The sequence below is a fragment of the Citricoccus sp. genome (genome assembly GCF_035445025.1).
Taxonomy (GTDB): Bacteria; Actinomycetota; Actinomycetes; order Actinomycetales; family Micrococcaceae; genus Citricoccus.
In genome coordinates this window covers 57,672-113,747 of the sequence record NZ_DAOMPX010000004.1, presented here as the reverse complement: position 1 = coordinate 113,747, position 56,076 = coordinate 57,672, and the positions used below count along the sequence as shown (strand labels likewise).

53 protein-coding genes and 1 tRNA gene (2 of these 54 running past the window's edge) are annotated in these 56,076 nt (G+C 71.8%); 27 read left to right on the top strand and 27 right to left on the bottom strand.

What is annotated here, in order from left to right; translation table 11 throughout:
- On the top strand, positions 1–2,341 hold the 3' portion of the coding sequence (locus tag PLJ28_RS02925) for a beta-glucosidase family protein (protein ID WP_183525966.1). Its footprint begins 80 nt before the window's first position; only the last 2,341 of its 2,421 coding nucleotides appear in the window; its start codon lies beyond the left edge, outside the window; it ends in the stop codon at positions 2,339–2,341.
- Here the strand turns inward: PLJ28_RS02925 and mshC are convergent.
- From mshC to PLJ28_RS02910, 3 genes are all read right to left on the bottom strand, one after another.
- A complete protein-coding gene (mshC, locus tag PLJ28_RS02920; RefSeq protein ID WP_183525963.1) occupies positions 2,338–3,615 on the bottom strand; it encodes a cysteine--1-D-myo-inosityl 2-amino-2-deoxy-alpha-D-glucopyranoside ligase in 1,278 nt (425 codons plus the stop codon). The two genes, PLJ28_RS02925 and mshC, sit on opposite strands and share 4 nt — an antisense overlap.
- Positions 3,616–3,679: 64 nt before the next feature.
- Positions 3,680–4,513, bottom strand: coding sequence for an undecaprenyl-diphosphate phosphatase (locus tag PLJ28_RS02915; protein WP_183525961.1), 834 nt, complete (start codon positions 4,511–4,513; stop codon positions 3,680–3,682).
- Positions 4,514–4,625: 112 nt separating this feature from the next.
- Positions 4,626–4,892: a hypothetical protein gene (locus PLJ28_RS02910; RefSeq protein ID WP_183525958.1), complete on the bottom strand. Its 267-nt coding sequence runs from the start codon at positions 4,890–4,892 to the stop codon at positions 4,626–4,628.
- Between the two features lie 84 nt (positions 4,893–4,976).
- Here PLJ28_RS02910 and PLJ28_RS02905 point away from each other — a divergent pair, with 84 nt between their 5' ends.
- Complete coding sequence (locus PLJ28_RS02905; protein ID WP_010142684.1) at positions 4,977–5,213, top strand: DUF5703 family protein; 237 nt, start codon at positions 4,977–4,979, stop codon at positions 5,211–5,213.
- Positions 5,214–5,222: 9 nt separating this feature from the next.
- Here the strand turns inward: PLJ28_RS02905 and PLJ28_RS02900 are convergent, their stop codons facing one another.
- Positions 5,223–6,395 carry an acyl-CoA dehydrogenase family protein gene (locus PLJ28_RS02900; RefSeq protein WP_183525955.1) on the bottom strand — a complete coding sequence of 391 codons (1,173 nt, stop codon included), beginning with the start codon at positions 6,393–6,395 and terminating at the stop codon, positions 5,223–5,225.
- Between the two features lie 88 nt (positions 6,396–6,483).
- Positions 6,484–7,821: a M20/M25/M40 family metallo-hydrolase gene (locus PLJ28_RS02895; protein ID WP_298045463.1), complete on the bottom strand. Its 1,338-nt coding sequence runs from the start codon at positions 7,819–7,821 to the stop codon at positions 6,484–6,486.
- Positions 7,822–7,934: 113 nt separating this feature from the next.
- Between PLJ28_RS02895 and PLJ28_RS02890 the strand changes: the two genes are divergently transcribed.
- The 3 genes from PLJ28_RS02890 (at position 7,935) to PLJ28_RS02880 (ending at position 11,633) form a co-directional block, all read left to right on the top strand.
- Positions 7,935–8,018, top strand: a tRNA-Leu gene (locus tag PLJ28_RS02890).
- A 205-nt stretch (positions 8,019–8,223) separates the two neighbouring features.
- Positions 8,224–10,389 (top strand): 4-alpha-glucanotransferase, encoded by a 2,166-nt coding sequence (malQ, locus tag PLJ28_RS02885; RefSeq protein ID WP_255459428.1) that lies wholly within the window; start codon positions 8,224–8,226, stop codon positions 10,387–10,389.
- Positions 10,386–11,633, top strand: a complete 1,248-nt coding sequence (locus PLJ28_RS02880) for a glycosyltransferase (RefSeq protein ID WP_298045460.1) — start codon at positions 10,386–10,388, stop codon at positions 11,631–11,633. The genes malQ and PLJ28_RS02880 overlap by 4 nt, the downstream gene beginning before the upstream one ends.
- On the opposite strand, the gene PLJ28_RS02875 is transcribed toward PLJ28_RS02880, so the two are convergent.
- The 3 genes from PLJ28_RS02875 to PLJ28_RS02865 all read right to left on the bottom strand — a co-directional run bounded on the left by PLJ28_RS02875 (position 11,618) and on the right by PLJ28_RS02865 (position 15,315).
- Positions 11,618–12,547, bottom strand: coding sequence for a MaoC family dehydratase (locus PLJ28_RS02875; RefSeq protein WP_255459426.1), 930 nt, complete (start codon positions 12,545–12,547; stop codon positions 11,618–11,620). The two genes, PLJ28_RS02880 and PLJ28_RS02875, sit on opposite strands and share 16 nt — an antisense overlap.
- Position 12,548: 1 nt before the next feature.
- On the bottom strand, positions 12,549–13,898 hold the full coding sequence (locus tag PLJ28_RS02870; protein ID WP_183525896.1) for a 3-oxoacyl-ACP reductase: 1,350 nt from the start codon (positions 13,896–13,898) through the stop codon (positions 12,549–12,551).
- Positions 13,899–13,971: 73 nt separating this feature from the next.
- Entirely contained in the window at positions 13,972–15,315 is a 1,344-nt protein-coding gene (locus tag PLJ28_RS02865; protein WP_298045458.1) for an acetyl-CoA C-acetyltransferase, read from the bottom strand.
- 94 nt (positions 15,316–15,409) lie between these two features.
- Between PLJ28_RS02865 and PLJ28_RS02860 the strand changes: the two genes are divergently transcribed.
- Both PLJ28_RS02860 and PLJ28_RS02855 read left to right on the top strand, forming a co-directional pair.
- A complete protein-coding gene (locus PLJ28_RS02860; protein ID WP_183525890.1) occupies positions 15,410–16,165 on the top strand; it encodes a TetR/AcrR family transcriptional regulator in 756 nt (251 codons plus the stop codon).
- Positions 16,166–16,233: 68 nt separating this feature from the next.
- Positions 16,234–18,339, top strand: a complete 2,106-nt coding sequence (locus PLJ28_RS02855; RefSeq protein WP_370577165.1) for an acyl-CoA dehydrogenase family protein — start codon at positions 16,234–16,236, stop codon at positions 18,337–18,339.
- Positions 18,340–18,440: 101 nt separating this feature from the next.
- Here PLJ28_RS02855 and glgA read toward each other — a convergent pair whose 3' ends face one another.
- Entirely contained in the window at positions 18,441–19,637 is a 1,197-nt protein-coding gene (gene glgA, locus PLJ28_RS02850) for a glycogen synthase (protein WP_183525883.1), read from the bottom strand.
- 79 nt (positions 19,638–19,716) lie between these two features.
- Here glgA and glgC point away from each other — a divergent pair, with 79 nt between their 5' ends.
- Positions 19,717–20,961, top strand: a complete 1,245-nt coding sequence (gene glgC / locus PLJ28_RS02845) for a glucose-1-phosphate adenylyltransferase (protein ID WP_183525880.1) — start codon at positions 19,717–19,719, stop codon at positions 20,959–20,961.
- Positions 20,962–21,035: 74 nt separating this feature from the next.
- Here glgC and PLJ28_RS02840 read toward each other — a convergent pair whose 3' ends face one another.
- From PLJ28_RS02840 to PLJ28_RS02830, 3 genes are read right to left on the bottom strand one after another with little or no spacing between them, the layout of a single operon-like run.
- Complete coding sequence (locus tag PLJ28_RS02840; RefSeq protein WP_183525877.1) at positions 21,036–21,884, bottom strand: transglutaminase family protein; 849 nt, start codon at positions 21,882–21,884, stop codon at positions 21,036–21,038.
- Positions 21,881–22,804 carry an alpha-E domain-containing protein gene (locus PLJ28_RS02835; RefSeq protein WP_183525875.1) on the bottom strand — a complete coding sequence of 308 codons (924 nt, stop codon included), beginning with the start codon at positions 22,802–22,804 and terminating at the stop codon, positions 21,881–21,883. Before PLJ28_RS02835 ends, PLJ28_RS02840 begins: the two co-directional genes overlap by 4 nt.
- Entirely contained in the window at positions 22,798–24,393 is a 1,596-nt protein-coding gene (locus PLJ28_RS02830; RefSeq protein WP_183525872.1) for a circularly permuted type 2 ATP-grasp protein, read from the bottom strand. The genes PLJ28_RS02835 and PLJ28_RS02830 overlap by 7 nt, the downstream gene beginning before the upstream one ends.
- Before the next feature lie 95 nt (positions 24,394–24,488).
- Between PLJ28_RS02830 and pepN the strand changes: the two genes are divergently transcribed.
- On the top strand, positions 24,489–27,266 hold the full coding sequence (pepN, locus tag PLJ28_RS02825; protein ID WP_324589871.1) for an aminopeptidase N: 2,778 nt from the start codon (positions 24,489–24,491) through the stop codon (positions 27,264–27,266).
- Positions 27,267–27,278: 12 nt separating this feature from the next.
- On the opposite strand, the gene lplAB is transcribed toward pepN, so the two are convergent.
- Complete coding sequence (lplAB, locus tag PLJ28_RS02820) at positions 27,279–28,355, bottom strand: lipoate-protein ligase LplAB (RefSeq protein ID WP_298045453.1); 1,077 nt, start codon at positions 28,353–28,355, stop codon at positions 27,279–27,281.
- Between the two features lie 94 nt (positions 28,356–28,449).
- On the opposite strand from lplAB, the gene PLJ28_RS02815 reads away from it, so the two are divergent.
- The 4 genes from PLJ28_RS02815 to PLJ28_RS02800 are packed head-to-tail and all read left to right on the top strand — an operon-like array spanning position 28,450 to position 30,736.
- Complete coding sequence (locus PLJ28_RS02815) at positions 28,450–28,920, top strand: RNA polymerase sigma factor (RefSeq protein WP_221243575.1); 471 nt, start codon at positions 28,450–28,452, stop codon at positions 28,918–28,920.
- Between the two features lie 57 nt (positions 28,921–28,977).
- Positions 28,978–29,601 (top strand): methylated-DNA--[protein]-cysteine S-methyltransferase, encoded by a 624-nt coding sequence (locus tag PLJ28_RS02810; protein ID WP_183525860.1) that lies wholly within the window; start codon positions 28,978–28,980, stop codon positions 29,599–29,601.
- Positions 29,598–30,203, top strand: coding sequence for a DNA-3-methyladenine glycosylase I (locus PLJ28_RS02805; RefSeq protein ID WP_298045450.1), 606 nt, complete (start codon positions 29,598–29,600; stop codon positions 30,201–30,203). The genes PLJ28_RS02810 and PLJ28_RS02805 overlap by 4 nt, the downstream gene beginning before the upstream one ends.
- A gap of 23 nt (positions 30,204–30,226) precedes the next feature.
- Positions 30,227–30,736: a hypothetical protein gene (locus tag PLJ28_RS02800; RefSeq protein WP_183525857.1), complete on the top strand. Its 510-nt coding sequence runs from the start codon at positions 30,227–30,229 to the stop codon at positions 30,734–30,736.
- 118 nt (positions 30,737–30,854) lie between these two features.
- Here PLJ28_RS02800 and PLJ28_RS02795 read toward each other — a convergent pair whose 3' ends face one another.
- The 4 genes from PLJ28_RS02795 to PLJ28_RS02780 all read right to left on the bottom strand — a co-directional run bounded on the left by PLJ28_RS02795 (position 30,855) and on the right by PLJ28_RS02780 (position 33,777).
- A complete protein-coding gene (locus PLJ28_RS02795) occupies positions 30,855–31,112 on the bottom strand; it encodes a type B 50S ribosomal protein L31 (protein WP_183525853.1) in 258 nt (85 codons plus the stop codon).
- A gap of 103 nt (positions 31,113–31,215) precedes the next feature.
- A complete protein-coding gene (locus PLJ28_RS02790) occupies positions 31,216–32,040 on the bottom strand; it encodes a TrmH family RNA methyltransferase (RefSeq protein ID WP_183525850.1) in 825 nt (274 codons plus the stop codon).
- Between the two features lie 52 nt (positions 32,041–32,092).
- Positions 32,093–32,980, bottom strand: a complete 888-nt coding sequence (locus PLJ28_RS02785) for a sulfite exporter TauE/SafE family protein (protein WP_183525847.1) — start codon at positions 32,978–32,980, stop codon at positions 32,093–32,095.
- 32 nt (positions 32,981–33,012) lie between these two features.
- Positions 33,013–33,777: an ABC transporter ATP-binding protein gene (locus PLJ28_RS02780; RefSeq protein ID WP_298045489.1), complete on the bottom strand. Its 765-nt coding sequence runs from the start codon at positions 33,775–33,777 to the stop codon at positions 33,013–33,015.
- A 131-nt stretch (positions 33,778–33,908) separates the two neighbouring features.
- Between PLJ28_RS02780 and serB the strand changes: the two genes are divergently transcribed.
- Entirely contained in the window at positions 33,909–34,847 is a 939-nt protein-coding gene (gene serB / locus PLJ28_RS02775) for a phosphoserine phosphatase SerB (protein ID WP_298045447.1), read from the top strand.
- 10 nt (positions 34,848–34,857) lie between these two features.
- Here serB and PLJ28_RS02770 read toward each other — a convergent pair whose 3' ends face one another.
- Together PLJ28_RS02770 and PLJ28_RS02765 are read right to left on the bottom strand one after the other, a co-directional pair.
- Positions 34,858–35,676, bottom strand: a complete 819-nt coding sequence (locus PLJ28_RS02770; RefSeq protein ID WP_183525842.1) for an SDR family oxidoreductase — start codon at positions 35,674–35,676, stop codon at positions 34,858–34,860.
- A 5-nt stretch (positions 35,677–35,681) separates the two neighbouring features.
- Positions 35,682–36,416 carry a beta-ketoacyl-ACP reductase gene (locus tag PLJ28_RS02765; RefSeq protein ID WP_183525839.1) on the bottom strand — a complete coding sequence of 245 codons (735 nt, stop codon included), beginning with the start codon at positions 36,414–36,416 and terminating at the stop codon, positions 35,682–35,684.
- Between the two features lie 119 nt (positions 36,417–36,535).
- Here PLJ28_RS02765 and PLJ28_RS02760 point away from each other — a divergent pair, with 119 nt between their 5' ends.
- Genes PLJ28_RS02760 through PLJ28_RS02750 form a run of 3 tightly spaced genes read left to right on the top strand, consistent with a single transcriptional unit; the run spans position 36,536 to position 38,197 of the window.
- Positions 36,536–37,009 (top strand): DUF3099 domain-containing protein, encoded by a 474-nt coding sequence (locus PLJ28_RS02760; RefSeq protein WP_298045444.1) that lies wholly within the window; start codon positions 36,536–36,538, stop codon positions 37,007–37,009.
- The gene (locus PLJ28_RS02755; RefSeq protein WP_183525833.1) at positions 37,006–37,293 is read left to right on the top strand and encodes a hypothetical protein; all 288 of its coding nucleotides are present in this window, start codon (positions 37,006–37,008) and stop codon (positions 37,291–37,293) included. The genes PLJ28_RS02760 and PLJ28_RS02755 overlap by 4 nt, the downstream gene beginning before the upstream one ends.
- Positions 37,286–38,197 (top strand): SURF1 family cytochrome oxidase biogenesis protein, encoded by a 912-nt coding sequence (locus tag PLJ28_RS02750; RefSeq protein WP_298045443.1) that lies wholly within the window; start codon positions 37,286–37,288, stop codon positions 38,195–38,197. The genes PLJ28_RS02755 and PLJ28_RS02750 overlap by 8 nt, the downstream gene beginning before the upstream one ends.
- Before the next feature lie 32 nt (positions 38,198–38,229).
- Here the strand turns inward: PLJ28_RS02750 and abc-f are convergent, their stop codons facing one another.
- Positions 38,230–39,828 (bottom strand): ribosomal protection-like ABC-F family protein, encoded by a 1,599-nt coding sequence (gene abc-f / locus PLJ28_RS02745; protein WP_010142583.1) that lies wholly within the window; start codon positions 39,826–39,828, stop codon positions 38,230–38,232.
- Positions 39,829–39,930: 102 nt separating this feature from the next.
- Here abc-f and PLJ28_RS02740 point away from each other — a divergent pair, with 102 nt between their 5' ends.
- The 4 genes from PLJ28_RS02740 to ypfJ are packed head-to-tail and all read left to right on the top strand — an operon-like array spanning position 39,931 to position 42,978.
- The gene (locus PLJ28_RS02740; RefSeq protein WP_298045441.1) at positions 39,931–40,563 is read left to right on the top strand and encodes a biotin transporter BioY; all 633 of its coding nucleotides are present in this window, start codon (positions 39,931–39,933) and stop codon (positions 40,561–40,563) included.
- Between the two features lie 5 nt (positions 40,564–40,568).
- The gene (locus PLJ28_RS02735; protein ID WP_183525824.1) at positions 40,569–41,381 is read left to right on the top strand and encodes an energy-coupling factor ABC transporter ATP-binding protein; all 813 of its coding nucleotides are present in this window, start codon (positions 40,569–40,571) and stop codon (positions 41,379–41,381) included.
- Entirely contained in the window at positions 41,378–42,052 is a 675-nt protein-coding gene (locus tag PLJ28_RS02730; RefSeq protein ID WP_324589870.1) for a CbiQ family ECF transporter T component, read from the top strand. Before PLJ28_RS02735 ends, PLJ28_RS02730 begins: the two co-directional genes overlap by 4 nt.
- Positions 42,049–42,978: a KPN_02809 family neutral zinc metallopeptidase gene (gene ypfJ, locus PLJ28_RS02725; protein WP_183525818.1), complete on the top strand. Its 930-nt coding sequence runs from the start codon at positions 42,049–42,051 to the stop codon at positions 42,976–42,978. The genes PLJ28_RS02730 and ypfJ overlap by 4 nt, the downstream gene beginning before the upstream one ends.
- Before the next feature lie 104 nt (positions 42,979–43,082).
- Here ypfJ and PLJ28_RS02720 read toward each other — a convergent pair whose 3' ends face one another.
- The 6 genes from PLJ28_RS02720 to PLJ28_RS02695 all read right to left on the bottom strand — a co-directional run bounded on the left by PLJ28_RS02720 (position 43,083) and on the right by PLJ28_RS02695 (position 48,192).
- Entirely contained in the window at positions 43,083–43,409 is a 327-nt protein-coding gene (locus PLJ28_RS02720) for a metal-sulfur cluster assembly factor (protein ID WP_010142577.1), read from the bottom strand.
- Positions 43,410–43,419: 10 nt separating this feature from the next.
- On the bottom strand, positions 43,420–44,184 hold the full coding sequence (gene sufC, locus PLJ28_RS02715; RefSeq protein WP_010142576.1) for a Fe-S cluster assembly ATPase SufC: 765 nt from the start codon (positions 44,182–44,184) through the stop codon (positions 43,420–43,422).
- 73 nt (positions 44,185–44,257) lie between these two features.
- Positions 44,258–44,593: a non-heme iron oxygenase ferredoxin subunit gene (locus PLJ28_RS02710; RefSeq protein ID WP_183525815.1), complete on the bottom strand. Its 336-nt coding sequence runs from the start codon at positions 44,591–44,593 to the stop codon at positions 44,258–44,260.
- Positions 44,593–45,822 (bottom strand): Fe-S cluster assembly protein SufD, encoded by a 1,230-nt coding sequence (gene sufD / locus PLJ28_RS02705; RefSeq protein WP_183528348.1) that lies wholly within the window; start codon positions 45,820–45,822, stop codon positions 44,593–44,595. The genes PLJ28_RS02710 and sufD overlap by 1 nt, the downstream gene beginning before the upstream one ends.
- A 74-nt stretch (positions 45,823–45,896) precedes the next feature.
- Positions 45,897–47,357 carry a Fe-S cluster assembly protein SufB gene (gene sufB, locus PLJ28_RS02700; RefSeq protein ID WP_298045438.1) on the bottom strand — a complete coding sequence of 487 codons (1,461 nt, stop codon included), beginning with the start codon at positions 47,355–47,357 and terminating at the stop codon, positions 45,897–45,899.
- Positions 47,358–47,391: 34 nt separating this feature from the next.
- Entirely contained in the window at positions 47,392–48,192 is an 801-nt protein-coding gene (locus tag PLJ28_RS02695; RefSeq protein ID WP_221243354.1) for a helix-turn-helix transcriptional regulator, read from the bottom strand.
- Positions 48,193–48,370: 178 nt separating this feature from the next.
- On the opposite strand from PLJ28_RS02695, the gene PLJ28_RS02690 reads away from it, so the two are divergent.
- From PLJ28_RS02690 to PLJ28_RS02675, 4 genes are all read left to right on the top strand, one after another.
- Positions 48,371–49,426, top strand: coding sequence for an ABC transporter ATP-binding protein (locus PLJ28_RS02690; RefSeq protein ID WP_298045437.1), 1,056 nt, complete (start codon positions 48,371–48,373; stop codon positions 49,424–49,426).
- Positions 49,423–50,208, top strand: coding sequence for an ABC transporter permease (locus PLJ28_RS02685; protein WP_298045436.1), 786 nt, complete (start codon positions 49,423–49,425; stop codon positions 50,206–50,208). The genes PLJ28_RS02690 and PLJ28_RS02685 overlap by 4 nt, the downstream gene beginning before the upstream one ends.
- A gap of 67 nt (positions 50,209–50,275) precedes the next feature.
- Positions 50,276–51,310 (top strand): COX15/CtaA family protein, encoded by a 1,035-nt coding sequence (locus PLJ28_RS02680; RefSeq protein WP_324589869.1) that lies wholly within the window; start codon positions 50,276–50,278, stop codon positions 51,308–51,310.
- Between the two features lie 6 nt (positions 51,311–51,316).
- Entirely contained in the window at positions 51,317–51,880 is a 564-nt protein-coding gene (locus tag PLJ28_RS02675) for a GNAT family N-acetyltransferase (protein WP_324589868.1), read from the top strand.
- Positions 51,881–51,946: 66 nt separating this feature from the next.
- Here the strand turns inward: PLJ28_RS02675 and PLJ28_RS02670 are convergent, their stop codons facing one another.
- Complete coding sequence (locus tag PLJ28_RS02670; RefSeq protein ID WP_010142565.1) at positions 51,947–52,936, bottom strand: heme o synthase; 990 nt, start codon at positions 52,934–52,936, stop codon at positions 51,947–51,949.
- Positions 52,937–53,224: 288 nt separating this feature from the next.
- Here PLJ28_RS02670 and tkt point away from each other — a divergent pair, with 288 nt between their 5' ends.
- Both tkt and tal read left to right on the top strand, forming a co-directional pair.
- Positions 53,225–55,414, top strand: a complete 2,190-nt coding sequence (tkt, locus tag PLJ28_RS02665; RefSeq protein WP_502877076.1) for a transketolase — start codon at positions 53,225–53,227, stop codon at positions 55,412–55,414.
- Positions 55,415–55,470: 56 nt separating this feature from the next.
- Positions 55,471–56,076 carry the 5' portion of a transaldolase gene (gene tal / locus PLJ28_RS02660; protein ID WP_298043750.1) on the top strand. It continues 531 nt past the right edge of the window, so only the first 606 of its 1,137 coding nucleotides appear in the window; it begins with the start codon at positions 55,471–55,473; the stop codon falls past the right edge of the window.

Below are 56,076 nucleotides of genomic sequence, written 5' to 3'. Positions count from 1 at the left end.
CGGCGGCCTGGCGGCCCCGCCCGCCATCACGGACAGGCCCTGGCTGGACCCCCGGCGCACGGCCCAGGACCGCACGGAGGCGTTGCTGGACGCGATGACGCTGGACCAGAAGATCCAGCAGATCGCCGTCTCGCGCTTCAACGAGAACGACACGGGTGATCCGGTGGTCATCAACCGGAGCGGGAACAATGCCTACCAGAACGGCGTCTTCCCGCCCCAGGGCACCCTGCCGGGCTGTGAGTGGCAGGACACGGGGCGGCAGATCCGCGGCATCGACGAACTGGGGATCCCGACCGTCCGGATGACCAATGGCGGCACGGGCGTCAAGGGCGGCTCGTGCGGCAACGACCCGCAGGCCACGGGCCTTCCCTCCACCCTCGCCCTGGCGGCGACCTTCGACCGCGGCCTCAACCTCGAGGCCGGGCGCATCCTGGGCGAGGAGACCAAGGCGTTCGCCCACCAGGTCATGCTCGGCCCGGGCATGAACCTGGTGCGCCACCCCTACGGGGGCCGGAACTACGAGTACTTCAGCGAGGACCCGTACCTCACGGGCAGCCTCGCGACCGAACAGGTCAGGGGCATCCAGGGCGAGGGCGTCCAGGCCCAGGTGAAGCACCTGGCCGGCAACGAGCAGGAGACCGAGCGGTGGACCATGGGCGTCCAGGTCCCCGCACAGGCCATGAACGAGCTCTACATGATGCCGTTCGAGATGACCGTGCAGGACGCCGACCCGGCGTCCGTGATGTGCTCGTTCCCGGACGTCAACGGCACCTACGCCTGTGACAGTCCCGAGCTGCTCCAGGACGCGTTGCGGGACGACTGGGACTTCGACGGCTGGGTCATGAGCGACCGGAGGGCGATCCATGACACCGCCGCCGCGGTCACGGCCGGGACGGGCGTCGAACTCGACTGGGCGCCGCAGTACTACACCCCGGCGAGGGTCAAGGCCGCCATCGACGCCGGGGCGGTCACCGAGGCCGACATCGACGAGCTGCTCCGGCCGCGGTACGTGGAGATGATCGGGTACGGCCACATGGACGAGCCCTATGACCGTTTCCGGCCGGAGATCGTGGACCTGGACGCCAACGGCGCCAGCGCCCGGCGGATGGCCGAGTCCGGTGCCGTGCTGCTGAAGAACGAGGACGGGTTCCTGCCGCTGGACGGCGAGACCACCTCGATCGCCCTGATCGGGGTGGAGTGGTTCGCCGGTGAGGCGAAGCTGTCCCCCCGGTCCGTCCGGGACAACAACGAGAATGTGGAGACGGCCTACACGGTGACCCCCCAGGAGGGCCTGGAGAACGTCATCACCGACCTCGGTCATGACACCCGCGTCACCTACGACGACGGCCGGGACCCGCAGGCGGCCGCCGAGCTGGCCGCGGCGTCCGACGTGGTGCTGCTGATGATCGGCGACAACCCCCACGAGACCGTGGACCGGCAGACCCTCGGCTTCCCCCCGATCGACCTCGACCCCTCCCGGGACGGTGAGGACTGGGTGGAGCAGGAACCGCTGATCGAGGCCGTCCTGGACGCCAACGCCGAGAACACGGCCGTGGTGCTCAAGACCTCCGGGACGGTCATCATGCCCTGGCTGGACGACGTCCCCGCCGTCCTGGAGGCCTGGTTCCCGGGCATGGAGGACGGCAACGCGGTGGCCGGCCTGCTCTACGGCGAGGTCAACCCCTCCGGCAAGCTCCCGATGACGTTCGGGACCACCGAACGGGAGGCGGCCTTCGCCACGCGGGAACAGTACCCCGGGACCCGCCAGGACACCGGGAAGCCCGGCGGCCCGGGTCCCTACGGTGACGGTTCCGACCAGTTGATCGCCCGGTACACCGAGGGCCTGGAGATGGGCTACCGCTGGTACGAGGCCCATGACGAGGAACCGGTGTTCGCCTTCGGCCACGGGCTGTCCTACACGTCGTTCGCCTACGACGGGCTCCGGGTGGGCCCCGTGAACGGCAACGGCGGCCTGGACGTCTCCTTCACGGTCACGAACACCGGCGAGGTGACCGGCGCGGAGGCCGCCCAGGTCTACCTGACCCTGCCGGACGAGGCCGGTCAGCCCGCGAAGCGCCTGGTCGGCTTCGAGAAGGTCACCCTCCGGCCGGGTGAGCGGACGCAGGTCTCGGTGCGGATCGGCGTGGCCGACTCCAACCACCCCTTCTCCTACTTCGCGCCCACCGACCCCGAGTTCCTCGAGAACTGGGCCGACGGCGCATGGACCACGCCCGACGGCCGCTACCGGGTCCATGTGGGCGGGTCCTCGGCGGACACCCCGCTGGAGCAGGGCGTGACACTGAGGTTCCCGGACCCGGCTGCGGGCGGCGGGGGAGCCTAGAGCTGGATCCCGAGCAGGGAGGTGACGACGGTCCGCACGTCCGGGGTCGCCGGCCCCGGGGCAGGGGCGGAACCGACCGTGCCGCGGGCGGCGGCACGGTCGGCCCAGGCGTCGAGTTCCGCCAGGGCCGCGGGCGCGTCGAGGTCTTGCGAGAGGCAGCGGTGCATCGCGGTCAGTACGGACACCCCGTCGCCGGACTCCTCGGCGGTCAGCGCCCGCCGCCACTGGGACAGGCGTTCGGTGGAGCGGCTCAGCTGGTCATCGGTCCACTCCCAGTCGCTGCGGTAGTGGTTGGCCAGCAGGGCTGTCCGGATGGCGGCCGCCTCCGCACCGTAACGGAGCAGCTCGGAGACCAGGACGAGGTTGCCGAGGGACTTCGACATCTTCTCCCCGTCCAGTCCGACCATCCCGGCGTGGACGAAGGCCTGCGCCAGCGGCTTGCCGTCTCCGGCCGTGGCGTGGGCGGCACTGAACTCGTGATGGGGGAAGCGCAGGTCAGACCCTCCGCCCTGGACCGTGAACGGGACCGGCAGCAGGCGCCGGGCGATCGCCGAGCACTCGATGTGCCAGCCCGGCCGGCCGGATCCCAGGGACCCGCCGTCCCAGGTCGGTTCGCCTGGCCGGGCCACCCGCCAGAGCAGCGGATCGAGCGGATGGCGCTTGCCGGGCCGGTCGGGGTCTCCGCCGCGTTCCGGGAACACCCGTTCCATCTCGGCGGCGTCCAGCCGGCCCACGCTGCCCAGCGTCCAGTGCGTGGCACTCTCGGCGGCCTCGATCGAGAAGTAGACGTCACCATCGGGGTCTGGGCCCGTGCCCGGCACGGTGTAGGCGGTCCCGTTGGCCACGAGCGCCTCGACGGCGCCCACCACCCAGTCCACGGTCTCGGTGGCCCCCACGTAGTGGTCGGGGGCCAGCACGTTGAGCGCCTCCATGTCCGAACGGAACAGCTCGGTCTGGCTGGCGGCGAGCTCGCGCCAGTCCACGCCGGTGGCCTCGGCACGCTCCAGCAGCGGGTCGTCCACGTCGGTGACGTTCTGCACGTAGGTCACCGGCAGGCCGCAGGCGCGCCAGTACCGGTTCAGCAGGTCGAAGGCCACGTAGGTGTTCGCGTGGCCCAGGTGGGTGGCGTCGTAGGGGGTGATGCCGCAGACGTACAGGGAGGCCTCGGCGAGGTTCCCGGGGTGGCGCTGCGACTGCGCGGCGGTGTCGTGGATCTTCAACCGGTCGGGCTGGACGGGCAGCAGTGCCGGCAGCGGCGTGTTCCAGGATTCCATGTGGGGCTCGGTGTTCCTCAGCTTCTCGGGGTTCAGGACAGGCTCTTCGGACGGTGGGTGGCGGTCAGGCGCTGATGACACCCAGGCCGAGCAGGATGTACAGCATCACGCCCAGGCCGATGCGGTACCAGACGAAGGGCTTGAACGAGTTGGTGGAGATGAAGCGCATGAGCCAGCCGATGACGACGTAGCCCACCACGAAGGCGACGACCGTCGCAACCAACGTCTCCCCCATTCCGTAGGCGCCCTGCTGGCCCGGTTCGGCGAGGGCCTTGAACAGCTTGTAGAACCCGGAGGCGAACACCGCCGGCACCGCCAGCAGGAAGGCGTAACGGGTGGCGGCCTCGCGGGTGTACCCCAGCGCCAGGCCCATGGTGATGGTCCCGCCCGACCGGGAGACCCCCGGGATCAGGGCCATCATCTGGGCGAGTCCGTAGAGGATGCCGTCGCGCACGGTCAGCTTCTCCAGCGGCTTGACCTGGCGGCCCAGGGAGTCGGCCACGGCCAGCAGCAGGCCGAAGACGATCAGGGTGGTGGCCACGATCCACAGCGAGCGGAACGAGGTGTCGATGTAGTCCTCGAAGAGCAGTCCGGCGAGGCCGATCGGGATGGAGCCGATGATGATCAGCCAGCCCATGCGGGCGTCGGGATCGTTGCGGGGCACGGAGCCGGTGAGGGAGCGAAACCACCGGGAGATGATCCGGACGATGTCCTTCCAGAAGAAGATCAGCACGGCCAGCTCGGTGCCGATCTGCGTGATGGCGGTGAACGCGGCGCCCGGGTCTGCGGCCCCCGGCAGGAACTCCCCGACGATCCTCAGGTGGGCGGAGGAGGAGATGGGGAGGAATTCCGTCAGTCCCTGGACCAGCCCCAGGATGATCGCTTCTAACCAGTTCACATCAGAGAACCCTACGGCACCACCGGGTCCTGACCGGGCCCGCGACCCTGCCGTGGCGTCGCGGCGTGGGGAAGATCATCCCCCGGGACGAGGGGCCCGGCGGTCCGGTCGATCAGTCGATGGGCTCGAGGTCGTCCTCGTCCTCCAGCGCGTCGTCGCTGTCGTCGTCGTCTTCGTCATCGTCGTAGACGTCCAGCGGCGTGAACTCACCGGTCGCCGCATAGAGCGCGTCCTCGTACGCCTCGAAGGCGTCCGCCACGCTGAAGAACGCCGCCTCGACCGCGGGATCGTCATCGTCACGCTTGCCGGTCGCGGCCGCCAGATGCTCTTGGAATGCGGAAACCAGGGCCTCCAGGGCCACGCGCGGATCGATGCTCATGGCCCCCACGGTAGCCGCTCGCTCGAGGTCTGGCATAGGGTTTTCACGTCTGGGGCCCCATGTGTCGGAACCGGGAGGAGAACCATGCAGGAACGCGAGCTGACCAGCGGACTGGACTCGATCAGCCGGCGGAACAACTGGGAGTACCTCGTGATGACGGTCGCCCCCCGGGACTCGCTCGCCGAGGCCCGGCGCCGGGTGGTGGAGCACGCCGAGTACGGCAAGTGGGAACTGCAGCGCACGATCCTCTACCGCGGCGGCACCCGCCGGTACTGGATGCGGCGGCGGATCATCCGGGTGCAGTCCACGCTGCCGGCCTGACCTGCTCCCCTACTCCAGCGGGCCGAGCATGAAGTTCGCCAGCGTGGTGTGCGCGGACTCGTCGTCCGAGGGATGGAAGACCCCGGCCATGACATCACGGTAGATCCGGGACAGTTCGTTGCCGCGATGATAGGACGCCCCACCGGAGGCCTCGAGGGCGAAGTCCGCCTGGGCCTTCGCCGTGCGGACGGCCAGGGTCTTGGCGGCCACGAGGCGGGGGAACCACTCCGCGCCCAGGTCCGCGCCGGCGTCGAGGTCAGCGGCGACCGAGCGCAGCTGGGCGTCCACCGCGAGCTGGCGCAGTGACGCCTCCGCGGTCTTGTAGCGCAGCACCGGATCCTGCGACAGGGCCTGACCCGTGACCTTCGAGGTGCGCCGGCCCAGGTTCTGCACGGCCAGCTCGACCGCCCGGTCCCCGATCCCGGTGTAGACGGCGGCCACCAGGGTGAGGAAGGAGGCGAAGATGCCGAACGTCAGCGGGTCCGCGTTCGGGCCGGTGGGGATGTGCCGCACGATCCGCTCGGCCGGGACCGGCGCCCCCTCGAGGCGAGTGGTGTGCGAGTGGGTGGCCCGCATGCCGAGCATGTCCCAGGCGGATGCGTCGGCGCTCCAGCCCGGTGCGGTGCGGTCGAGGAAGCCGAAGACCAGCTGCTCGCCGTCCGGGGTCTTGCCGAAGACCCCCAGCCGGGTCCAGGCCGGGGACAGGGTGGTGAAGATCTTGGTCCCCGTGAAGCGGTAGGACCCGTCGCCCACGGGCTCGGCGACCGTGTCGGAGTCGAACAGCACGGCGTCGTTGCCCGCCTCGGAGATGCCGAAGGCGAAGACCTCCCCGGCGGCCGACTCGCGATGGACGAACGACAACGAGTCGTCACCCCGGCGGGCCAGGACGGACGCCACGCCGTTCCAGATCTGGTGCATGTTCACGGCCAGCGCCGTGGCCGGGGAGTGCATGGCCAGGACCCGCTGGGCGGCGACGACGGTCGCGAGGTCCCAGCCCAGTCCGCCCGCGCCGGTGGGCGCCAGCGCGCCGAGGTATCCGGCGGCGGCCAGTGCCCGGAGGTCCTCGTGCGGGAAGGCGTTGGCCTCGTCGAAACCGGCGGCCCGGTCACGGATGCCGGCCAGCAGGTCCGCGGTCAGCACCGTCCCGACGGCGGCGAGCTGGGGATGGGAGGGGGCGGGCATGGGTGATCCTTCCGTCGGGACAGGGGGTGGGGTTCACGCCGGGGCCGGAGCCGGGCGGCGCCCAGCGGCGGCCGGCGGACACGGCGGGTCAGCGCGGTTCGAGCATGCGGGCCAGGACCCGGCACCCGAAGACCAGGGACTGGACGGGGACACGCTCGTCGATGCCGTGGAACAGGCCGGTGAAGTCGAGGTCGGCCGGCAGCTGCAAGGGGGCGAATCCGTAACCGGCGATCCCGAGCCGGGACAGCGACTTGTTGTCGGTCCCCCCGGACATCATGAACGGCAGCACCGGGGCACCGGGGTCCTCGGCCTGGATGCACCGCACCATCAGGTCGACGAGGTCTCCGGAGAAGGGCACCTCCAGCGAGATGTCCCGGTGCTCGTGGGCGAAGTCGACGCCGTCTCCGGCCAGTTCGCGCAGCACGTCCATGACCTCCTCCTCCTGGCCCGGCAGGAAGCGCACGTCCAGGGTGGCCTCGGCGCGTCCCGGGATCACGTTGTGCTTGTACCCGGCCGTGAGTCCGGTCGGATTGGAGCTGTTCCGCAGGGTCGAGCCCACGAACCGGGCCGCGGTGCCCAGGGCGTCCAGCTGCGCGGTGGGGTCGGTCTCGTCGAACTCCACGCCACAGATCTCCGCGACCTGTTCGAGCAGGGCCCGCGTGGTCTTCGTGTACTGCAGGGGCCACTCGTGGTGCCCGATCCGGTGCACGGCCCCGGAGAGCCGGGTGACCGCGTTGTCCGGATGGACCCCGGACCCGTGTCCTGGGGCTCCGCTGGCGGTGAGGTTCAGCCAGGCCAGTCCCTTCTCCGCGGTCTGGAGCAGGTAGGCGCGCTGGCCCCGGATCTCCGTGGAGAACCCGCCGACCTCGCTGACGGCCTCCGTGGCACCGGCGAAGAGTTCCGGGTGGTGGTCCACCAGCCAGCGGGCACCGTACACGCCGCCGGCCTCCTCGTCGGCGAAGAACGCGACCACGAGGTCACGACGGGGCCGGCGGCCGGAACGGTGCAGCTCACCCAGGACGGTGAGGATCATCGCGTCCATGCCCTTCATGTCCACGGCCCCCCGGCCCCAGATCATGCCGTCCCTGAGCTCGGCGGCGAACGGGTCCACGCTCCACTCGGAGGCCTCGGCGGGGACCACGTCCAGGTGCCCGTGGAGTACGAGGGCCGGGGCCTGGCGGTCCCAGCCGGCCACGCGCCCCACGACGGAGGCCCGGCCGGGGGCGGACTCGAAGACCCGGGGCTCCATGCCGGCGTCGCGCATCAGCGCCGCACAGTACTCGGCCGCCTCCGGCTCGCCGCGGGAGACGTTGCCGCCGTGGTTGGAGGTGTCGATCCGGATCAGGTCCCGGCAGATGCGGACCACCTCGTCGTGGTAGGCGGAGTCCTGCGGGAGGCCGGGGCCGGGAAGGGGCGCGGAGGTCATGGGAACCACCCTATCGACGCCCGCCGCCCCCTGCCGTCCCGGGCGGTGGTCAACGGCACCTCCTGGGACGTGCTAGGATATTCAACGCTGCCTTTCGAGGTGGCAGACAGTGCGCGCGAGTGGCGGAATTGGCAGACGCGCAGCGTTGAGGTCGCTGTGCCCGAAAGGGCGTGGGGGTTCAAGTCCCCCCTCGCGCACTGAACACCCCGGTCACCACCGGGTCACCCCGTGGGGCCGGTCATCGACCGGCCCCACGGTCGTCTCCGGGCCGGGCACCCCGCGTGCGGACACGCCCCCGGGGTGCGGCGACCCGGGACGCGGGCACCCTGCCATAATCGGGACTGTGGGACCGGCTCGTCTGCAGTCCCCGATGCTCCCGGACGTGAAAGAGGCCCACCTGCCATGACGGATGCCCGCGACCTGCTGAAGCGTCTTGCGCACGCCTACGGCGTCCAGACGTCCTACCGGGGGCATGACGGGCTGGAGCATCCCGTGGCGGACCGGACACTCGCCGCCGTCCTGGACGCCCTGGGCTGCCACGTCGATCCCGACGGCCGGGCCAGCCTGGAGGAGGCCATCGAACGACGCCGGCTCGAGCCCTGGACCAGGGTGCTGCCGCCCACCACGGTGGCCCACGCCGGCTCCGGCGGTTCCGTGGCCGTCCACGTCCCCCACGGCAGCGCCGTGACCCTCCGGGCGCGCCTGGAGGACGGCGGCAGCCGGGACCTGGAACAGCTCGAGGACTTCACCGAGCCCGAGCCGGTCGACGGCGCGCTGGTCGGCCGCGCCACGTTCCGGCTGCCCGCCGACCTGCCCCTGGGCTGGCACACCCTCGTCGCCCGCCTCGAGGACGGCAACGACGTCGAGGGGGTCCTCATCGTCGTCCCCGACCGGCTGGACACGGCCGAGACCTTCGGGGTCCGCCGGGGGTGGGGGCTGGCCGTCCAGCTCTACTCCACCCGCTCCACGCGTTCCTGGGGACTCGGTGACCTCCGCGACCTGGCCGGCCTGGCCGTCCAGACCGCCGCGCACGGCGGGGACTACGTCCTGTCCAACCCGCTGCATGCCACCGCACCGGCGCCCCCGGTGGTCTCCTCCCCCTACTCCCCCTCGACCCGCCGCTTCCTGAACCCGATGTACCTGCGCATCGAGGACCTGCCCGAGTACCAAGATCTCGATCCCGGGCGCCGGTCCGAGGTGGACGCCCTCGGGGCGCAGAGGCGCCGGGACAACGCGGACGCCGATGCCCTGGACCGCAACGCCGTCTATGGGGCCAAGCTCACGGCGCTGCGCTGGATCCACGAGGTGACCCCGACTGCCGAGCGCGCGGCGGCCTACCGGGCCTACTGCAGCGCCGAGGGTGGGGGCCTGGACGACTTCGCCCTCTGGTGCGCACTGCGCTCGGAGTTCGCACACGACGACCCGGTGTGGGACGAACCCGGGCTCGTCCCCGGCGGGCCCCTGGCGGAGCGGTACCGGGAGCAGCTCGCCGACGAGGTGGACTTCCACCGATGGATGCAGTGGCTCTGCGACGCGCAGCTGGAGTCCGCCCAGTCCGCAGCCCGGGACGCCGGCATGCGACTGGGCCTGATGCAGGACCTCGCCGTGGGCGCGGACCGGAACAACGCCGACGCCTGGATGCTGCAGGACCTGCTGGTCGGCTCCATGTCCGTGGGTGCCCCGCCGGACATGTACAACCAGCTGGGCCAGGACTGGTCCCAGTCGCCCTGGCACCCCGAACGCCTCCAGGAGACGGGGTACCGCGCCTACCGGGACATGCTGCGCTCCATCCTGCGTCACGCCGGCGGCATCCGCGTCGACCACATCCTCGGCCTGTTCCGCCTGTGGTGGGTGCCCGTGGGCGGACCGCCGACCGAGGGTGCCTACGTGACCTACGACCATGAGGCGATGGTCGGCATCCTCGTCCTGGAGGCCCAGCGGGCCGGGGCCGTCGTCGTGGGCGAGGACCTCGGCACCTTCGAACCGTGGGTCCAGGACTACCTGGCCCGCCGGGGACTGCTGGGCACCTCGATCCTGTGGTTCGAGCAGTCTGACGGCCGGCCGCGCCCGCCCCACGAGTACCGGGTCCAGTGCCTGACCTCGGTCAACACGCACGACCTGCCCCCGACGGCCGGGTACCTGGCCGGCCTCCACCTGGACCTGCGGGAGCGCCTGGGACTGCTGGCGGGAGACGCGGAGGACGAGCGGGCCCGTGCGGCCGCCGAGCGCGACGCCTACCTGTGCGCCGTCCGTGAGGCGGGGTACCTGCCGGCCGGGGACGAACCGGACCTGTCCGACCCCCAGCAGGTGGCCGACGTCGTGGTGGGACTGCACCGGTACCTCGCCCAGGCCCCGTCCATGCTGCACGGCGTCGCCCTGGTCGACGCCGTGGGCGAGACGAGGATCCAGAACCAGCCCGGTACCACCCAGGACCAGTACCCCAACTGGGAGATCCCCCTCGCCGACGCCGCCGGTCGCCCCGTGCTGATCGACGACCTCGACGCGGTCCCCGGTTTCGCCCGCCTGCTGGACGCCGTGGACGGGGAACTGAGGCACGGCCACCCATGAGCGGGTCCTCCGGGCCGGAGCCCTTCGGCATCGTGATGGTGTCCCTGCACACCTCGCCGTCCGCCCAGCCCGGCCAGGGCGACGCCGGCGGGATGAACGTCTACGTCCGTCACCTGTCCACGCGGCTCGCGGCCGCCGGGCACCCGGTGTGGGTGCTGACCCGTCGGGAGCGGGCCGGGCAGGGACGGGAGGACCTGCCGGTGCCGGACTCCCCCGGTGCGGCGCGGGCCACCGTCCTCCCGGTGCCGGCGGGACCCGCCGCCCGGATCCCGAAGGAGGAGCTGCCCCGCTGGGTGGGGGACTTCGCGGCGGCCGCCCCGGGGGTCCTGGCCGCGGCCGGGGGCTGCCAGGGTGATGACTGCCGCTGGATCGTGCACTCGCACTACTGGCTCTCGGGGTTGGCCGGGCTGGCCGTCGCGGGCTCCCTCGACGCCCCCCTGGTGCACACCATGCACACGATGGCCGCCGTGAAGAACGCCCGGGACCGGCGATCCGCCGAACCGGAGGAGCGGGAGGCGGCCGAGCAGCAGATCGCCTCGGCCGCCGCACGGCTCATCGCCAACACGCCCGCCGAACGCCAGGAGCTGATCGACCACTACGCGGCCCCCGCGGACCGCATCGAGGTCATCCCGCCCGGCGTGGACACGGAGGTCTTCACGCCCCACGGACGGGTCGACTGGCCCGGGCGCACGGCAGCGCTGAAGGTCCTGTTCGCCGGACGCGTCCAGGGCCACAAGGGCCCGCAGGTCATCGTCCGTGCCCTGGGCCGGTTCCGCCGCCGGCATCCCGAGGGGCCCACGGTGGCCCTGCACCTGACCGGTGCCACGTCCGGCCGGGGGGACCTCGACCTGGCCGCCCTCATCGAGGAGGAGGGGCTCGCGGACTGTGCCACGACCTCCGGCCCCGTCACGGCGGACGCGTTGGCGGCGATGTACCGGGCCGCGGACGTCGTCGCGGTGCCGAGCTACTCCGAGTCCTTCGGCCTGGTCGCGCTCGAGGCCCAGGCCTGCGGGACCCCCGTGCTCGCCCACCGGGTGGGCGGCCTGGTCCACGCGGTGGCGGACGGTGAGACCGGCCGGCTCGTCGACGGGCTGGATCCGGGCGCCTGGGCGGACGAGCTGGGACGGATCGCCGCCGATCCGGCGGCCTGGCAGGGGCTCGGGCCCGCCGCGGCACGGCGGGCCCGGGGTTTCAGCTGGGACGCCATGGCCGACCGGATGATCGCGGCCTACGAATCGCTGTAGGCCGCTCCCCCTGGCTCGATCCGGCCGGTGAAGTGCGGCTTGCCGCTCCTGGCGTTCCACGCCGTCACCTCGGTGACCCGGGCGGTACCCGCACCGGAGCGCGTGACACCCAGGGACACCGATCCGGGCAGCAGCACCGGGGTGGCGAACGAGATCGACCAGGAGTGCCCGGCGCCGGCCGGTTCGCGGCCCGCGAGCATCCGTCCGGCCAGGTACATGCCGTGCGCGATCATGCCCTTCTGGCCCAGGGCGCGCGCCGCGAGCGGATGGAGGTGGATGGGGTTGTAGTCCCCGGAGACCGCGGCGTAGTCCCGACCGGTGGACTCGGGCAGGCGCCAGCGCGCCGTCAGCTCCGGGGCCGCGAATTCCTCGCGTGGGAGGCGGTCCGCCCGGGGATGCCCGGCCAGGCGGACACCCCGGCCCAGGTAGGTCGAGGTCCCCTCCCAGAGCAGGACGGGGCCCTCCCCGGGGCGGTCGCCGTCCGGTCCGTGCACGGTGATGACCAGGTCCACGGTGGTACCGGCGGGATGGGGCGCCAGGCCGGTCGCCGAGGCGGCGACCTCCAGCGGCACCCCGGCGGGAACGGGGCGGTGGTGCCGGACCCGGTTCTCCAGGTGCACCATCCCCAGCAGGGGCAACGGGAAGTCCGCCTGTGCCATGAGGTCCATGGCGGCCGGGAAGCCCGCGATGTGCACCAGGACCGAGGGCAGGTCGGCCGGGTCCAGTGGCCCGGTGCCGGGGAACAGCCCGGCGTAGGCCGTCACGAGGTCCTCACCGATGACGTGGTCGTGCACCAGGAGGGTGCGCGCCGGCAGGGACTGCGTCCGGCGGCGCCTGAGCAGGGCATCCCGGGCGGCCGTGGACAGGGCCACCCGGTAGCTGGTGGCCAGTGGGGTCATCGTCTCGCGCTCCATCTCAGGCCCCCATGATCCCCTGGCCGCACACCCGCAGGGTGGCGCCGGAGGTCCCGCCGGCGGCGTCGGAGACGAGGAAGGAGACGGCCTCGGCCACGTCGACCGGCCGGCCGCCCTGGGAGAGCGAGTTCATCCGGCGGGCCACCTCACGGGTGAGGAAGGGGATCTTCGCGGTCATCTCCGTCTCGATGAACCCGGGGGCCACCGCGTTGATGGTCCCGCCACCGGTCATCAGCGGCGCGGTGGCCGAGACCATGCCGATGACCCCCGCCTTGGAGGCCGCGTAGTTCGTCTGTCCGGCGTTGCCCGCGATCCCCGAGGTGGAGGCCAGCGAGGCGATGCGCAACCCGGCCGCGACGACGCCCTTGCCGGCCGCCGCCAGGAAGACGCGGTTCATGGCCAGCTGGGACTCGATGTTCACGGCGATGACGGAGTCCCACCGGGCCGCGTCCATGTTCGCCAGCTTGCGGTCCCGGGTGATGCCGGCGTTGTGGACCACGACGTCCATTCGCCCGTGGCGCTCCCGGCAGTGCGCCAGGATCCGCTCGCCGGCATCCGGCGCGGTGATGTCCAGTTGCAGTGCACTGCCGGACAGTGCGTTCACGACGTCGGCCAGCCCCTGACCGGCGGCCGGGACGTCCACCCCGACGATCGTCGCACCGTCGCGGTGGAGCGTCTCCGCGATGGCGGCACCGATCCCCCGGGCGGCACCGGTGACGACGGCGACCCGACCCGCCAGGGGCCGGTCCCAGTCCCGGGGGGTCGCACCGCCGTCGGTGGCGACCGGGATGAACTGGCCGGAGACGAAGGCGCTGCGCCCGGAGAGCAGGAAGCGCAGCGCGCCGGCGGCACCCGGGGCCCCCAGCGAGACGCCCTCCCCGAGGATGATCCCGTTGGCCGTGCCCCCGTGGCGCATCTCGTGAGCGAGGGACCGGGTCAGCCCCTCCACGCCCTTGCGGGCGGCGCGGACGGCCGGATCCGGGATGCCGGCCGGATCCCGGTACACCGTGACCACCCGCCCCGAGCCGCCCAGCTGGCGCTGGACGGACCCCAGCTCCAGGGCGGTGGCGGACAGGTCGGCCGGGGTGGACACGTCGTCGAAGGCGGCGACGACGGCCCCGTAGCGGTCCTGCGTGGCCGGGTGGCGCCGCACGTCCTGGCCCCAGTCCAGCAGGTGGGCGGCCGCCTCGTCGGCGGCGGGGCCGCCGCCGAGGACCAGCACCGGACCCTCCACGAGGGGGGCTCCGGGCCGGTGGCGGCGCAGGATGGCGGGCTGGGGCAGGCCGAGGGCCTGGGCCAGCCTGTGTCCCAGCGGCCGGTTGACGAGGGCGGTGTAGGAATCGGTGCTCACGGGATCTGTGCTCCTGGGGGCCGGGTGGAGGTGGCGGGCAGGGGGTTGCGGGGCGGGGGTTGCGGGGTGGGGCTCAGCGGCCTCGGAGGATCGCCACGATGCCCTGGCCGCCCGCCGCGCAGACGGAGACCAGCCCGAGCGAGCCCGGTCCCTTCTCGTGGAGCATCTTGGCCAGCGTGGCGGTGATCCGTCCCCCGGTCGCCGCGAAGGGGTGGCCGGCGGCCAGCGAGGAGCCGTTGACGTTGAGCCGGGCCCGGTCGATCGGTCCGAGGGGGGCGTCCAGGCCGAGCCGCTCGCGGCAGAACTCCTCGTCCTCCCAGGCCTTGAGCGTGGCCAGCACGGTGCCGGCGAACGCCTCGTGGATCTCGTAGTAGTCGAAGTCCTGCAGGGTCAGGCCCTGGCGCCGCAGCAGTCGGGCCACGGCGTAGGCGGGGGCCATCAGCAGTCCCTCCTGCCCGTCGACGAAGTCCACCGCCGCGGTCTCGAAGTCCACGAAGTCCGCCAGCACCGGCAGTCCACGTGCGGCGGCCCAGTCCTCGGAGCCCAGGAGCACGGCGGAGGCACCGTCCGTCAACGGCGTGGAGTTGCCGGCCGTCATGGTGGCCTCGTCGCCCAGGTCGCGGCCGAAGGCCGGCTTGAGTGAGGCGAGCTTCTCCAGGGTGCTGTCCGCCCGCAGGTTGTTGTCCCGGGTGAGCGTGCCGAAGGGGGTGACGAGGTCGTCGAAGAAGCCCCGGTCGTAGGCGGCGGCCATGTGGTGGTGGCTGGCCAGGGCCAGTTCGTCCTGGGCCTGGCGGGTGATGCCCCAGCGGTGGGTGGTACGGGCCTGGTGCTCGCCCATGGACAGGCCGGTGCGGGGCTCCTCCGTGCCGGGGGCCTCCGGTGCCAGGTGGCCGGGGCGGAACCTCAGGACGGCCTTGATCCGGTCCTGGACGGTGCGCGCGCGGTTCAGGTCCATCAGGACGGACCGGGCGGCGTCGTTGAAGACGAGGGGGGCGTCGGAGATGCTGTCCACGCCTCCCCCGATCGCCGAGTCGAGCTGGCCCAGGCGGATCTTGTTGGCCAGCCCGCCGATGGCCTCCATGCCCGTGGCGCAGGCGATCTGCACCTCGTGGGCCGGGGTCGAGTGGTCGAGGACGGTGCCCAGGACGGACTCGCGGGTCAGGTTGAAGTCGCGGCTGTGCTTGATGACGGCGCCGGCGGCGACCTCCCCGATGCGTTCCCCCTGCAGGCCGAACCGGGCCACCAGCCCGTTCAGTGCGGCGGTCAGCAGGTCCTTGTTGCTCGCGGAGGCATACGCGCCGTGCGAACGGGCGAAGGGCGTCCTGTTGCCGCCGATGACCACGGCCTGGCGCAGCGGACCGCCGGCGATGGCGGCGGTCCCGGTGCTGGAGGTCTGCTGTTGGGGGTTCTCGGTCATGGTGATCCCTTCGGGTGGTCACGGCGGGCCGTGGCGCGGACGGAACGTGTGAGGTGGGTTACTGGAACCCACAGTACCTGATACGCTCAGTATCGTGAACAGCGCAGCCCAGGGCCGGCACCCCCTCCAGTCGCCGGCCTCCCCGTCGTCCGCCCCGGCCGCGGCGGACGGCCGCAGCACGCGCTGGGACCGGCATCGTCAGCAACGCCGCAGCGAACTGATCCGCGCCGCCCGCCACGCCGTGCACGACCTCGGCCCCCAGGCCTCGATGGACGAGATCGCCGCCCACGCGGGGACGTCCAAGAGCGTCTTCTACCGGTACTTCGGGGACAAGAACGGCCTGCAGGTGGCCGTGGGGCAGCGCGCCATCGAGTTCATGGAGCGCGAGCTGCTGACCGCCGCGGAGGCCTCCGAGAACGCCCTGGACGGCCTCTACGCGATGATCTCGGTCTACCTGCGGCTCGCGGAGTCGTCCCCGCACGTCTATGCCTTCTCAACCCGGTTGCCGCCGGAGGCCGCCGACGCGGCCGCCCTGGACGGCTCCCAGCCGGCGGCCATGGCCGACTTCTCGGACCGCATCGCCGCCGTGATGGACGTGCACTTCCGGACCTACCTGAGACAGCAGGGCCGCGAGCCGTCCGAGGGGTCGGCCACGTGGTACTGGCCCCGTGCCGCCATCGGCATGGTCCGGTCCGCCGGGGAGACCTGGCTGGCCACCCCTCCCGGTCCGGGCAGGCCCGAGGCCGACCGCCTCGCCCGCAAGATCACCTCGTGGCTCACGGCCGGACTGGCCGGGACCTACGCGCCCCAGCACTCCTCCTCCCCCACTCCCCGACAGGAGACGTCATGACCACCACCCCTGATTCCACCGTCCTGGCCGGAACCGCCGAGGCCGGAGCGGCCCACCCGGACCCCGCCATGGACGGTGTCGCCGTCTCACCCGTTCCGGACACCGACCAGGCCGCGGTGCCGGTCGCGGCCTCCAGCGCGGTGTCACCGGCCGAACCCGGTGGACTCGACATGGACCGGATCCAGGACCTGTTGCTCGGACGGTGGGCCGCGGAGCGCCGGCAGTCCCGGGAGATCGTCAAGGACCCGCGCCTGCACAAGGTCGAGGGACTGCCCATGGACGAACACCGCGAACGGGTGCTCGGACAGCTGGGACTGCTCGTGGACCTGGGCGTCGTCCAGAAGGCGTTCCCCGCGCACCTGGGAGGCGAGGACAACCATGGCGGGAACATCGCCGCCTTCGTGGAGGTGGTCACCGCCGATCCCTCCCTGCAGATCAAGTCCGGCGTGCAGTGGGGCCTGTTCGGCTCGGCCATCATGCACCTGGGCACCCAGGAGCACCACGACAAGTGGCTGCCCGACGTCATCAGCCTGAAACTGCCCGGGGCCTTCGCCATGACGGAGATCGGCCACGGCTCGGACGTGTCCTCCCTCGCCACGACCGCCACCTACGTGCCGGAGACCGACGAGTTCGAGGTGCACACCCCCTTCAAGGCCGCCTGGAAGGACTACCTCGGCAATGCGGCCCTGCACGGCAAGGCCGCCGTGGTCTTCGCCCAGCTGGTCACCCGCGGCGTGAACCACGGCGTGCACGCCTTCTTCGTGCCCCTCCGGGACGAGTCCGGGGCGTTCCTGCCGGGCGTCGGCGGCGAGGACGACGGGCTCAAGGGAGGACTCAACGGCATCGACAACGGACGGCTGCACTTCGATCGCGTCCGCATCCCCCGCACGAACCTGCTCGACCGGTACGGCTCGGTGGCCGATGACGGCACCTACTCCTCCGACATCAGCTCCCCGGGGCGCCGGTTCTTCACCATGATCGGCACCCTGGTCCAGGGCCGGGTGTCCCTGGCGCTGTCCGGTGCGGCCGTCTCGGCGCTGGCCCTGAAGGCCGCGGTCACCTACGGCAACGAACGTCGGCAGTTCAACGCGACCTCGGACACCCATGAAGAGGTCCTGATGGACTACCAGTTGCACCAGCGGCGGCTGATCGACCGGCTGGCCCGCACCTACGCGGACGCGTTCGCCGGCAACGAGCTGCTGGAGAAGTTCGACTCCGTGTTCTCCGGGGAGTCCGACTCCGACCAGGACCGGCAGGAGCTCGAGACCCTGGCGGCCGCGATCAAGCCGCTGGCCACCTGGAACGCCCTGGACACCTTGCAGGAGGCCCGCGAGGCCTGCGGCGGGGCCGGCTTCATGGCGAAGAACCGGTTCGCGTCCCTGCGGGCGGACCTCGACATCTACGTCACCTTCGAGGGGGACAACAACGTCCTGCTCCAGCTGGTGGGCAAGCGGCTCCTGGCGGACTACTCGAAGGAGCTCTCCGGGTTCTCCGTGGGGGCCCTGTCGAAGTTCGTCGCGGCCCGGGCCACCGAGGCGGTCGTCCACCGGTCCGGCCTGCGCCGGGTGGTCCAGTCCGTCCAGGACGCCGGGTCGGAACGCAAGAGCGCCAACTGGTTCAAGGAGACCGCGGTCCAGCGCGCCCTGCTGGAGGACCGCGTGCGCACCAAGACCGGCGCCGTGGCCCAGGCGCTGCTCCCGGTGGCCAGGAAGTCACGCGCCGAGCAGGCGGCCACCTTCAACCGCCACCAGACCGAACTCATCGACGCCGCCCGGAACCACGCCGAACTGCTCGAGTGGGAGGCCTTCACCCGGGCCGTGGAGCGCGTGGAGGACGATCACACGCGTCAGGTCCTCACCTGGCTGCGGGACCTCTTCGCACTGCGGGTCATCGAGGACGACCTCGGCTGGTTCCTGGAGAACTCCCGCATCTCACCCCAGCGTGCGCGCACCCTGCGCCAGTACATCAACCGCCTGGCCTACCGGCTGCGGCCGCACGCCCAGGACCTGGTGGACGCCTGGGGCTATGCTCCGGAGCACGTCCGGATGGACGTGGCCACCGGCGAGGAGGCCCGGCGCCAGAACGAGGCCGCCGAGTACTACCGCATCCTGCGGGCCAGTGCCGACGCTCCCGTCCCGGAGAGGTCCGTGCAGGGCACGCGCTCCCACCGCTGAACCGACGGACACCGCGGCGCCGCACCGCCCCGCACCGTCCCGGACGCCGAGGCCCCGGTCCCTGCCGTCGTGCAGGGGCCGGGGCCTCGTCGACACGGTGCTCAGGCCAGGACGGCGGAGTAGACCTCGAGCGTGCGGTCGGCGATCGACTCCCAGGAGAAGTGGTCGATGGCCCGCTGGCGTCCCGCGGCACCCATGCGCGCGGCCTGCTCCGGGTCACCCAGGACGGCGGTGAGGGCGTCGGCGAAGTCCGCCACGAAGCGCTCCTCCTCCAGCGGTGTCCCGGTGCCGTCCGTGGCCTGTTCCAGGGCCACGAGCCGCCCGGTGACGCCATCCTGGACGACCTCCGGGATCCCGCCGACGGCCGAGGCCACCACGGCGGTCCCGCAGGCCATGGCCTCCAGGTTCACGATCCCCAGCGGTTCGTAGATCGAGGGGCAGGCGAAGACCGTGGCGGAGGACAGGATCTGCACGACGTCCCTGCGGGGCAACATGCCCTCGATGACCACGACCCCGTCGCGGGTCCGCTGCAGGTCCTGGATGAGCGCGTTGACCTCGGCCGCGAGCCCGGGGGTGTCGGCGGCGCCTGCGCACAGCACGATCTGGACCTCGGGATCGAGGCGTGCCGCGGCCCGGAGCAGGTACGGCACGCCCTTCTGGCGCGTGACCCGGCCGACGAACGCCACGGTGGGGCGGGCCGGATCGATGCCGTGCCGTTCCAGGGCGTCCGTCTCCGGCTGCGGGGTCCACCGGTCGGTGTCGATGCCGTTGTGGACCACCCGCACCTTGTCCGGGTCGATGTCCGGGTAGGCGGCGAGGATGTCACGGCGCATGCCCTCGGACACCGCGATGACGGCGGCCGCGGAGGCGTAGGCCGTCGCCTCCGCCCAGGAGGAGACCCGGTAGCCCCCACCCAGCTGCTCGGACTTCCACGGCCGCAGGGGCTCCAGGGAGTGCGCGGAGAGGATGTGCGGCACGCCGTGGAGCAGCCCGCCGAGGTGGCCCGCCATGTTCGCGTACCAGGTGTGGGTGTGGATGAGGTCGGTCCCCGCCAGGTTCTCCAGCATCACCAGGTCGGTGCCGAGGGTCTGCACCGCCGCGTTGGCGTCCTGGAGCCCCCCGGGCACCCGGTAACTGGTCACGGAGGCGCCGTGGTAGTCCGGGTCGCGGTCCTCGCCGAAGGCATGGACGTGCAGCTCCGTCCGGGGCGCGAGGACCCGGGACAGCTCGGCGACATGGACGCCCGCGCCTCCGTAGATGGCCGGGGGGAACTCCTTGGTCACAATGTCTATCCGCACGACTACAACGTAGTCCAGAGTGACGAAGTCCCGTTACTGTGAAGGAAGTTCACTACATCGACGGAACGGGATGAAGGAAATGCCTCAGAAGAGGGTGCTGGCGATCGTCCTGGCGGGCGGCGAGGGGAAGCGGCTGATGCCGCTGACGGCGGACCGCGCGAAACCGGCGGTGCCCTTCGCCGGCAGCTACCGGTTGATCGACTTCGCCCTGTCGAACCTGGTCAACTCCGGGTACCTGAAGATCGTGGTGCTCACGCAGTACAAGTCGCACTCACTGGATCGGCACATCTCCGAGACCTGGCGCCTCTCCACCCTCCTGCAGAACTACATCGCGTCCGTCCCCGCCCAGCAGCGTCGCGGCAAGGACTGGTTCCTGGGCAGCGCCAACGCCATCTACCAGTCGATGAACCTCATCCATGACGCCCGTCCGGACATCGTCGTCGTCATCGGCGCCGACCACGTCTACCGGATGGACTTCCAGCAGATGGTGGACCAGCACATCGCCTCCGGCGCCTCGGCCACGGTGGCCGCGGTGCGCCAGCCCCTGGAGCTGTCCTCGTCCTTCGGCGTGATCGAGACCCGTCCGGAGGATCCGACGATGATCGAGCGCTTCGTGGAGAAGCCCCCCACGACGCAGGGCCTCGCGGACGATCCCACCCAGTTCCTGGCCTCCATGGGCAACTACGTCTTCACGGCCGACGCGCTCGTGAACGCCATCAACGAGGACGCGAAGATGGAGGACACGGACCACGACATGGGCGGTGACATCGTGCCGTGGTTCGTCGGGCAGAACGACTGCGGGGTCTACGACTTCACGTCGAACCAGGTGCCCGGGGAATCGGGAGGATCCCACTACTGGCGGGACGTCGGCACCCTGGACGCGTACTACGACTCGCACATGGACCTCGTGAAGCCGTGGCCCGACTTCAACCTGTACAACAGCGACTGGCCGATCTTCACCAGCCAGTCGGTGTCCCCGCCCGCCAAGCTGGTGCGGTCCGCCACCAAGCGGCCCGGCACCGCGGTGGACTCCATGCTCTCCCAGGGCGTCGTCGTGTCCGGCGGCACCGTGGCCCAGTCGGTGCTCTCCACGGACGTGCGGGTCAACAACGAGGCGTGGGTGGAGCAGTCCGTCCTGCTGGACGGCGTGGTGGTCGGCAAGGGCGCCAAGATCCGCAACGCCATCCTGGACAAGAACATCGTCGTGCCCGAGGGCGTGCAGATCGGGTTCGACCGCGCGGAGGACGAGTCCCGCGGTTTCACGGTGACCGACTCCGGCCTGACCGTGCTGGCGAAGGGCCAGTTCGTGCCGCCCCTGACCTGATCAGCTCCAGACCAGAACAACCCTGATCCCTTGTAGTCACTGACACAAGGAATCAGGGTTGTTCTGGTGCGGGATCAGGCCACCTGGCGCATGAGCACCTCGACGGAGAGGCGGGAGCCCTGTCCCCCGGACACGATCCCCTTCAGCGGGGTCACGTCGCGGTAGTCGCGGCCGCGGCCCACGAGCACGTGGAGGTCGCCGGCCGGCTTGGTGTTGGTCGGGTCCCACGTGTGCCAGGCGCCGTCCCACCATTCCAGCCAGGCATGGGACTGTCCGGCCACCTCGGTGCCCAGCGGCACCGAGGGCTTCGGGTGGATGTACCCCGAGACGTAGCGCGCGGGGATGCCGAGGGCGCGCATCATGCCGATCCCGATGTGCGCCAGGTCCTGGCACACGCCCTTGCCGGTGGCCAGGGCATCCTCGGCCCCGGAGGTCACGGCGGTGACGCCCGGCTGGTAGGACATGGCCTCGTCGAGCCATTCCAGCACGTTGCGGGCGCTCTGGTGCGGCCGCGGGGCGCGCAGGGCGCGGGCCCGCTCGCGCGCGTCGTCGCCCGGATCGGACAGCCGGGTCTGCGGCAGGAAGTCGGAGAACTCGTGCACCGTCTCCGTCGACTCCATCCGGTCCCAGTCCGCCAGGTCGTCGTCCGGCACGAGCGGATCGGCGCGGTGGACCTCCACCGTGGCGGAGGCGAGGACCTCGAGGGTGTCGTGGGGGACGTGGACGTCGAACGAGGTCACCCGGGTGCCCCAGTAGTCGCGGTAGGTGGTGGCCACCGCCTGCCGGGGCGTGATGGTGATCGAGGACTCCAGGGTGATCTGCTGGGCGTCCGTCACCGGGGTCATCCGGGCCTCGTTGTACGAGGTCGTAGCCGGGCTGTTGTACGCGTAGTTGGTCCGGTGCGTGATGTGCAGGCGGCTCATGAGACCTCTCCCACCCAGGACAGTTCCTGACCCCGGGAAAAGTACTTGTTGGTGATGGCTTCGGAGGCCCGGGCGCAGGAGAGCTGGACCTGGTGCAGGAAGATCGGCAGCGAGGCGGCCAGCTGGTCCGGGGTCGAGTACTCCAGCGTGGAACGCATCTCCCCCACGATCCGCCGAGCGTCATCCATGAAGCCTACGCGCTGGTAGGACGGGTCCAGGGCCATCAGGCACTCCTCGGCGTCCTGCAGCGCGCGCAGCACGGAGCGCGGGAAGAGCCGGTCCAGCAGCAGGAACTCACCGGCGTGCTCCTCGCCCACGGTGGCCCGCTGGGTGCGCAGGAAGGACTCATAGGCCCCGGCGCACCGCAGCATGTTGACCCAGGACAGGCCGAGGGCCTCGGACTCGCGGGTGGCGAGCATGCGGGCGGTCATGTCGGCCCGCTCCAGCGAGCGGCCCAGTTCCAGGAACAGCCAGGCCTCGTCATGGCTCATGGTGGAGTCGGCGAGACCGCGGATCATGGCGGTGCGCTCCAGCACCCAATGGCAGAACCGATAGGTGCCGACCATGTCCCGGCGGTGCTGGCCGAGGCCGTACCACGTGGTGTTGAGCGCCTCCCAGAGGGAGGACGAGACGGTCTCGCGCGCCCGCCGGGCGTTCTCCCGGGCCGCGCCCAGGGAACCGGCGACGGAGTGCGTGCTGGTCCGGGTGTAGGCCAGCGTGTTGAGCAGGGAGCCCAGCGTGTACTCCTCCGGCTGCGGGACGCCCATGATGGTCAGCAGCTCCCGGGTGACGGTCTCCTGTTCCTGGGCGCTCGCCCCGTTGAGCCGTTCCAGGTGCACGTCGAGGATGCGGGCGGTGCCGTCGGCGCGCTCCACGTAGCGGCCGATCCAGAACAGCGACTCGGCGATGCGGCTCAGCATGATGCCCCTCCCTGTTGTTGCTGCTGCTCGGGCAGCAGTCCGATCTCGTCCAGGGGACTCTGCGACTGCCCCTCGGGCCAGTCGTCCCCGACCACGTGCACCTGTGGCTCGGGTTCCCGGTGGGCCGCGGGGCGCGCCTCCGCGCCGGTGCGGGCCATCACCCAGGTGTCCTTGGACCCGCCGCCCTGGGAGGAGTTCACGATCAGCGACCCCTCCTTCAACGCCACGCGGGTCAGCCCGCCGGGCAGGACCCAGACGTCGTGCCCGTCGTTGATGGCGAACGGCCGCAGGTCCACGTGCCGGGGGGCGAAGCGGCCCCCGGCCAGGGTCGGCACCGTGGACAGCTGCAGCACCGGCTGGGCGATCCAGCCCCGGGGTTCGGCGAGGACCTTGCGGCGCAATTCCTCGAGCTCGGCCGGTGAGGCGTCAGGCCCGATGACGAGGCCCTTGCCACCGGACCCGTCGACCGGCTTGACCACGAGCTCGTCCAGGCGGTCCATGACCTCCTCGCGGGCCTCGGGCTCCTCGAGCCGGAACGTGTCCACGTTGGGGACGATGGGATCCTCGCCCAGGTAGTAGCGGGTCAGGTCCGGCATGTAGGTGTAGACGAGCTTGTCGTCGGCCACGCCGTTGCCCACCGCGTTGGCGATGGTGACGTTGCCGGCCCGGGCGGCGTTGACGATCCCCGGGACCCCGAGGACGGAGTCGGAACGGAAGTGCAGGGGGTCCAGGAAGTCGTCGTCGATCCGCTTGTAGATCACGTCCACGCGCCGCTCGCCGTCGGTGGTTCGCATGTAGACCTTGTTGGCCCGGGTGACCAGGTCACGCCCCTCGACCAGTTCCACGCCCATCATCCCGGCCAGCAGGGTGTGCTCGAAGTAGGCGGAGTTGTAGACCCCCGGGGTGAGCACCACGACGACCGGGTCCTCGATCTCCGACGGCGCCGACGTGCGCAGCGCGGCCAGCAGGCGACGGGGATACTCCTCGACGGGACGGACATTGACGGACCCGATGGCCTCGGGCAGGCCCTTGGACATCGCCCGCCGGTTCTCCAGCACGTAGGAGACGCCCGAGGGCACCCGGACGTTGTCCTCGAGGACGCGGAAGGTCCCCTCGGCGTCGCGCACCACGTCGATGCCGGAGACGTGCACGCGCACTCCGCCGGCGGGGCGGAAGCCGTGGACGGCGCGGTGGAAGTGGGCGCTGGTGGTGATCAGCGACCGGGGCACCACCCCGTCCCGCACCACCGACATCGTGGAGTAGACGTCGTCCAGGAAGGCCTCCAGCACCCGCACACGCTGGGCCACGCCCCGCTCCAGGACCTCCCAGTCGTCCGCGGGGATGACGCGGGGGACGATGTCCAGGGGCCAGGCCCGCTCCTCGCCCGCGTAGTCGAAGGTGACGCCGCGGTCCAGGAAGGTCCGGGCCATCGAGTCCGCCCGGGCGGTGACGTCGTCGAGGGAGAGCTCGTCCAGGGCACGCTGCACGGGACGGTAGTCCTGGCGCAGCGTGAATCCCGGGGCGAACATCTCGTCCCACGCGTCGCCGCGCTCCAGCGCCTCGGCGTATGCGGCAAACAGGTCTGACATGTCCACCAGCATTCCACGGCCCGGCACCGCAACGGGACATTTCGCGCGGGTGCCGGTCCACGGCGGAAAACCTGAAACAGTGGTTGAATACCTTCATGGTGACCACGCCCACAGCCGAACCGGCCTTCCTGGACCGCACGAACCTCACCCGCGAGGAGGCCCGCGAGCGCTCGGCGCTGGTCACCGTCCACGACTATGACGTGCACGTGGACCTCGGCACCGCACTGGATGCGCAGGCCACCGGCTTCCGCACGAGGACTTCCCTGACCTTCTCCTGCGCGGACCCGGGGTCGTCCACCTTCCTGGACTTCATCCATGACGGGGTCGAGTCCGTGGTGCTCAACGGCCGCTGCCTGGACACCGCGCAGGTCTGTGGCGGGTCCCGCATCCTGCTGCCGGACCTGGCCGGGAGCAACGAGGTGACCGTGGTGGGCACGGCGCTCTATTCCACCTCGGGTGAGGGCCTGCACCGCTTCGTGGACCCCTCGGACGGCCGGACCTACCTGTACACCCAGTACGAGCCGGCGGACGCCCGCCGGGTGTTCGCCACGTTCGAGCAACCGGACCTGAAGGGACGGTTCACGTTCCACCTGACGGGGCCGGCGGACTGGGTGCTGGCCTCGAACCAGCCCGAGGCCGCGCGTCGGGACGCGGGCGAGGGCCTGGTGACGGTGGACTTCTCCCCCACACCGCCGATGTCCACGTACATCACCACGCTGCTGGCGGGACCGTATGCGGTCTGGGAGGACCGCTGGGACGGCCACCCGGGGTCCGGGGCGCCCGTGGTGCCGCTGAGCCTGTACTGCCGGCGCTCGATGGCCGGGGCGATGGACGCGGAACGGGTCTTCGACACCACGCGGGCCGGCCTGGACCACTTCCACGACCTGTTCCGGGTGCCCTACCCCTGGGGGAGGTACGGCCAGGCCTTCGTCCCGGAGTACAACCTCGGGGCGATGGAGAACCCGGGGCTGGTCACCCTCACCGAGGACTACGTGTTCAGCTCACGCGCCACACGGGCCCAGTACGAGGGCCGGGCCACCACGATCATGCACGAGATGGCCCACATGTGGTTCGGTGACCTGGTCACCATGAGGTGGTGGGACGACCTGTGGCTGAAGGAGTCGTTCGCGGACTACATGGGGACGCTGGCCGTGGCCGAGGCCACGGAGTTCACGGACGCGTGGACCACCTTCGCGCACCGGCGCAAGGGGTGGGCCTACGTCCAGGACCAGTACCCCACCACCCACCCGATCGTCGCGGACATCGCCGACCTCGAGGCCGCCCGGCAGAACTTCGACGGCATCACCTACGCCAAGGGCGCCTCGGTGCTCAAGCAGCTGGTGGCGTTCGTGGGGCGAGAGGCGTTCATGGCGGCCTCCCGGGAGTACTTCGCCCGGCACGCCTGGGGCAACGCGGCGCTGCAGGACTTCCTGGCGGTGCTCGAGGAGGTCTCCGGCCGGGACCTCGCCGACTGGCCGGTGCAGTGGCTGCAGACCGCGGGCGTCCCGGAGCTGTGGGTCCGGGACGGGGAGACCCCGGTGCTGTGCCAGCGCGGCACGGACCCGGCCACGGGGCGGCAGGTCCTGCGCCCACACGTGCTCAGGGTGGGTCGCTATGCCCCCGACGACGGCGGCCGGCTGGTGCGCACGGCCGTCACCGACGTGGAGGTGGCCTCCGGTGCCACCGGGGCGCACATCGCGGCCGGGGGCGCGGCGGGTCACGAGGCAGCCGGCGGCGAGGGTGCCGGGGCCGTGCGGCTGGTGCTGCCCAACGACGAGGACCTCACCTACGCGAAGATCCGGCTGGACCCGGCCTCCGTGGCGGCGGTGCTCGAGCACCCGGTGACGGACAGCCTCGCCGCGGCGACCGTGTGGGCGGCGCTGTGGAACATGACGCGCGACGGGCTGCTGCCGGCCGCGGACTTCGTGGGGGCCTGCTGCCGGCTCTCCGGTCACCTCGAGGACGTCGGCCTGTACTCCCAGGTCCTCGGGCAGGCGGAGACGGCCATTCGCCGCTACGCCCCGGCCGGCGTGAGGACGGGGCTGCGGGTGCGGTTCGGGGCCGCCCTGCGCGAGGCGCTGAGCGGGTCCGGGAGCGTTGTGGCGGGCAGCGACCGCCAGCGGGCCGCGATGCGGGTTTTCGCCCTGCTCGCGCGCGGTGCGGCCGATGCCGGCGACGCCGGCGACGCCGAGGACGCGGACCACGATGCCGTGCGCGGTGTCGTCACGGTCCTGGAATCGGTGCTGGCCGGCTGGCCCGGGGGTGCGCGCCCTGCCGGTGACGGCACGGCGGAGGGCGGGCGCGCCGCCGTCGCGCCCGGACTGGAGGTGGACGCCGAGATGCGCTGGGCGGCCCTGCAGGCCCTGGCGGCGCTGGGCCGGGCGGACCAGGACCGCCTGGACCGGGCGCTGGCCGCGGAGGTGACCGCGCAGACGGCCGTGTGGCACCGGACGGCCTCGGCCGCCGTGCCGGAGGCGCGGGTGCGCGAGCAGGCCTGGACCGCGGTCATCACGGGGCGGACGGCCGACGGCCGCGTGCTCTCCAACGATCACCTGTCAGCCGTCGCCGCGGGATTCACCGCGTCCCGCCCGGACCTCGCCGCGCCGTTCACCCCCCGGTACTGGCCCGAGCTGACGGGCATCTGGACCGGCCGGTCCAACGGGCTGGCCTCGCGCACCATCGGGGGGCTCTTCCCCGCGGCCCAGGACGCACTGCCCGGGGGTCCCGACGCCCAGGACGCCCACCCCGTGGTCGCGGCGGCGCGCGCGTGGCTGGCGGAGCACCCAGAGGCGCCGAGGGCGCTGCGGCGGATCGTCGTCGAGCGGACGGACGACCTGGTCCGTTCCCTGCGGGTCCAGGCCGCCGGGCGGTGACCGGGTCCGGCGTCAGGGGACCCGCGCGGTCCACTCCGGGGTGGCGAACTTGCCGGCGGCGAGCTGTTCGGCGCGGCTGATCTCGTCCTCGGTCAGGGTGCTGCGGAGGGCACCGTGGCGCTCGGCGAAGGTGTCCATCATGACCTCCCAGATCTCGGACCGGGTCAGCCCGGTCTGCCGGCGCAGCGGGTCGACGCGCTTCTTCGCCGAGCGGATGCCCTTGTCCCGGAGCTTCTCCTGGCCGATGCGCAGCACGTCGGTCATCTTCTCCGCGTCGATGTCGTAGCTCATGGTGACGTGGTGCAGCAGGCCCCCGCCGGACAACCGCTTCTGGGCGGCGCCGCCGATCTTGCCCTGCGGCGTGGCGATGTCGTTGAGCGGCTGATAGAACGCCTCCACGCCCGTGCGGCGCAGTGCCTCCATCACCCACGCGTCCAGGAAGGGGTAGGAGTCGGCGAAGCTCATCCCGTCCACGAGGGACTGCGGCAGGTACAGCGAGTAGGTGACACAGTTGTCGGCCTCCATGAACATGGCCCCGCCCCCGGAGATGCGGCGCACCACGGAGATGCCGTGCCGGTGGACCCCGTCCGGGTCCACCTCGTTGGCCAGGGACTGGAAGGACCCGATGACCACGGCCGGCTCCGTCCACTGCCACAGCCGCAGTGCGGGCCGGCGCCGTCCGGCGGACACGTCCTCCGTGAGGACCTGGTCCAGAGCGACCTGGGTGGTGATGGGCAGGGGCTGGGGGGCCAGGACCTCCCACTCGTGGTCCTCCCAGGTGGTGGCGTGGCCCAGGGCCCGGCGCACCGCGGTGGCCACGGCGTGCGCGTCGAAGCCGAACATGACCGTCCCGGGCCCGACGGCGGCGTCCACCGCCTCCGCGATGGTCCCGTGGGGTGCCTCCTGGGACAGGCCGACCAGCGACCGGTTGATGTGCTCCAGGGCCTCGTCCGGCTCCAGGAAGAAGTCACCGTTGATGCTCGCGCTCGTGATGGTCCCCGCCCCGGGGGCGGAACCGTCCGAGACGGTGAGGTCGGCGATGACCAGCTTGCCGCCGGGCACCTTGAATTCACCATGGTGATCGCTCATCCCTCCATACTATGAACCCCTGGCCACCATGAACCCCTGGCCGGGGGCCGGACCTCACGTTTTCCCTCCCGGCGACGACTACGGTGTGATGACGATGATGCCGCCCTTCGACCTGGCCGTCCGCACGCACGGTGCCACCGTGCTGCGGGTCTGCCGCGCCGTGCTGGGACCGGGTCCGGACGCGGACGACGCCTGGCAGGAGACCTTCCTCGCGGCCCTGCGGTCCTGGCCGGACCTGGAGGCCGTGGCGAACCTGGAGGCCTGGCTGGTGCGGGTCGCCGGCCGGAAGGCGGTCGACGTGCTGCGCGCCCGGCAACGGCAGCCCGTGCCGGTGGAGCAACTGCCGGACACCGTGGTGGCACCGGCGAGTGACGCGGACGGGCACGCGGCCGTGTGGACGGCCGTCGCCGCGCTGCCCGAACGTCAGCGACTGGCCATCGCGTACCACTACCTCGGAGGCCTGAGGCACACCGAGACGGCCGAGCTGATCGGCAGCACCCCCGAGGCCGTCCGCCGGGCGGCGGCCGACGGGCTCAGGACCCTTCGGGACCGCTATGACGGTTGAGCGGTCAGACGAGACACGACGAGACGAGACGAAACGAGACACGATGAGGACCACGTCATGACGACACCATCACCCCTGGGCCCCGGGAGCCTGCCGGCTTTCTCGGTGTCCGAGGCCGAGCTGGCCGGACTGGCCGGGAGGCTGGCCCACCGGGCGGAGGACGAGGCCCTGCTGGAGGTCGCCTACCGGATCCTCGAGAGCCCCGTGGGCCGGCTCCTGCTGGCCGCCACCGAGCGGGGACTGGTCCGGGTCGCCTTCGAGCGGGAGGGCTTCGATGAGGTCCTGTCCGGGCTGGCCCAGCGGCTCGGGCCCCGCATCCTGCACGCTCCCTGGAAGCTGGACGCGGCCGCGGCCGAACTGGAGGAGTACTTCGCCGGCCGCAGGCGGCAGTTCGGGGTGCCCCTGGACTTCGCCCTGTCCCACGGTTTCCGGCGGGCCGTGCAGCAGCGCCTGCCGGAGATCGGCTACGGGCGGACCATGTCCTACCGTCAGGTCGCCGAGCTCCTCGACCGACCCGGTGCCGTCCGGGCCGTGGGCACCGCCTGCGCCACCAACCCGCTGCCGGTCGTCGTCCCCTGCCACCGGGTGCTGCGCTCGGACGGCGGGCTGGGGGGTTACCTGGGCGGGCTCGAGGCCAAGGAGACGCTGCTGGGCCTCGAGAACCGGGCGGTCGCCGCGTGAGCGAGCCGCTGCCGGACGCCCTCGTCGTCGGGGAGGACGGCCTCGCCCGCCCGCCGTGGGCCGCCACCGATCCCCTGCTGCGCGAGTACTACGACACGGAGTGGGGCCTGCCCGTCAGGGACGAGCACGGCGTGTTCGAGCGACTGTCCCTGGAGGCCTTCCAGTCCGGGCTCTCCTGGCGGACCGTGCTGGCCAAGCGGCCCGCGTTCCGGCGGGCCTTCGCGGACTTCGACCCGGAACAGGTCGCCTGCTTCGGGGAGACCGAGGTGGACCGGCTCCTGGCCGATGCGGGGATCATCCGCAACCGGGCCAAGATTCTGGCGACGATCGGCAATGCCCGGGCCACCCTCCGGCTGCGGCCGGACGGCGGGCTCGCCGAGTTCGTCTGGTCGTTCCAGCCGGAACAGACCCCCCGGCCGCAGACCCCGGCGGAGGTCCCGAGCACGTCCCCCGAGTCCACGGCCCTGTCGAAAGCGCTGCGGGCGCGGGGTTTCCGGTTCGTGGGACCGACCACGATGTTCGCCCTCATGGAGGCCATCGGGATCATCGACACCCACCTGCTGGGTTCGCACCGCCGGGGATCCTCCGAAGTGTGGACGTGAGAGGGGCTGGGTAGGCTCGGGGCATGACGAACGACGCGGGTGCCCTTCGCCGGTGGACGACGAGGGCCGGCTGGATCCTGGCCGTGGCGGTGCCCCTCTGGATGGCCGGTGGCCGGTTCCTGACGGACAGCGCCGGGGACCTCACGGCGGTCTATGCGCTGACGCTCGCGCCGGTCCTGTTCCTGCTCTCGGTGACCGCCCTCGCGGTGCCCCGCCGCCGCGCGGGACGCCAGCCCTCCGCCCGGTCCCTGGGGCTGCTGCTGATCGCCTGGGCCTGCGGCCTCGGGCTGGGCTTCACGCTGCCGGACACCGGGGAGGGCGCCTCCTCCGTGCTCGGCGCCCTGGTGGGACCTCAGGCCGAAGGCGTGGCCGCCGCGCTGAGCAATCCGCTGGGGATCATCATGCTCTTCATGTCGACCGCCGGCTGCGTGCTGGCCGTGCGGGACAGCTCGCGCACGGACGATGCCCGTCGCTCCCCCAGCGACGAGGACGACTACCAAGGCACCGGCTACTTCCCCGTCCTGGACGTCTGACCGCCGCAGGACGAGGGCAGTCGGGTAGACAGACAGGAACCGGGGCCGAGTCCTGGCCGCCTCCCGAGGGAGGACGGCCGGCTCGACCCCGGTTCCGGGATGTCGTGGAGGCGGAAGACTACTTCTTGCCGCCGAAGCCCTTGAAGCGGGCGTTGAAGCGCTCGACGCGGCCGGCGGTGTCCATGATCCGCTGCTTGCCGGTGTAGAACGGGTGGGACGCGGCCGAGATCTCGACGTCGATCACCGGGTAGGTGTTGCCGTCCTCCCACTCCATCGTCTTGTCCGAGGAGGTGGTGGTGCGGGTGAGGACCTTCTCGCCGGAGGCCAGGTCGTTGAAGATCACCAGCTGGTAATCGGGGTGGATGTCAGTCTTCATGGGGAATCCTTCGCATGCGCCACTGGATTTTGCCAGCAGCTTTTCAGGAACGTTGGGGGGTCGGCCGCGGCACGGCCGAGGATCAACTATAGCGCATCGGCCCTCAGGCGCGGGAACGCAACTCCCAGAAGGCGACGGCCGACGCGGCGGCCACGTTGAGGGAGGCCACCCCGGCGGACATGGGGATCGCCACGTGCAGGTCACAGGCCGCGAGCGTCGCCGGGGTGACCCCCGGGCCCTCGGCGCCCAGGACCAGGGCCAGCCGGTCGTGTCCGCGCAGCTCCGGGGCGTCCACGGGGATGGCCTCCTCGCTGAGCTCGAGGGCGGCCACCGTGAACCCCTCGCCCCGCAACCGGTCCAGCTCGGCGGGCCAGGCCGACCGGCCCCGGCCGTCGGCCTCCCCGATCCGGGCCCACGGCACGGCGAACACGGTACCCATCGACACGCGGATGCTGCGCCGGTAGAGCGGGTCGGCGGACTCGGGACTGACCAGGACGGCGTCCACCCCCAGCCCCGCCGCCGAGCGGAAGATCGCGCCGAGGTTGGTGTGGTCGGAGACGTTCTCCAGGATCGCGACCCGCCGCGCCCCGGCCAGGACCTCGTCCACGGTGCGCGGCGCCGGCCGGTCCATGGCGGCCAGCGCACCGCGGTGCAGGTGGAAACCGGTGATGCGTTCCAGGACCTCGTCCGTGCCGGTGTACACGGGAACCCGGGGATGCGCGGCGAACACGTCGGCCATCGACTCCAGGTACCGGTGGGTGAGGAAGAACGACCGGGGAGTGTGCCCGGCCGCCAGTGCGCGGCGTACCACCTGCGAGGACTCGGCCAGGTAGATGCCGTGGACGGTGTCCTGCCGTCGGCGCAGGGCGGCGTCGGTGAGCCGGGCGTAGACCTCCACCCGCGGATCGGAGACGTCGGTCAGCTCCACCGGCTGACTCCCCGACTGACTCCCCGGCTGGCCCCCGGGCCGGCCCACTGCCTCACCCACCGGCGACCAGCCGCCAGACCATGTTCGCCAGGCCGGCCAGGCCCACGACGACGATGACCACCCGCAGCCAGAACGGCCTGATCCGCCGGCCGATCCGGGCGCCCAGGCTGGCACCGAGCATGGAGGAGACCGCGATGAGCAGCACGGCCCGCCAGTCGATGCGGTCGAAGGCGAAGAGCAGGTAGGACGTGGCGGCGATGAGGTTGACCATGAGGGACAGGTAGGTCTTCGCGGCATTGGCGTGGACGAGGGCCCCGCCCATGAACACCCCGAGGATGCCCAGAAGCAACACGCCCTGCGCCGCCACGAAGTACCCCCCGTAGACACCCGCGCCGAAGGTCAGCAGCCACAGCAGCGGGGTCACCGGTCCCGTCGGGACGCCCGGGTCCTCCGCGCCGACGCGGGTCACGGCCCCCGGCCCCGGGGCCGTCGCGGCCTCCGGCGTCCCCTCCTGGCCGTCCGTTTCGGCCTGGCGCGCCTTCCGGCGGCGCACCCACGCGGACATCCGCGGCTGGAACACCACGAAGCCCAGGGCCACCACGATCAGGATCGGTGCCGCGACCCCGAAGACCTCCTCCGGCAGCACCATGAGCAGGAACGCGCCGACCAGCCCCCCGGTCAGCGAGGCGGTCGTCAGCGCCGGCAGCACCGCGCGCGACTGGGCCAGCTCACGCCGCCAGCCGAACACCCCGGACACGCCCGCGGCCACCAGGCCCATGGCGTTGGAGATCTGGGCGGTCACCGGGGGGAATCCCATGGCGACCAGCACCGGGAAGGTCACCAGGGTGCCGGACCCGACGAGGGTGTTGATGGTGCCGGCCCAGAATCCGGCCAGCAGGATGACGGCCACCTGCCAGAGCTCGAGGCCCAGGAATTCCACGCAGTACCCCTCCGGTGCGACGGGTGCGCCGGTCAGCGGGCGACGGCCGTGTAACGGCCCTCGTCGCGAGTGACCTTGAGGGGCAGGCCGAAGGCGGCGGAGAGGTTGTCCTCGATGAGGGTCTGCTCCAGCGGACCGGCGGCGACCACGCGGCCCTGGCGCATCAGCAGCGCGTGGGTGAAGCCCGGCGGGATCTCCTCCACGTGGTGGGTGACCAGGACCAGGGTGGGCGCGGCCGGATCGGCGGCCAGGCGGGTCAGGGCCCGCACGAGGGTCTCCCGGCCGGCCAGGTCCAGGCCGGCCGCGGGCTCGTCGAGCAGCAGCAGTTCCGGGTCGGTCATGAGCGACCGGGCCACGAGGACGCGCTTGCGCTCGCCCTCGGACAGGGTGCCGAAGCGCCGGTCCTCATAACCGCTGAGTCCCCACTGCCAGATCAGGCGCCGGGCCCGTTCCTCGTCCTGCGCGTCGTAGTCCTCGTTCCAGCGGCCCATCACGCCCCAGGACGCCGTCACCACGGCATCCAGCACGGTCTCCTGGCCCGGGAGCTGCTGGGCCAACGTCGCGGAGGACAGCCCGATGCGCGGGCGCAGCTCGAAGACGTCGACGGCGCCGAGGACCTCGTCCAGGATCCCCACCATGCCGGTCGTGGGGTGCATGCGCGTGGAGGCCACCTGCATCAGGGTGGACTTGCCGGCCCCGTTGGGACCCATGATGATCCACCGCTCGCCCTCACGCACCTGCCAGTGGATGTCCTGCAGCAGTTCCTTGGTGCCCCTGCGGACCCCCACCGCCGCCATCTCCACCACTGCCTCGCCCGAGGGGACGAGGGTCGAAGGGGCATGACTGGCGCGCTGGAGTCCGTCAGAAGGGTTGGTCATGCCTCAAACACTAGGCTAGGAGGACCCTTCCCAGCACGAAAGGCCACGGCATGGCGCCCATTGCATCCTTCACCGCAGCAGTCACCGACGACGACGGACTCACCCCGGCCTCCCGGCCCGGGGCCGCGACCGACCGGGTCCTCGTCTACCTCCCCGGGGAGGCCGGTCCCGCCGCCGGTGGGCCGGGCCGCGATGACGCGCCGGTCGGGGTGCCCGCCCACGCGGAACCGGTCTCCGGCGTCGGCTTCCACGGCTGGCGCTGGGACGTCCCCGCCGGGGAGCCGGCCGGCCGGCCGGATCCGGCCCTGCTGCCCCACGGCGCGGCCGTGGCGGTGGTGCCCGCGGAGGCCGTCACGGCCACGCCCAGGATGCTGGTGATGGACGTGGACTCCACGCTGATCCGCCAGGAGGTCATCGAGCTGCTGGCCGCGTATGCCGGGCGCGAGGCGGAGGTCACGGAGGTCACGGAGGCCGCCATGCGGGGTGAGGTGGACTTCGCCCAGTCGTTGCACCAGCGGGTGCAGGCCCTGGCCGGGCTGGAGGAGGACGTCATCGCGAAGGTGGCGGCCGCCGTCGAGCCGCAGGACGGGGCCCGCGAGGTGATCACCGCGTTCCGCGACGCCGGCTGGGAGGTGTGCGCGGTCTCGGGCGGCTTCACCCAGGTGCTGGCGCCGCTGGCCGCCGACCTCGGGCTGACCCGCTACCGGGCCAACGACCTGGAGATCGTGGACGGCCGGCTGACCGGGCGCGTGACCGGGGCCGTCGTGGACAGTGCCGTCAAGGCGCGGATGCTGCGCGCGTGGTCCGCGGAGGCCGGGGTGGACCCTGCCGGGGTGATCGCCGTGGGCGACGGCGCGAACGACATCGACATGCTGCAGGCCGCAGGGCTGGCCGTGGCGTTCTGCGCCAAGCCCGCCCTGCGCCCGCACGCCGATGTCGAGCTGGACGTGCCGTCGCTGGACGTCGTCCGGGTGCTCGCCGGCCTCTGAGGGCCCCGCGTCAGCGGTGGTCGGGATCGCCGCCGGCGGCCTCGAGGAAGTCCTGGGCCCCGCCCACGTACTCGGTGTGTCCGGCCGGCAGGTCCCGGCCCACGAGGGAGGCCACCTCGGCGGCGAACTCCTCGACCGAGTACAGCTTCCCGGCCGCCTCGCGCCGGGCCTCGATGGCCCCGGGCTCGGCCCGGTTGAGCATCGTGGCCGTGATGGTTCCCTCGATCATGTCCCCGGACACCACCACGAGGGTGATGCCCTTCTCGCGCAGCGCGGGGATGCGCTCCCGCAGGGCGGTCTCGCCGGCACGCTTGGAACGGGCCACCGGCACATAGGCGTCCATGGTGGGGACCGCGTCGATGAAGTGCGCCTGGTGGCTGGTGACGAAGACCACCTGCGAGCCGGAGGGCATGACCTCGGCGGCGGCCTCGAGCATGGCGACCTGGGCGTCGCGGTTCAGCACGTTCGCGTAGTCCTCGCCCATGGAGGACTCCATCCCCCCGGAGGCGTTGAGCACCAGGATGTCCAGGGAGCCGAAGGCCGAGAGGGCGGCGTCCACCATGGCCTGGCGGCCCTCGGCGGTGGTGATGTCCGCGCCCACGGCGACGGCGCGGCCGCCGGCCTCCTCGATCGAGGCCACCACCTTGTTCGCCCGGGGCGCCTTCTGCCGGTAGTTGACCACGACGCCGGCCCCCCGGGCGGCGAGCAGTCGCGCGGTGTCGGCGCCCACACCACGGCTGGAGCCGGTGACGATGGCGCCCTTGCCGGCGAGGTCCTGGGTGGTCTGGGTGCTCTGGGTGCCCTCGGCACCCGTGTTCTCGGAAGTCATGCGGATCAGTGTCCCATCCCCAGGCCGCCGTCCACGGGGATGACGGCACCGGAGATGTAGGAGGCCTCGTCGGAGGCGAGCCACCGCACCACGCCGGCAACCTCGGACGGCTCGGCGAAACGGCCGGCGGGGATCTGCGTCTTGTACTGCTTCTGCAGGTCCTCGCCCAGGGCCTGGGTCATCTCGGTGTCGATGTACCCGGGGGCCACCACGTTGGCCGTGATGTTCCGGGAACCGAGTTCGCGGGTGAGTGAGCGGGCCATGCCGACCAGGCCGGCCTTGGAGGAGGCGTAGTTGATCTGTCCCGGCGAGCCCATCAGGCCGACGACCGAGGAGATCAGCACCACGCGGCCCTTCTTCTTGCGAATCATGCCCTTGGAGGCGCGCTTGAGCACCCGGAAGGCACCGGTGAGGTTGGTGTCGATGACCGAGGTGAAGTCCTCCTCGCTCATCCGCAGCAGCAACTGGTCCTGGGTGATCCCCGCGTTGGCCACGAGCACCTCGACCGGGCCGTGGGCCGCCTCGACCTCGGAGAAGGCCCGGTCCACCGAGTCGGCGTCCGTGACGTCGGCCTGCACCGCGAACAGCCCGTCCGGGGCCTGCCCGGACCGCGAGGTGACGGCCACCCGGTCCCCGTTGTCCCGGAAGGCCTGCGCGATGGCCAGGCCGATGCCCCGGTTGCCACCGGTGACCAGGACGCTGCGCCCGCCCGTCGAATCCTGCGTGCTTGCCTCGGCCATGGTTCCTCCTGGGTCGGTCCTGCTTCTTCGGTGCCCCACTCTAGGGCGGAAAGTGGGACAATGGACGACAGGCCCGGACACGCCGGCCACCGATTCCCCACCGCTCAGGAGCCTGCCCCATGTCCATCCGTCACGCCGAGACCGGTCGCCAGACCGGGCACCCCCGGCGAGACCGCTCCGAGGACGTCCAGCGCATCACCAGCGCACCGGCACCGGGCCACGTCGACCGCGACGCCCGCTTCGTGCGCTACGCGTGGCAGATGGGGATCCGCACCGTCTGCTTCGTGCTGGCCTTCTTCACGACCGGCTGGGTGCAGATCGTCTTCTTCGTCCTGGCCATCGTGCTGCCGTACATCGCGGTGGTCCTGGCCAATGCCGGCACCGTCTCCAACGGCGAGGCGCTGGACGCCGTGCCCCGGGCCAGCGCCCAGGAACTCACGAACCGGCTGCAGCTGGACGCCGGGCCGGAGACCCTGGTGGGAACCACCACGGACGATCCGCCGGCGGGCGCCCGGCCGACCGGGCCCCGCGTCCAGCCGGAACCGCGCCCCCTGCCGGAACCGGGCAACGATCGGGACCACCGCGCCGCATGAACGACCGTGACCTCCTGGGTGCCCTGGACGGCACCGCCTCCGCCACGCCCGGCCCGGCGACCGCGCCGCCCTCGGGACCGGACGGGTCCGGCGGACCGGCCCGGGCGGAGTGCTCCCGCAAGGGGTGCCGGCAGGACGCCGCCTGGCTCCTGGAATGGAACAACCCCCGCATCCACGCGCCCGAGCGGCGCAAGACCTGGCTGGCCTGCCCGGAGCACCGGGACTGGCTCGCCGACTACCTGCGGTCCCGGGGACTGCTGAAGGACGTGCTCCCGCTTGACTGAACCCGAGGCGCAGACGCCGAAGCGTGCCCGGCTCGACTACCGCTTCCTCATCTCCCCGCAGTGGCTCGGCGGGCTGGCCTTCTGCGCCGTCTTCGCCGTCGCCTGCGCCCTGCTGGGCCAATGGCAGATGGACCGGCGCATGGAGGCCGTGGCCGAGATCAACAAGGTCCTGCAGAACTACGACGAGCCGGCCGTCCCGCTGGCCTCGAACGCCACGGTGTTCACCGACTTCCAGCCCCACCAGCAGTGGACCCCCGTGGAGATGGAGGGCGAGTACCTCGAGGAGGACACCCGGATCGTGCGCAACCGCCCGCTGGCCGGCAAGCCGGGCTACGAGGTCCTCGTGCCCTTCCGCGCGGACACCGGGGACGTGATCGTGGTCAACCGCGGCTGGCTGCCGATCGGTGACACCCCCGGCCGGCCCGACGTCGTCCCCTCCCCGCCCGCGGGCGAGGTCACGGTCGTGGTCCGGGCCAAGCCGGGCGAGCCCGACCTGGGCCGGGACGCCCCCGAGGGCCAGCTCGCCTCGATCGACCTGGTCGCCTTCACGGACAGCGTCGGTTACCCCGTGGCCGACACCGCCTACGGTCAGCTGGCGGACGAGACCCCCGCCCCCGCGGTGGGCATGCAACAGCCGCCCAAGCCCCCGCTGGACGAGGGACCGCACCTGTCCTACTCGCTGCAGTGGTTCATGTTCGGGCTGATGAGCTTCGTGGTCTGGGGCTACATGGCCCGGCAACGGGCCCTCAACGACCGCGACGACCGCGAGCAGGGACTGACCGAGGACGACGGGTACCTCTCCGCCTACCGGGCTCCGAAGTCGAGGCCGGCCCGCCGCCGCGGCGGGCGGCCGACCGACGAGGAGGCCGAGGACGCGCTCCTCGACGCCGCCGAGTCACGCTGAGCACGCTGAGGGCGCGCCGGCCGGTCCGCCGGTCAGGCCAGCGTGATGAGGTCCTGGTAGGAGCTGTTCCAGAGGTCCTCCACCCCGTCCGGCAACAGGACCACGCGCTCCGGGTCGAGCGCCTCCACCGCGCCCTCGTCGTGGGTGACCAGCACGACCGCACCCTCGTAGGTCCGCAGGGCGTTGAGGATCTCCTGGCGTGAGGCCGGGTCCAGGTTGTTCGTCGGCTCGTCCAGCAGCAGCACGTTCGCGCTGGAGGCCACGAGGGTGGCCAGGGCGAGGCGGGTCTTCTCGCCGCCGGAGAGCACGCCGGCCGGCTTGGCCACGTCGTCGCCCTGGAACAGGAAGGAGCCCAGGATGTTGCGCACCTCGGTGTCCGCCAGGTCCGGGGCCGCGGTCTTCATGTTCTCCAGGACGGTGCGATCGGTGTCCAGCGTCTCGTGCTCCTGGGCGTAGTAGCCGAGCTTGAGGCCGTGACCGGCGATCACCTCGCCCGTGTCCGGTGTGTCGATGCCCGCCAGCATCCGCAGCAGCGTCGTCTTGCCGGCACCGTTGAAGCCGAGGATCACCACCCGAGAACCGCGGTCGATCGCCAGGTCCACCCCGGCGAAGATCTCCAGGGAGCCGTAGGACTTGGACAGGTCCTGCGCCGTCAGCGGCGTCTTGCCGCACTTGGCCGGTTCCGGGAAGCGGATCGCCGCGACCTTGTCCGCGGCCCGCTCCCCCTCCAGGCCCTGCATCATGCGCTCGGCGCGCTTGATCATGTTCTGCGCGGCGACCGCCTTGGTCGCCTTGGCGCGCATCTTGTTGGCCTGGTCCATCAGGTGGCTGGCCTTCTTCTCCGCGTTCGAGAACTCGCGCTTGCGCCGGGCCTGGTCCTGCTCGCGCTGCAGCAGGTAGTTCTTCCACCCCATGTTGTACTGGTCGATCACCTGGCGGTTGGCGTCCAGGTAGAGGACCTTGTTGACGGTCATCTCCATCAGGTCCACGTCGTGGCTGATGACGATGAAACCGCCCGGGTAGGACTTCAGGAACTCCCGCAGCCACACGATCGAGTCGTGGTCCAGGTGGTTGGTCGGCTCGTCCAGCAGCAGGACGTCCGCGTCCGAGAAGAGGATCCGGGCCAGCTCCACGCGGCGGCGCTGGCCGCCGGAGAGGGTGTGCAGGGGCTGGTCGAGGATGCGGTCCGGCAGGCCGAGGTTGGCACAGATCGTGGCGGCCTCGGACTCGGCGGCGTATCCGCCCGACGTCGTGAACTCCGCCTCGAGCCGGCCGTACCGGTGCATCGCCTTCTCGCGGATCGCATCGTCCGGGTTGGCCATGTCGTCCTCGGCCTGGCGCATGCGCCGGATGATCTGGTCGAGCGAGCGCGCCGAGAGGATCCGGTCCCGCGCCGTCTGGTCCATGTCCTCGACCTTGGGGTCCTGGGGGAGGTAGCCGACCGAGCCGCGGCGCGTGACGTGGCCGCCCGTGGGCTGTCCCCCACCGGCCAGGACCTTGGTCAGGGTGGTCTTGCCGGCACCGTTGCGGCCCACCAGTCCGACCTTGTCCCCGCGATCGACCTTGAACGTGACCCCGTCCATGAGCAGACGCGCACCCACGCGGAGTTCGAGGTCTGTGACAGCAAGCACGGGGGGATCTCCTTGGACGGCCTAGACTGTCCGCCGAGGCGGGCGGAACCCGTCAAGTCTACCGTCGAGCCACGCCGGTACCGTCCGTACAGGAGCTGAACCATGAGCCAAGCAGTCCAGAGCGCCCAGCGCACGTCATTGACGGTGCCCACGCAGGTGGCCCTGGCCGGGGTGTTCGCGGCGCTGATCGCGGTGTGCTCGATGCTGCCCCCGATCCCGGTGGGCGGTTTCGGGGTGCCGATCACCCTGCAGACGTTCGCGGTGATGCTCACCGGCCTGATCCTGGGGGCCCGCCTGGGCTTCCTGTCGGTGCTGCTCTACCTCGTGGTGGGGCTGGCCGGGCTGCCGGTGTTCTCCGGGTTCAACGCCGGGATCGGCGTGCTGGCCGGGCCCTCGGCCGGGTACCTGCTGGCCTTCCCGCTGGCGGCCGGCCTGGCCGGGGCGCTGTCCACGGTGGTGCTGCGCCGCGGCCAGACCGCCGCCGCCCGGGGCGCGGGCCGGATGGGCTTCGGCTGGTGGGCCCTGGTGTGGCTGTGCGCGATGGTGGCCTCCTTCGTGTTCATCCACCCGATGGGCATCGCCGGGATGATGCTCGCCCTCGACCTGGACCTGGCCACCGCGCTGGGGGCCGACATGGTGTTCTGGCCCGGGGACGTGGTCAAGAACGTGCTGGCCACGGCGGTGGCCGTTACCGTCATCCGGGCCTTCCCGGCCCTGGCCCTGCGCCGGTTCTGAGCCGGATGCCCACCGCGGGGCCGGACCCGGTCATCGAGCTGCGCGGGGCGGTCGTCGACCTGCCCGGCGCGGCCCCGGCCCCCGGGCAGGGAACCGGGGCCGCCCCCGGGACCCTGCGCATCCTCGGGCCGGTGGACACGGTCCTGGCCGAACCGGTCACCGCGGTGATCGGGGCCAACGGATCGGGCAAGTCGACCCTGGTCCGCCTGCTCAACGGGCTGGTCCAGCCCTCGGCGGGCACCGTCACGGTGCACGGACTGGACACCGTCGCCCGGGTCGACGAGGTACGGTCCCGCACCGGGTTCATGTTCACCGACCCGCTGGTGCAACTGGTCATGCCCACGACGGGTGAGGACGTCGAGCTCTCCCTGCGCCGGACCATCCGCCACCGGGGCGAACGGCGCCGCGCCGCCGAGGCGGTCCTGGCCGAGCACGGACTGGCCGGGCTGGCCCACCGCAGCATCTACGACCTCTCCGGTGGCCAGCGCCAGCGCCTGGCCCTGGCCACCGTGCTGGCCACGGACCCCGCGCTGCTGGTGGCCGACGAGCCGACCACCCTGCTGGACCTGGACTGGACCCTGGAGGTCCAGGACCTGCTGCTCTCCCTGCCCGGCAGCGGCCGGTGCCGCCAGCTCGTCTACACCACCCACGACCTGGACTTCGCCGCCCGGGCCGACCGGTGCCTGGTCGTGGCCGGCGGGCGCATCGTCCACGACGACGACGGGCCCGGGGCGGTGGCCTGGTACCGCCGGGACGTCCACGACCGACGTGCCGCCCGCACCCGGCCCGGAGCCGGCCGCCAGGAGCGCGCACGGTGAACCTGCTCGACCACCGGCCCGGCACCTCCCCGGTCCACCGGGCACCCCTGGGCGTGAAGTACGCGGTGCTGCTGGTGCTGACCGTGGTCCTGGTGGCCTGGCGCCAGCCCGTGGTGGTCGGCGCCGTGCTCACCGGGGTCCTCGGCCTGTACCTGCTGGCCCGGCTGCCCGGAGAGTTCCTGGCCCCCTGGCGCCGCGGCTGGCCCCTGCTGGCCTTCGCCGGCGTGGCCCGCTTCGCCTCCGGGGTGTTCGGGCCGGTCCCCCTGTCCCCGCTGGACGCCCTCGGGCCGGCGCTGGTGGTCATGGCCGCCGTCTTCGGCGCGCTGGCCGCCGCCCGGCTGCTGGTGATCACCACCCCCGGCACGGAACTGCTGGACGGCCTGGCCCACTTCTTCGGCGCGTTCCGCCGGTTCGGGGTCAACCCGGAGGCCGCCGCCCTGGCCGTGAACGTCATGCTGCGCACGATCCCCTGGGTAGGCGCCGCCGTGCGCGCCCACGCGGAGGCCCTGGCCTCCCGGGGCCTGCGCCGCGGGCCCGTGCGCCTCATGGGACCGGTGCTCGTGGCCACGGTCGGCCACGCCCGAGCCACCGGGGAGGCCCTGGCCGCCCGCGGGCTGCCCGCCGCACCCGAGCCGAAGCCTCCGGGGCCGGACTACACTCGGGGCGCATGAGCTTCAATGACAACGTCCGGCTGGACCCCTCCCGCGTCCGAGACTCCCGGGGCCGCGGTGGTGGCGGCCGGGCGGGGCGCGGCGGAACCGTCGCCATCGGTGGCGGCACCGGCCTGCTGGTGCTGCTGCTGGCGATCTTCGCCCCCGGACTGGCCGAGCAGCTCGGACTGACCGGCCCGTCGCCGGAGACGTCCCAGTACGAGCCCGTCGGCCCGGCGGCGTCCGCCACCTGCCGCACCGGGGAGGCGGCGAACGAGCGGACCGACTGCCGGATCATCGCCACGGTCGAGTCCGCCGACGCCTTCTGGGATCCCCACCTGGCGGAGTACAACGTCACCTGGCGGCCCCCCGGAGTGGAGCTGTTCGGCGGTCAGGTCAACACGGCCTGCGGCATGGCCACCTCGGACGTCGGCCCGTTCTACTGCCCGGGCGATGAGACGGCGTACTTCGACACGGACTTCTTCGGCCTGCTGCAATCGCGGTTCGGGGCCTCCGGCGGCCCCCTGGCCGAGGAGTACGTGGTCGCCCACGAGTACGGCCACCACATCCAGAACATCATCGGCTACCTGCAGTACTCGCAGTCCGGCGGCACCGGGCCGGAGTCCGGGGCGGTGCGCGTGGAACTGCAGGCGGACTGCTACGCCGGGATGTGGGCCGGGCACGCGGTGCGCACCGTGGACCCCGAGTCGGGCGACCCGTTCCTGGATCCCCTCACCCAGACCGACCTGCGGGACGCGCTCTCCGCGGCGGCCGCCGTCGGGGACGACCGCATCCAGCAGTCCACGACCGGTCGCGTGCTGCCCGAGGCCTTCACGCACGGCACCTCCGAGCAGCGGATGGCCTGGTTCATGCACGGCTACGAGTCCGGGGACGTCAACCAGTGCAACACCCTGGACCACCCCGACCTGGACGATCCGACGGCCTGAGCCGCCCGTCCTCCCGGGCAGGGACAGTGCCGGGGACGCAGACGAGAACACCCCGGTCCGTGGACCGGGGCGTTCTCGTCTGCGGGGGGGGTGAGGGGTCGGGCTCAGATGTTGAAGCCCAGGGCCCGCATCTGCTCGCGGCCCTCCTCGGTGATCCGCTCCGGGCCCCACGGCGGCATCCAGACCCAGTTCAGCCGCCACTCGTCGACCATGGTGCCGATCTCGTTGCCGATCTGCTCCTCGATCACGTCGGTGAGCGGGCAGGCCGCGGTGGTCAGGGTCATGTCGATGATCAGGGCGCCGTCCTCGGCGTAGTTCATGCCGTAGAGCAGCCCGAGGTCGACGATGTTCACGCCCAGCTCGGGGTCCATGACCTCGTGCAGGGCCTCCCTGATGTCCTCGAGGGAGGTCTGTGCCTGGTCAGTCGTCATGCTGTCCTCCTCAGGCCCCTGCAGCAGCGGTCTCGAAGCGCTCGTAGCCCTCGGCCTCGAGGCGGTCGGCCAGCTCGGCGCCACCGGACTCCGCGACCTTGCCGTCCACGAACACGTGCACGAAGTCGGGCTTGATGTACTGCAGGATGCGGGTGTAGTGGGTGATGAGCAGGGTACCCATCTCATTGGTGGCCTGGGCACGGTTGACGCCCTCGGAGACCACGCGCAGCGCGTCGACGTCCAGGCCGGAGTCGGTCTCGTCCAGCACCGCGAACTTCGGCTTGAACAGCTCGAGCTGCAGGATCTCGACGCGCTTCTTCTCGCCGCCGGAGAAGCCCTCGTTGACGTTGCGGCTGGCGAAGGCGGGATCGATCTTCAGGCCCTCCATGGCGGCCTTGACGTCCTTGGTCCAGTGGCGCAGGGACGGGGCCTCGCCGTCGATGGCGGTCTTGGCGGTGCGCAGGAAGTTGGTCATGGTCACGCCCGGGATCTCGACCGGGTACTGCATCGCCAGGAACAGGCCGGCGCGGGCACGCTCGTCCACGGACATCTCCAGGACGTCCTCGCCGTCGAGCGTGATGGTGCCGGAGGTGACCTCGTAGCGCGGGTGGCCCGCGATGGTGGAGGCCAGGGTGGACTTGCCGGAGCCGTTTGGGCCCATGATGGCGTGGGTCTCACCGGTGTTGATGGTCAGGCTGACGCCCTTGAGGATCTCCTTGGGGCCGTTCTCGGTCTCGATCGAGACGAACAGGTCCTTGATTTCCAGCGTAGACATTCGTGTTCTCCTTGCGGTTCGCCGGTGCCCCGGCGGGAAGTGTGGTTGGGGTGGCTGCGGTGCAGCGCTCGGGCTATGCGACCCGGTTGAGGACTCTGGAGGTGTCCACCCAGATGCCGTCGTCCTCCACGGCGAGGGCATAGACGGCGACCGGCTCGGTCGCGGGCGGCACGTTCGGTTCACCGGTGACGAGGTCGAAGGCCGACCCGTGGCCGATGCACTCCAGGGCGCACCCCTCCACGAACCCCTCGGAGAGGGAGACCTCGCCGTGCGAGCAGGTGTCGTTGAGGGCGTGGAGCGAGCCGTCGGAGGCGCGGACCACGGCGACGGGGATCCCGTCGACCATGAACCGCCTGGCCTCCTCCGGCCCGATCTCGTCCGCGCCGCAGACGCGCTGGCCGGCCGCCATCAGTGGGTCGCCACCTGCAGCTCGGTCTCCATCTGCGCGGTGAGCATCTCCTCGACGTCGGTGATCCCGATCTTCTGGATGATCTCGTTGAGGAAGCCGCGCAGCACGAGCTCGCGGGCCTCCTGCTCCGGGATGCCCCGGGCCATCAGGTAGAAGAGCTGCTCGTCATCGAACTGGGCGGTCGAGGAGGCGTGTCCGGCGCCCTCTATCAGCCCGGTCTCGATCTCCAGGTTCGGCACCGAGTCCACGCGGGTGCCGTCCGTCAGGACGAGGTTCTGGTTCTTCTCGTAGCTGTCGGTGCCCTCGGCCGTCTTGCGGATGAGGACGTCGCCGATCCAGACGGCCCGGGCGTCCTTGCCCTGCAGGGCGCCCTTGTACAGGACGTTGGAGGTGCAGTTCGGGGTCGCGTGGTCCACGAACAGCCGCTGCTCCAGGTGCTGGCCGGCGTCGGCGAAGTACAGTCCGTACATCCGGGCCTCGCCCCCCGTGCCCGCGAAGCGCGAGGTCGGGGTCAGGCGCACCACCGAGCCGCCGTAGGAGACGGTGACGTGCTTGAAGGAGGCGTCCTTGGCGACCTTGGCCTGCTGGGCCGAGGCGTGCACCGCGTCCCCGTCCCAGGCCTGGATCGAGGTGACGTTCAGCCCGGCGCCCTCGCGGACGTCGAACTCCACGTTCTGGCTCACCACGGCGGTGCCGCGGTGGGTGATCACGACGTCGGCGCGGGAGTTGGGCTCGGCGATGATCAGCAGGTGCTGGGCGGCCGGCTCGGAACCCGCGCCGGTGACGTCGATGCGGACCGGGGTGCCGGCCTCGACGCCGGCACCCACGGTGACGACGGTCGCCTCGGCGAAGGAGGCCCAGGCTGCGGCGGACACGCGGTCGTCCGGGGTCAGGGCGGCGCCGAGGCGGGAGTCCTCGCGGGACACCGTCTCGACGGTCACCCCGTCCACGGCACCGACCCCGACCGCCGGGGCGGCGCCGGTCAGCCGGGCGGAGTCGCCCTCGGGCAGGTGCAGACCGGCCAGGCGGTCCAGCGGGGTGAACCGCCAGTCCTCCTCGCGGCCGGTGAGCACGGCGAAGTCGGCCAGCTCGAAGCTGGACCGGCGGTCCGCGCGGGACGAGCCGGCGGTCGCCTGCCGGGCCCCGTCCGCGGGGACCGCGTGAGAGGCGTGGCCGGCGGCGCTGGCCGCGGCGACCTCACCGGAGAGCTTCTCGCCCTCCTCCCCCATGCCGGGGATGACGGGCACTCCGGCGCCGTCCGCGTCGATTTCTTCCGGGGCGGTGTTGACAGTCTGTGACACGCTCAGCCTACCGATCCTTCCATCTGCAGTTCGATCAGCTTGTTCAATTCCAGGGCGTACTCCATCGGCAGCTCGCGCGCGATCGGCTCGATGAAGCCGCGCACGATCATGGCCATGGCCTCGGTCTCGGACATCCCGCGGCTCATCAGGTAGAAGAGCTGCTCCTCGGAGACCTTCGACACCGTGGCCTCGTGGCCCAGGGTCGCGTCGTCCTCGCGGATGTCGATGTACGGGTAGGTGTCCGAGCGGGAGATCGTGTCCACCAGCAACGCGTCGCACACGACCGAGTTGGCGGAGTTCTTCGCGCCCTCCATGACCTGGACCAGGCCACGGTAGGCCGCCCGGCCACCCGAGCGTGCCACCGACTTGGAGACGATGGAGCTGGAGGTGTTCGGGGCCAGGTGCACCATCTTCGAACCGGTGTCCTGGTGCTGGCCGGCACCGGCGAAGGCGATGGACAGGGTCTCGCCCTTGGCGTGCTCGCCGGTCAGGTAGACCGCCGGGTACTTCTGGGTGACCTTGGAGCCGATGTTGCCGTCGATCCACTCCATGGTGGCGCCCTCTTCGGCCACGGCGCGCTTGGTCACCAGGTTGTACACGTTGGTGGACCAGTTCTGGATGGTGGTGTAGCGCACGCGGGCGTTCTTCTTGACGACGATCTCCACGACGGCGGAGTGCAGCGAGTCCGAGTTGTAGATCGGCGCGGTGCAGCCCTCGATGTAGTGGACGTAGGAGTCCTCGTCCGCGATGATCAGGGTCCGCTCGAACTGGCCCATGTTCTCGGTGTTGATGCGGAAGTACGCCTGCAGCGGGATCTCCACGTGGACGCCCTTGGGCACGTACACGAAGGAGCCGCCGGACCAGGTGGCGGTGTTCAGGGCGGCGAACTTGTTGTCGCCCACCGGGATCACGGAGCCGAAGTACTCCTTGAAGATCTCCGGGTACTCCTTCAGGCCGGTGTCGGTGTCCAGGAAGATGACGCCCTGCGCCTCCAGGTCCTCGCGGATCTGGTGGTAGACGACCTCGGACTCGTACTGGGCGGCCACACCGGCGACCAGGCGCTCACGCTCGGCCTCCGGGATGCCGAGGCGCTCATAGGTGTTGCGGATGTCCTCGGGCAGGTCCTCCCAGGACTTCGCCTGGCCCTCGGTCGAGCGCACGAAGTACTTGATGTTGTCGAAGTCGATGCCGGACAGGTCGGCACCCCAGGTGGGCATGGGCTTGCGCTGGAAGTACTTCAGGCCCTTCAGGCGCAGGTTGAGCATCCACTCGGGCTCACCCTTCTTGGCCGAGATGTCGCGCACGACCTCCTCGTTGACGCCGCGGCGCGCGTTGGCACCGGCATCGTCCTGGTCGGCCCAGCCGAACTGGTACGGGCCGATGGCCTCAAGCTCCGGGTTCTTCTCGAGTACCTCGGAGATCACGCCCGGATCGGCGTTCTCCCTGGTGATCTGATCGGTCATCTGAAGCCTCTCTTCGTGGTCGGTGGTCTGGACGTCAGTCGGTGTCCGGAGCCGTGTGGCTGCCGGCGCCGCTGATGGTCTGGGGGCCGGCCCCGTGCCGGCCGGGCGGCTCGGCGTCGCGGCCGAGGGGGACGTGGGTGGTGCACACGTGGCCGCCGGTGGGCAGCGTCGCCAGCCGGCGGACGTCCACCCCGAGCAGCCGGGCGAACAGCTCCGTCTCCTCCTCGCAGAACTGCGGGTAGTCGGCGGCCAGCTCCTGGAGGGGGCAGTGCCCCTGGCAGATCTGGGCCGCCTTGAGGGTCGGGTGCTTCGTGGCGGAGTCGGGCCGCCCGACGAGGCGGACGCTGGCGTGGAAGCCCTCCGCGTCCAGCACCCGCGCCAGGGCGGTGGCGCGGTCCTTCAGGGACGCGGTGGTGCCGATGGCCTCGCGGTAGCGGTCCTCGACGGCGGCGAAGCGCTCCCGCGCGACGGCCCGGACGGCGTCGGGCCCGGCCACCTCGGCCAGGTGCCCCAGGGCCCGGCTGGCCAGCTCGAGGTAGTCGTTGCCCAGGCGGCTCTGGCCCTCGTGGCTGATGACGTAGCGCCGCGAGGGGCGTCCGGCGCCGCGGTTGCCGGCGACGAGCTTGACCTCGACCGCACCCTCCTCGGAGAGGGCGTCCAGGTGCCGGCGGACGGCGGCCGCCGTGAGCCCCAGCAGCTCACCGACCCGGGCCGCGCTGACCGGCCCGTGGGACAGGACCGCCTGCAGCACCCGGTCCCGGGTGCTCTCGCGGGGTCCTTCGACCGTGTCCCCTGCGGGCACGTCGACGTCACTGGAGGAATACACAACCGCCATTTTACCTAATTCGTGGTCAGGCGAAAGTAAGGCGTGCCTTGCCCCGCGAGCGTCCACGGGCGCGGCGCGCGAGGCCCGGCACGCCCCGCACACCGCGCTCGGCCGGGACCTTCCTCGCTTGCCCTAACCCCGCTCTACCTTTCGTAGAAGTCGAGGGGCCCACGGGTACCATGGACGGGTGCCGTTCCCCCTGCCCCCCACCCCTCGCGAGCCCGGTCGCCGGGCCGACGTCGCGGTCGCCGACCGTCAGGCCGGTGGCCCCGTCGCCTCCGCTGCCGGCGCTCCCGCGCCCGCCCTGGTGTCCCTCAACGGCGTCTGCCGGACGGTGCGGAACCGCCGTCGAGGGGACGTGGAGATCCTGCGCGGGGTCGACTTCCAGGCCCGCGCGGGCCAGGTCACCGCGCTGCTCGGGCCCAACGGGGCCGGCAAGACCACCACCCTGACGATCGCCCAGGGACTCGACCGCCCCGACGCCGGCACGGTCGAGCTGCTCGGCCAGGATCCCTGGCGCGCCGGTTCCGCACTGCGCAGCCGGGTGGGGGTGATGCTCCAGGACGGCGGGCTGCCCCCGTCCGCCACGCCGGCCCGGCTGCTGGCGCACGTCGCCTCGCTGTACCGCGAGCCGGCCGACATGGCCGCGCTGGTCGAGCGGCTCGGCATCGGGGAGTTCGCCGGCCGTGACATCCGCCGCCTCTCGGGGGGCCAGCGCCAGCGCGTGGCGCTGGCGGCCGCCCTGGCCGGCCGTCCGCGCGTCGTGTTCCTCGACGAGCCAAGCGCGGGCCTGGACCCCGTGTCCCGCCAGCTGGTGTTCGACCTGATCACCGAGCTGAAGCAGGCGGGGCTGGCCGTGGTGCTCACCACGCACCTGCTCGACGACGCCGAACGGCTGGCCGACCACGTGGTGCTGCTGCGCGAGGGGGTCGTCGAGCGCGCCGGCACCGTCGCCGAGCTCACCGCCCGCTCCGGCCCGGCGCCCCTGTCCTTCACCGTGTCCGTGCCGGTCGGGGAGGCCGTCCTGGCCTCCGCACCGGAGGGGCTCTCCGTCAGCGAGGTGGGCCTGTCCTCCGAGACCGCCGATGCCCCCGGAGGCTGCACCTACCACGTGCTCGGGGTCTCCGACCCGGCGCACTGGGCGGCTCTGGGCGCCTGGTGGAGTGCCGCCGGGCTCATGCCCACGGACGTCCGCCTCATCCACCGCACCCTGGAGGACGTCTTCCTGGAGGTCGCCCCGTGAACACCCGCCTCGACACCCGCCTCGACACCTCCCCCGCCGGGACCTCGAACGCGCGGTCCCTGGCGCGGCGCGTGCTGGCGCAGGGACGCTACGAGACGGTGACCGCCCTGCGCAACGGCGAGCAGTTGCTGATCTCCCTGATCCTGCCGGTGATGGCCCTGTTCGGGGTGGTCTGGGCCGGCCTGCTGGACCGGCCGGACGTCGACGGCGTGGACGTGGCCGTGCCGGGCGTCCTGGCCCTGGCCGTCCTGAGCTCGGCCCTGACGGGGCAGGGCATCGCCACCGGGTTCGACCGGCGCTACGGAGTGCTCGCGTACCTCTCCACCACGCCGCTGGGCCCCGCCGGCCTGATCCTCGGCAAGGCCGTGGCCGTGCTGTCCGTCCTGGTCCTCCAGGTCGTGGTCATCGGCGGTGTCGGCCTGGCCCTGGGCTGGCGTCCGGACCCCGCGGGCATCCCGGCGGCACTGCTGTTCTTCCTGGCCGGCGCGGCGGCCTTCACGGCCATCGGGCTGTTCATCGCGGGCACCGCCCGACCGGAGGCCACGCTGGCCCTGACCAACCTGATGTGGGTGCTGCTCGGCGCCGTGGGCGGCGTGGTCTTCCCGCTGCCGGAGAGCGGGTGGCTGGCCGGGCTGGGCGTCGTCCTGCCCTCGGCGGCGCTCGGCGACGGACTGCGCGCGGCCCTGGGCACCGGTGCCCTCGACGTCGGTGCCCTCCTCACGCTCATCGCCTGGGCGGCACTGGCGACCGCCGGGGCGCTGAGGTGGTTCAAGTGGCGCTGACCCGACCCCGACCCGAACCCCACCGCAGCCGCCGGCTGCCCGACCGACCCGTCCGAAGGACCCGCCCGTGAGCACCCCCACCCAGTCCCCCGCCCCCGGATCCACCGCGACGGCGGCCGGAGCCACCCCGGGCCGGTGGCGCCTGCCGCGGGACATCACCCGCACGACGTACTGGCTCACCGTCATCTCCCTGGTCACCGAGATCGGCATCATCGTCACGGGAGGCGCGGTCCGGCTGACCAAGTCGGGACTGGGGTGCCCCACCTGGCCCAAGTGCACCCCGGAGTCCCTGACCAACACCCCCGAGATGGGCATCCACGGCTACATCGAGTTCGGCAACCGCACCCTGACCTTCGTGGTCGGCATCGCGGCCCTGGCCGTGCTGCTCTGGGTCTGGAACCTGCGCCGCTCACACCGGGGCATCTTCTGGATGTCCGTGGGCATGCTCGCGTGCATCCCCGCCCAGGCCGTCGTCGGCGGGATCACCGTGCTGACCGGACTGAACCCCTGGGTCGTGGCCATGCACTTCCTGGTCTCCTCGGTGATGGTCTGCGTCGCCAGCCTGCTGGTCAACCGGGTGGGCGTGGAATGGCGCCACCGCGAGGCCCTGGCCCGCGGCGAGGGCGAGCAGGCGCCGACGGCGATCGTGGACGGTGAGACCTCCCCGCTGTCGCGGGGCATGGCCACGACGGCCTTCGTCACCGGCTGGGTGGTGCTGTACCTGGGCACCGTGGTCACCGGCACCGGACCCCACGGTGGTGACGCGGACGCGCCCCGTCACGACTTCGACCCGCTGGTCGTCACCCGCCTGCACGCCCTGCCCGTGTACCTGATGACCGCTGCCGCCCTCGTGCTGCTCGTGGTGGTGCTGCGCCAGCAGTCCTCGCGGCTGCAGCGGATCTCCGCCTGGTCCCTGGTGGGCGTGATCGCCTTCCAGGCGATCATCGGCTACACCCAGCACTTCACCGGCCTGCCGATCTGGCTGGTCCTGCTGCACATGCTGGGCACCGGCCTGGTGGTCTGGGCCGTGACCACCGCCTGGGACCGCCAGGTGTCCGCCTACCGCGCCCGACCGGCCCGGCGGCACGCGACGACGGCCTAGGGCCCCGTGTCCTCCGCCCGCGTGATCCCTGCGGCCATGCCGGCGGTCTCCGAGGCCTCGGACGTCGTCCACGCGGGCCCGCTGTCGGAGCTGGCGGCGTCGACCTTCCCGCTGGCCTGCCCGCCGGGCTCAGCGCCGGAGGACATCCGGTCCTTCATCGCCGCGAACCTGACCGCGGGGCATTTCGCGGCCCACATCCGGGCGGTGGACCGGACCGTGCTGTGGGCCGGCCACGAGGACGGGGAAACGGTGGGGTACTGCCTGCTCGTCCACGGCTCGCAGCCGGCGTTCTCCGAGCCCGCGGCCCTGCGGCACGCGCCGACGGTGGAGCTGAACAAGTTCTACGTGCACGCGGACCACCACGGCCGGGGCGTCTCCGCCCGGCTCATGACGGCCGCCCTGCAGGCGGCCCGCCGGAGCGGCGCCGCCGGGATCTGGCTCGGCGTCAACCAGGAGAACGCCCGGGCCCAGCGGTTCTACGCCAAGAGCGGGTACTCACGCTCCGGCGTCCGCACCTTCCGGATGGGACGCCGCACCGAACAGGACTTCATCCTGGAGCGACCCCTCTGAACGTCCAGGACGGCCGTCGCCACCGCCGGTGGCCGCCGTCCACTCCCGAGCGGGGCAGCCCGCGGGTCAGGCCGGGGCGCCCGGAACGGTCATGAGCGGTTCGCCCACGAAGGGGTCCACCGCGAGGGCCACGAAGACCAGCGTGAGGTACGTGATGGACAGGTGGAAGACCTTCATGGCCTTCTTGTCGTTGTAGTCCGGCTTCTGCGACTGCCCGTAGAGCACGTGGCACTCGTAGATGAACCAGCCGCCGGTGACCAGGGCGACCGCCGTGTAGACGATGCCGGCCCAGCCCAGCGGGACCAGCAGCAGGGAGCAGGCGACCGTGGCCCAGGCGTAGAGCACGACCTGGCTGGACACCACGCGGGCCGAGGCCACGGCACCGAGCATGGGGACCTCCGCGTCCTGGTAGTCCTTCTTGTACTTCAGGGACAGCGGCCAGTAGTGCGGCGGGGTCCACAGGAAGATGATCAGGAACAGCACGATGGCGGGCCACTCGATGGTCCCGCGCACCGCGGCCCAGGCGATGAGCACCGGGAAGCACCCCGCGATCCCGCCCCAGACGATGTTCTGCTCGGTGCGCCGCTTGAGGACGAGGCTGTAGACGACCACGTAGAAGAAGATCGCGGCGACCCCGAGGGCGGCGGCCAGCAGGTTGGTCCCCAGGGCCAGGATGAGGATCGACACCACGCCGATCACCCAGGAGAAGACGAGCGCCTCGCGCGGGGTGAGCTCGCCCGTGACGAGGGGACGGTTCTCGGTCCGCTTCATGATCTTGTCGATGTCACGGTCGATGTAGCAGTTGAACGCGGCGGAGGAACCGGCGGCCAGCGCCCCGCCGACCATCGTGGCGACCATGGTCAGCACATCCGGGAAACCGCGCTGGGCGAAGATCATGGTCGGCAGCGTGGTGACCAGCAGCAGCTCCATGACGCGCGGCTTGGTCAGCGCCACGTAGGCGGCGGCCTTCCGGCCGAACCCCAGCTTCCGGGTCTCGGAACGGACGCCGGACGACGTCTGCGTCCCGGCGGACTGGGCATCAAGGGTGCTGGGCATCTACTTCTCACGGTGCAGGAGGACGGGGACGGTGTTCACGCAAGAGGTCCATTGCCCGCCCTGACATCGGACGGCCGACCCGGGGAACACCCCCTCCAGTGTACCCGTCGCGCCGACGCCGTCAGACCCGGGTGACGTTCCCGTGGGTCGCAGTGACCCACCTGACACGGGCGGGGGCGGTTCTCCGCGGCGCGACCCCGTCGCCACCGGTTTCCCAGGGGCTCATTCGGGATAAGCTGGCCCGAGGTCGGTACCGGCCGCAGAATCATCCCGTCAGGAGCAGCTTTCGTGACTTCAGTCCCGGCACAGCCCACCGGAACCGCGACCCGGGGGACGTCCCCCCTGCAGCGTCAGGCACCCGCCCGTGAGTACACCTACTCGGACCTGGACCGGAAGGCCGTGGACACGCTCCGCGTCCTGGCCGCCGACGCCGTGGAGAAGGTCGGCAACGGACACCCCGGCACCGCGATCTCCCTCGCCCCGGTGGCCTGGCAGCTGTTCCAGAACGTCATGCACCATGACCCGGCGGACGCCACCTGGGCCGGCCGTGACCGGTTCATCCTCTCGGCCGGGCACACCTCGCTCACCCTGTACCTGCAGCTGTTCGCCGCCGGCGCCGGGCTCGAGCTGGAGGACCTGCAGTCCCTGCGCACCTGGGGGTCCAGGACGCCCGGGCACCCCGAGTACGGCCACACCGACGGCGTGGAGATCACCACCGGCCCACTGGGCCAGGGCCTGGCCTCCTCGGTGGGCTTCGCCTACGCCCAGCGCCGGCTGCGCGGGCTGCTCGACCCGGACGCCCCGGCCGGGACGAGCCCCTTCGACCACCACGTCTTCGTCATCGCCTCGGACGGTGACATGCAGGAGGGCGTCACCTCGGAGGCCTCCTCGCTGGCCGGCCACCAGGAGCTCGGCAACCTCGTGGTGATCTACGACGACAACAAGATCTCCATCGAGGACGACACCGACGTCGCGTTCAGCGAGGACGTCTCCGCGCGGTACGAGGCCTATGGCTGGCACGTCCAGACCGTGGACTGGCTGGCCACGGGTGACTACGTGGAGGACACCCGGGCGCTGTACGAGGCGATCGCCGCGGCCAAGGCCGAGACCGGCCGCCCCTCGCTGATCAACCTGCGCACGGTCATCGGCTGGCCCTCGCCCGGCAAGCAGGACACCGGTGCCATCCACGGTTCCAAGCTCGGTGGCGAGGAGCTGAAGGCGCTCAAGGAGGTGCTCGGTTTCGATCCGGAGCAGTCCTTCGCGGTCGAGGACGACGTCCTGGCCCATGCGCGCGGCGTCCGGGACCGCTCCGCGGCCTTCCGGAGCGACTGGGAGGCGTCCTACCGCGCCTGGCGCGAGGCCCACCCGGAACGCGCCGCACTGTATGACCGGCTCTCCGCCGGCGAGCTGCCCGCAGGCTTCGTCGAGGCCTTCCCGACCTTCACGGCGGACTTCGACCCGACCTTCTCCGGGCAGGCCAAGGGCCTGGCCACCCGGGCGGCCTCCGGCACGGTGCTCTCCGCCCTGGGCCCGGTCATGCCCGAGCTCTGGGGCGGGTCGGCGGACCTGGCCGGTTCCAACAACACCACGATGGACGGGGCCGAGTCGTTCATCCCCACGTCCCGCCAGACCAGCACGTGGTCGGGCGGGCCCTACGGACGGACCCTGCACTTCGGGGTGCGGGAGCACGCCGCCGGGGCGATCGTCAACGGCATCTCCCTGGGCTCGCTGCTGCGGGCCTACTCGGGGACGTTCCTGATCTTCTCCGACTACCAGCGGCCCGCCATCCGCATCGGGGCCCTGATGGGCACCCCCGCGATCTACGTGTGGACCCACGACTCGATCGGGCTCGGCGAGGACGGTCCCACGCACCAGCCCGTGGAGCAGCTGGCCAGCCTTCGGGCCATCCCGGGCCTGTCCGTCGTGCGGCCCGGCGATGCCAATGAGGTGTCCTGGGCCTGGCGGACCATCCTGGAACGCACCGACGGGCCGGCCGGGATCGTGCTGTCCCGCCAGAACCTGCCCGTGTTCCCCCGCGGTGAGCAGGGCTTCGCGGGCGCCGAGGGCACCGCGCGGGGCGCCTACGTCCTGCTGGAGGCCACCGACGCCTCGGGCCAGGACGTGGAGCCCCAGGTGATCCTCCTCGGCACCGGTTCCGAGGTGCAGCTGGCCGTGGAGGCCCGCCAGGCACTGCAGTCCGAGGGCATCCCCACGCGCGTGGTCTCCGCACCCTGCCTGGAGTGGTTCGACGCCCAGGACGAGTCCTACCGCGCCCAGGTCCTGCCGGACAACGGGGCCGTCCGCGTCTCCGTCGAGGCCGGAATCGCCCAGGGCTGGGCGAAGTACACCGGTGCCCGCGGTGCCCAGGTCTCCCTGGAGCACTTCGGCGCCTCGGCCGACTACCAGACGCTGTACCGCGAGTTCGAGATCACGGCCGGGGCCGTGGCGGCCGCGGCACGCACCCTGCTGGCCGACTGACCCCCTCAGCACACCGACCCGAGCACACCGACCCGAAGGACACGGGAGCCCACGCGATGACCGAACAGAACCCGAACACGCGAGCACTGGCCGATGCCGGCGTCTCCATCTGGCTCGACGACCTCTCCCGGGAGCGGATCGTCACCGGCAACCTGCAGGAGCTGATCGACACCCGGAACGTCACCGGGGTGACCACCAACCCGTCGATCTTCGCCAGCGCGCTGAAGAACGGCGGACCGTACGCCGAGCAGCTGGCCCAGCTGGCGGCCGAGGGGGCGGACGTGGACCGCGCGGTCTTCGAGCTGACCACGCGGGACGTCCAGCAGGCCTGTGACATCCTCGCCCCGGTCCACGCGGTCACCGACGGGGTGGACGGGCGGGTCTCCATCGAGGTGGACCCCCGGTCCGCCCGGAACGCGGAGAGCACGGTCGCCGAGGCCAAGGAGTTGGCCGCCGCCGTGGCCCGGCCCAACGTCCTGGTGAAGATCCCCGCCACCGAGGAGGGACTGCCGGCGATCACGGCCACCCTCGCCGAGGGCATCAGCGTCAACGTGACCCTGATCTTCTCGCTCACCCGCTACCGGGAGGTCCTCAACGCCTGGCTGCTCGGGCTGGAGCAGGCCCACGCGGCGGGCAGGGACCTGTCCACCCTGCACTCGGTG

Bases quoted from the DNA above. Each gene is read 5' to 3' on its own strand.
- PLJ28_RS02770 (WP_183525842.1), bottom strand. From the start codon at position 35,676: ATGACTTCCGAGAACACGGGTGCCGAGGGCACCCAGAGCACCCAGACC.
- malQ (WP_255459428.1), top strand. From the start codon at position 8,224: ATGACGGATGCCCGCGACCTGCTGAAGCGTCTTGCGCACGCCTACGGC.
- PLJ28_RS02840 (WP_183525877.1), bottom strand. From the start codon at position 21,884: ATGAGCCGCCTGCACATCACGCACCGGACCAACTACGCGTACAACAGC.
- PLJ28_RS02780 (WP_298045489.1), bottom strand. From the start codon at position 33,777: ATGGCGGCGGTGGGGGTCCGCAGGGGCACCAAGGAACTGCTGCAGGAC.
- mshC (WP_183525963.1), bottom strand. From the start codon at position 3,615: ATGGAATCCTGGAACACGCCGCTGCCGGCACTGCTGCCCGTCCAGCCC.
- PLJ28_RS02710 (WP_183525815.1), bottom strand. From the start codon at position 44,593: ATGGCGGCCGGCCAGCGCGTCTGCGGCGCGGACGAGATCGGGCCGGAG.
- PLJ28_RS02905 (WP_010142684.1), top strand. From the start codon at position 4,977: ATGCAGGAACGCGAGCTGACCAGCGGACTGGACTCGATCAGCCGGCGG.
- PLJ28_RS02855 (WP_370577165.1), top strand. From the start codon at position 16,234: ATGGACGGTGTCGCCGTCTCACCCGTTCCGGACACCGACCAGGCCGCG.
- PLJ28_RS02880 (WP_298045460.1), top strand. From the start codon at position 10,386: ATGAGCGGGTCCTCCGGGCCGGAGCCCTTCGGCATCGTGATGGTGTCC.
- PLJ28_RS02895 (WP_298045463.1), bottom strand. From the start codon at position 7,821: ATGACCTCCGCGCCCCTTCCCGGCCCCGGCCTCCCGCAGGACTCCGCC.
- PLJ28_RS02830 (WP_183525872.1), bottom strand. From the start codon at position 24,393: ATGTCAGACCTGTTTGCCGCATACGCCGAGGCGCTGGAGCGCGGCGAC.
- PLJ28_RS02875 (WP_255459426.1), bottom strand. From the start codon at position 12,547: ATGGAGCGCGAGACGATGACCCCACTGGCCACCAGCTACCGGGTGGCC.
- PLJ28_RS02755 (WP_183525833.1), top strand. From the start codon at position 37,006: ATGAACGACCGTGACCTCCTGGGTGCCCTGGACGGCACCGCCTCCGCC.
- PLJ28_RS02760 (WP_298045444.1), top strand. From the start codon at position 36,536: ATGTCCATCCGTCACGCCGAGACCGGTCGCCAGACCGGGCACCCCCGG.
- PLJ28_RS02670 (WP_010142565.1), bottom strand. From the start codon at position 52,936: ATGCCCAGCACCCTTGATGCCCAGTCCGCCGGGACGCAGACGTCGTCC.
- sufC (WP_010142576.1), bottom strand. From the start codon at position 44,184: ATGTCTACGCTGGAAATCAAGGACCTGTTCGTCTCGATCGAGACCGAG.
- PLJ28_RS02695 (WP_221243354.1), bottom strand. From the start codon at position 48,192: ATGGCGGTTGTGTATTCCTCCAGTGACGTCGACGTGCCCGCAGGGGAC.
- PLJ28_RS02765 (WP_183525839.1), bottom strand. From the start codon at position 36,416: ATGGCCGAGGCAAGCACGCAGGATTCGACGGGCGGGCGCAGCGTCCTG.
- glgC (WP_183525880.1), top strand. From the start codon at position 19,717: ATGCCTCAGAAGAGGGTGCTGGCGATCGTCCTGGCGGGCGGCGAGGGG.
- PLJ28_RS02800 (WP_183525857.1), top strand. From the start codon at position 30,227: ATGACGAACGACGCGGGTGCCCTTCGCCGGTGGACGACGAGGGCCGGC.
- PLJ28_RS02900 (WP_183525955.1), bottom strand. From the start codon at position 6,395: ATGCCCGCCCCCTCCCATCCCCAGCTCGCCGCCGTCGGGACGGTGCTG.
- lplAB (WP_298045453.1), bottom strand. From the start codon at position 28,355: ATGAGCGATCACCATGGTGAATTCAAGGTGCCCGGCGGCAAGCTGGTC.
- serB (WP_298045447.1), top strand. From the start codon at position 33,909: ATGGCGCCCATTGCATCCTTCACCGCAGCAGTCACCGACGACGACGGA.
- PLJ28_RS02810 (WP_183525860.1), top strand. From the start codon at position 28,978: ATGACGACACCATCACCCCTGGGCCCCGGGAGCCTGCCGGCTTTCTCG.
- PLJ28_RS02910 (WP_183525958.1), bottom strand. From the start codon at position 4,892: ATGAGCATCGATCCGCGCGTGGCCCTGGAGGCCCTGGTTTCCGCATTC.
- PLJ28_RS02740 (WP_298045441.1), top strand. From the start codon at position 39,931: ATGAGCCAAGCAGTCCAGAGCGCCCAGCGCACGTCATTGACGGTGCCC.
- PLJ28_RS02720 (WP_010142577.1), bottom strand. From the start codon at position 43,409: ATGACGACTGACCAGGCACAGACCTCCCTCGAGGACATCAGGGAGGCC.
- ypfJ (WP_183525818.1), top strand. From the start codon at position 42,049: ATGAGCTTCAATGACAACGTCCGGCTGGACCCCTCCCGCGTCCGAGAC.
- pepN (WP_324589871.1), top strand. From the start codon at position 24,489: ATGGTGACCACGCCCACAGCCGAACCGGCCTTCCTGGACCGCACGAAC.
- PLJ28_RS02835 (WP_183525875.1), bottom strand. From the start codon at position 22,804: ATGCTGAGCCGCATCGCCGAGTCGCTGTTCTGGATCGGCCGCTACGTG.
- PLJ28_RS02795 (WP_183525853.1), bottom strand. From the start codon at position 31,112: ATGAAGACTGACATCCACCCCGATTACCAGCTGGTGATCTTCAACGAC.
- sufB (WP_298045438.1), bottom strand. From the start codon at position 47,357: ATGACCGATCAGATCACCAGGGAGAACGCCGATCCGGGCGTGATCTCC.
- PLJ28_RS02865 (WP_298045458.1), bottom strand. From the start codon at position 15,315: ATGACCGAGAACCCCCAACAGCAGACCTCCAGCACCGGGACCGCCGCC.
- PLJ28_RS02735 (WP_183525824.1), top strand. From the start codon at position 40,569: ATGCCCACCGCGGGGCCGGACCCGGTCATCGAGCTGCGCGGGGCGGTC.
- PLJ28_RS02815 (WP_221243575.1), top strand. From the start codon at position 28,450: ATGATGCCGCCCTTCGACCTGGCCGTCCGCACGCACGGTGCCACCGTG.
- sufD (WP_183528348.1), bottom strand. From the start codon at position 45,822: ATGGGGGAGGAGGGCGAGAAGCTCTCCGGTGAGGTCGCCGCGGCCAGC.